55 protein-coding genes (2 of these 55 only partly in view) are annotated in these 55,696 nt (G+C 74.8%); 19 read left to right on the plus strand and 36 right to left on the minus strand.

From position 1 onward, the window contains the following. Positions 1-656, minus strand: the 5' portion of a protein-coding gene (locus tag OKX07_RS09200; RefSeq protein ID WP_265631551.1) for a helix-turn-helix domain-containing protein. The gene continues 97 nt to the left of window position 1, outside the view; the window shows 656 of its 753 coding nt (coding positions 1-656); it begins with the start codon at positions 654-656; its stop codon lies off the left edge, out of view. A 110-nt stretch (positions 657-766) separates the two neighbouring features. On the opposite strand from OKX07_RS09200, the gene OKX07_RS09205 reads away from it, so the two are divergent. Next, on the plus strand, positions 767-1,153 hold the full coding sequence (locus tag OKX07_RS09205; protein WP_265631553.1) for a hypothetical protein: 387 nt from the start codon (positions 767-769) through the stop codon (positions 1,151-1,153). 43 nt (positions 1,154-1,196) lie between these two features. On the opposite strand, the gene OKX07_RS09210 is transcribed toward OKX07_RS09205, so the two are convergent. After that, entirely contained in the window at positions 1,197-2,225 is a 1,029-nt protein-coding gene (locus OKX07_RS09210) for a LacI family DNA-binding transcriptional regulator (protein ID WP_265631554.1), read from the minus strand. 211 nt (positions 2,226-2,436) lie between these two features. On the opposite strand from OKX07_RS09210, the gene OKX07_RS09215 reads away from it, so the two are divergent. From OKX07_RS09215 to OKX07_RS09225, 3 genes are all read left to right on the plus strand, one after another. Then, on the plus strand, positions 2,437-3,600 hold the full coding sequence (locus OKX07_RS09215; protein ID WP_265631556.1) for a Gfo/Idh/MocA family protein: 1,164 nt from the start codon (positions 2,437-2,439) through the stop codon (positions 3,598-3,600). A 96-nt stretch (positions 3,601-3,696) separates the two neighbouring features. Further along, positions 3,697-4,779: a Gfo/Idh/MocA family protein gene (locus OKX07_RS09220; RefSeq protein WP_265631557.1), complete on the plus strand. Its 1,083-nt coding sequence runs from the start codon at positions 3,697-3,699 to the stop codon at positions 4,777-4,779. A 64-nt stretch (positions 4,780-4,843) separates the two neighbouring features. Then, positions 4,844-5,284, plus strand: a complete 441-nt coding sequence (locus tag OKX07_RS09225; protein WP_265631559.1) for a DUF1801 domain-containing protein — start codon at positions 4,844-4,846, stop codon at positions 5,282-5,284. 36 nt (positions 5,285-5,320) lie between these two features. On the opposite strand, the gene OKX07_RS09230 is transcribed toward OKX07_RS09225, so the two are convergent. From OKX07_RS09230 to OKX07_RS09245, 4 genes are read right to left on the minus strand one after another with little or no spacing between them, the layout of a single operon-like run. Then, on the minus strand, positions 5,321-6,214 hold the full coding sequence (locus OKX07_RS09230; RefSeq protein ID WP_265631561.1) for an aminoglycoside phosphotransferase family protein: 894 nt from the start codon (positions 6,212-6,214) through the stop codon (positions 5,321-5,323). Continuing rightward, the gene (locus OKX07_RS09235; protein WP_265631563.1) at positions 6,211-6,903 is read right to left on the minus strand and encodes an NUDIX hydrolase; all 693 of its coding nucleotides are present in this window, start codon (positions 6,901-6,903) and stop codon (positions 6,211-6,213) included. The genes OKX07_RS09230 and OKX07_RS09235 overlap by 4 nt, the downstream gene beginning before the upstream one ends. Next, positions 6,900-7,604, minus strand: a complete 705-nt coding sequence (locus OKX07_RS09240; RefSeq protein WP_265631564.1) for a type 1 glutamine amidotransferase — start codon at positions 7,602-7,604, stop codon at positions 6,900-6,902. The genes OKX07_RS09235 and OKX07_RS09240 overlap by 4 nt, the downstream gene beginning before the upstream one ends. Before the next feature lie 5 nt (positions 7,605-7,609). Then, positions 7,610-9,064, minus strand: coding sequence for a GuaB1 family IMP dehydrogenase-related protein (locus OKX07_RS09245; RefSeq protein ID WP_265631566.1), 1,455 nt, complete (start codon positions 9,062-9,064; stop codon positions 7,610-7,612). 90 nt (positions 9,065-9,154) lie between these two features. Here OKX07_RS09245 and OKX07_RS09250 point away from each other — a divergent pair, with 90 nt between their 5' ends. The 4 genes from OKX07_RS09250 to pflA all read left to right on the plus strand — a co-directional run bounded on the left by OKX07_RS09250 (position 9,155) and on the right by pflA (position 15,068). Next, positions 9,155-9,730 (plus strand): DUF4126 domain-containing protein, encoded by a 576-nt coding sequence (locus OKX07_RS09250; protein WP_265631567.1) that lies wholly within the window; start codon positions 9,155-9,157, stop codon positions 9,728-9,730. Between the two features lie 95 nt (positions 9,731-9,825). After that, positions 9,826-11,703: a 1-deoxy-D-xylulose-5-phosphate synthase gene (gene dxs, locus OKX07_RS09255; protein WP_265631568.1), complete on the plus strand. Its 1,878-nt coding sequence runs from the start codon at positions 9,826-9,828 to the stop codon at positions 11,701-11,703. A 130-nt stretch (positions 11,704-11,833) separates the two neighbouring features. Then, a complete protein-coding gene (gene pflB, locus OKX07_RS09260) occupies positions 11,834-14,104 on the plus strand; it encodes a formate C-acetyltransferase (RefSeq protein ID WP_265631570.1) in 2,271 nt (756 codons plus the stop codon). A gap of 76 nt (positions 14,105-14,180) precedes the next feature. Continuing rightward, positions 14,181-15,068, plus strand: coding sequence for a pyruvate formate-lyase-activating protein (pflA, locus tag OKX07_RS09265; RefSeq protein ID WP_265631572.1), 888 nt, complete (start codon positions 14,181-14,183; stop codon positions 15,066-15,068). A 198-nt stretch (positions 15,069-15,266) separates the two neighbouring features. Here the strand turns inward: pflA and OKX07_RS09270 are convergent, their stop codons facing one another. The 6 genes from OKX07_RS09270 to OKX07_RS09295 form a co-directional block, all read right to left on the minus strand. Next, on the minus strand, positions 15,267-16,187 hold the full coding sequence (locus OKX07_RS09270) for a type IV toxin-antitoxin system AbiEi family antitoxin (protein ID WP_265631574.1): 921 nt from the start codon (positions 16,185-16,187) through the stop codon (positions 15,267-15,269). 274 nt (positions 16,188-16,461) lie between these two features. Further along, positions 16,462-18,579, minus strand: coding sequence for a 3-hydroxyacyl-CoA dehydrogenase NAD-binding domain-containing protein (locus tag OKX07_RS09275; RefSeq protein WP_265631575.1), 2,118 nt, complete (start codon positions 18,577-18,579; stop codon positions 16,462-16,464). Further along, positions 18,576-19,817 carry a thiolase family protein gene (locus tag OKX07_RS09280; protein WP_265631577.1) on the minus strand — a complete coding sequence of 414 codons (1,242 nt, stop codon included), beginning with the start codon at positions 19,815-19,817 and terminating at the stop codon, positions 18,576-18,578. The genes OKX07_RS09275 and OKX07_RS09280 overlap by 4 nt, the downstream gene beginning before the upstream one ends. Positions 19,818-19,947: 130 nt before the next feature. Then, positions 19,948-21,204 (minus strand): ribonuclease D, encoded by a 1,257-nt coding sequence (locus tag OKX07_RS09285; RefSeq protein ID WP_265631579.1) that lies wholly within the window; start codon positions 21,202-21,204, stop codon positions 19,948-19,950. A gap of 157 nt (positions 21,205-21,361) precedes the next feature. Then, positions 21,362-21,901: a helix-turn-helix transcriptional regulator gene (locus OKX07_RS09290; protein WP_265631580.1), complete on the minus strand. Its 540-nt coding sequence runs from the start codon at positions 21,899-21,901 to the stop codon at positions 21,362-21,364. A gap of 55 nt (positions 21,902-21,956) precedes the next feature. Then, a complete protein-coding gene (locus OKX07_RS09295; protein ID WP_265631582.1) occupies positions 21,957-22,538 on the minus strand; it encodes a DUF3000 domain-containing protein in 582 nt (193 codons plus the stop codon). A 177-nt stretch (positions 22,539-22,715) separates the two neighbouring features. Between OKX07_RS09295 and gndA the strand changes: the two genes are divergently transcribed. Genes gndA through OKX07_RS09310 form a run of 3 tightly spaced genes read left to right on the plus strand, consistent with a single transcriptional unit; the run spans position 22,716 to position 26,157 of the window. Further along, positions 22,716-24,170 (plus strand): NADP-dependent phosphogluconate dehydrogenase, encoded by a 1,455-nt coding sequence (gndA, locus tag OKX07_RS09300; protein ID WP_265631872.1) that lies wholly within the window; start codon positions 22,716-22,718, stop codon positions 24,168-24,170. Then, a complete protein-coding gene (locus tag OKX07_RS09305; protein WP_265631583.1) occupies positions 24,167-25,423 on the plus strand; it encodes a carboxylate--amine ligase in 1,257 nt (418 codons plus the stop codon). The genes gndA and OKX07_RS09305 overlap by 4 nt, the downstream gene beginning before the upstream one ends. Beyond that, complete coding sequence (locus OKX07_RS09310) at positions 25,420-26,157, plus strand: aspartate/glutamate racemase family protein (protein ID WP_265631584.1); 738 nt, start codon at positions 25,420-25,422, stop codon at positions 26,155-26,157. The genes OKX07_RS09305 and OKX07_RS09310 overlap by 4 nt, the downstream gene beginning before the upstream one ends. 17 nt (positions 26,158-26,174) lie before the next feature. On the opposite strand, the gene OKX07_RS09315 is transcribed toward OKX07_RS09310, so the two are convergent. Genes OKX07_RS09315 through OKX07_RS09350 form a run of 8 tightly spaced genes read right to left on the minus strand, consistent with a single transcriptional unit; the run spans position 26,175 to position 33,647 of the window. Beyond that, the gene (locus OKX07_RS09315; protein WP_265631586.1) at positions 26,175-26,660 is read right to left on the minus strand and encodes a hypothetical protein; all 486 of its coding nucleotides are present in this window, start codon (positions 26,658-26,660) and stop codon (positions 26,175-26,177) included. Beyond that, positions 26,657-27,460 carry a dihydrofolate reductase family protein gene (locus OKX07_RS09320; RefSeq protein ID WP_265631587.1) on the minus strand — a complete coding sequence of 268 codons (804 nt, stop codon included), beginning with the start codon at positions 27,458-27,460 and terminating at the stop codon, positions 26,657-26,659. The genes OKX07_RS09315 and OKX07_RS09320 overlap by 4 nt, the downstream gene beginning before the upstream one ends. 9 nt (positions 27,461-27,469) lie before the next feature. Beyond that, positions 27,470-28,702 carry a uroporphyrinogen-III C-methyltransferase gene (gene cobA, locus OKX07_RS09325; protein ID WP_265631589.1) on the minus strand — a complete coding sequence of 411 codons (1,233 nt, stop codon included), beginning with the start codon at positions 28,700-28,702 and terminating at the stop codon, positions 27,470-27,472. Further along, positions 28,699-30,162, minus strand: coding sequence for a sulfate adenylyltransferase subunit 1 (locus tag OKX07_RS09330; RefSeq protein ID WP_265631591.1), 1,464 nt, complete (start codon positions 30,160-30,162; stop codon positions 28,699-28,701). The genes cobA and OKX07_RS09330 overlap by 4 nt, the downstream gene beginning before the upstream one ends. Beyond that, positions 30,162-31,106, minus strand: a complete 945-nt coding sequence (gene cysD / locus OKX07_RS09335) for a sulfate adenylyltransferase subunit CysD (RefSeq protein WP_265631593.1) — start codon at positions 31,104-31,106, stop codon at positions 30,162-30,164. The genes OKX07_RS09330 and cysD overlap by 1 nt, the downstream gene beginning before the upstream one ends. Then, positions 31,103-31,822: a phosphoadenylyl-sulfate reductase gene (locus OKX07_RS09340; protein ID WP_265631595.1), complete on the minus strand. Its 720-nt coding sequence runs from the start codon at positions 31,820-31,822 to the stop codon at positions 31,103-31,105. The genes cysD and OKX07_RS09340 overlap by 4 nt, the downstream gene beginning before the upstream one ends. Further along, positions 31,819-31,980 (minus strand): hypothetical protein, encoded by a 162-nt coding sequence (locus OKX07_RS09345; protein ID WP_265631597.1) that lies wholly within the window; start codon positions 31,978-31,980, stop codon positions 31,819-31,821. The genes OKX07_RS09340 and OKX07_RS09345 overlap by 4 nt, the downstream gene beginning before the upstream one ends. Continuing rightward, the gene (locus OKX07_RS09350; protein WP_265631598.1) at positions 31,977-33,647 is read right to left on the minus strand and encodes a nitrite/sulfite reductase; all 1,671 of its coding nucleotides are present in this window, start codon (positions 33,645-33,647) and stop codon (positions 31,977-31,979) included. The genes OKX07_RS09345 and OKX07_RS09350 overlap by 4 nt, the downstream gene beginning before the upstream one ends. 353 nt (positions 33,648-34,000) lie before the next feature. Here OKX07_RS09350 and zapE point away from each other — a divergent pair, with 353 nt between their 5' ends. Then, on the plus strand, positions 34,001-35,083 hold the full coding sequence (gene zapE, locus OKX07_RS09355; protein WP_416220853.1) for a cell division protein ZapE: 1,083 nt from the start codon (positions 34,001-34,003) through the stop codon (positions 35,081-35,083). Positions 35,084-35,103: 20 nt separating this feature from the next. Here the strand turns inward: zapE and treZ are convergent, their stop codons facing one another. From treZ to OKX07_RS09375, 4 genes are all read right to left on the minus strand, one after another. Then, on the minus strand, positions 35,104-36,897 hold the full coding sequence (gene treZ, locus OKX07_RS09360; protein ID WP_265631874.1) for a malto-oligosyltrehalose trehalohydrolase: 1,794 nt from the start codon (positions 36,895-36,897) through the stop codon (positions 35,104-35,106). A gap of 7 nt (positions 36,898-36,904) precedes the next feature. Beyond that, positions 36,905-39,424, minus strand: a complete 2,520-nt coding sequence (treY, locus tag OKX07_RS09365; RefSeq protein ID WP_265631600.1) for a malto-oligosyltrehalose synthase — start codon at positions 39,422-39,424, stop codon at positions 36,905-36,907. Beyond that, entirely contained in the window at positions 39,421-41,613 is a 2,193-nt protein-coding gene (gene glgX / locus OKX07_RS09370; RefSeq protein ID WP_265631601.1) for a glycogen debranching protein GlgX, read from the minus strand. Before glgX ends, treY begins: the two co-directional genes overlap by 4 nt. A 78-nt stretch (positions 41,614-41,691) precedes the next feature. After that, on the minus strand, positions 41,692-42,483 hold the full coding sequence (locus OKX07_RS09375) for a transglutaminase-like domain-containing protein (protein ID WP_265631875.1): 792 nt from the start codon (positions 42,481-42,483) through the stop codon (positions 41,692-41,694). Positions 42,484-42,660: 177 nt separating this feature from the next. On the opposite strand from OKX07_RS09375, the gene OKX07_RS09380 reads away from it, so the two are divergent. The 3 genes from OKX07_RS09380 (at position 42,661) to OKX07_RS09390 (ending at position 44,755) form a co-directional block, all read left to right on the plus strand. After that, complete coding sequence (locus OKX07_RS09380) at positions 42,661-43,836, plus strand: glycosyltransferase (protein WP_265631603.1); 1,176 nt, start codon at positions 42,661-42,663, stop codon at positions 43,834-43,836. Between the two features lie 70 nt (positions 43,837-43,906). Continuing rightward, positions 43,907-44,437, plus strand: coding sequence for a hypothetical protein (locus OKX07_RS09385; RefSeq protein WP_265631605.1), 531 nt, complete (start codon positions 43,907-43,909; stop codon positions 44,435-44,437). A 48-nt stretch (positions 44,438-44,485) separates the two neighbouring features. Then, a complete protein-coding gene (locus OKX07_RS09390) occupies positions 44,486-44,755 on the plus strand; it encodes a DUF6457 domain-containing protein (RefSeq protein WP_265631606.1) in 270 nt (89 codons plus the stop codon). Here OKX07_RS09390 and mobA read toward each other — a convergent pair. Genes mobA through OKX07_RS09415 form a run of 5 tightly spaced genes read right to left on the minus strand, consistent with a single transcriptional unit; the run spans position 44,727 to position 48,202 of the window. Further along, positions 44,727-45,380, minus strand: coding sequence for a molybdenum cofactor guanylyltransferase (gene mobA / locus OKX07_RS09395; RefSeq protein WP_265631608.1), 654 nt, complete (start codon positions 45,378-45,380; stop codon positions 44,727-44,729). The genes OKX07_RS09390 and mobA overlap by 29 nt on opposite strands. Further along, positions 45,377-46,096: an ATP-binding cassette domain-containing protein gene (locus OKX07_RS09400; protein WP_265631609.1), complete on the minus strand. Its 720-nt coding sequence runs from the start codon at positions 46,094-46,096 to the stop codon at positions 45,377-45,379. The genes mobA and OKX07_RS09400 overlap by 4 nt, the downstream gene beginning before the upstream one ends. After that, a complete protein-coding gene (locus tag OKX07_RS09405) occupies positions 46,093-46,962 on the minus strand; it encodes an ABC transporter permease (protein ID WP_416220869.1) in 870 nt (289 codons plus the stop codon). Before OKX07_RS09405 ends, OKX07_RS09400 begins: the two co-directional genes overlap by 4 nt. A 23-nt stretch (positions 46,963-46,985) precedes the next feature. Beyond that, positions 46,986-47,807 carry a molybdate ABC transporter substrate-binding protein gene (gene modA, locus OKX07_RS09410; protein WP_265631613.1) on the minus strand — a complete coding sequence of 274 codons (822 nt, stop codon included), beginning with the start codon at positions 47,805-47,807 and terminating at the stop codon, positions 46,986-46,988. Beyond that, positions 47,804-48,202 carry a TOBE domain-containing protein gene (locus tag OKX07_RS09415; protein ID WP_265631614.1) on the minus strand — a complete coding sequence of 133 codons (399 nt, stop codon included), beginning with the start codon at positions 48,200-48,202 and terminating at the stop codon, positions 47,804-47,806. The genes modA and OKX07_RS09415 overlap by 4 nt, the downstream gene beginning before the upstream one ends. Before the next feature lie 111 nt (positions 48,203-48,313). Between OKX07_RS09415 and OKX07_RS09420 the strand changes: the two genes are divergently transcribed. Further along, positions 48,314-48,769 carry a molybdenum cofactor biosynthesis protein MoaE gene (locus tag OKX07_RS09420; RefSeq protein ID WP_265631616.1) on the plus strand — a complete coding sequence of 152 codons (456 nt, stop codon included), beginning with the start codon at positions 48,314-48,316 and terminating at the stop codon, positions 48,767-48,769. Positions 48,770-48,775: 6 nt separating this feature from the next. Here OKX07_RS09420 and OKX07_RS09425 read toward each other — a convergent pair whose 3' ends face one another. Then, a complete protein-coding gene (locus tag OKX07_RS09425; RefSeq protein ID WP_265631617.1) occupies positions 48,776-49,069 on the minus strand; it encodes a MoaD/ThiS family protein in 294 nt (97 codons plus the stop codon). A gap of 1 nt (position 49,070) precedes the next feature. Further along, positions 49,071-50,120 (minus strand): GTP 3',8-cyclase MoaA, encoded by a 1,050-nt coding sequence (gene moaA, locus OKX07_RS09430; protein WP_265631619.1) that lies wholly within the window; start codon positions 50,118-50,120, stop codon positions 49,071-49,073. A gap of 117 nt (positions 50,121-50,237) precedes the next feature. On the opposite strand from moaA, the gene glp reads away from it, so the two are divergent. Genes glp through OKX07_RS09445 form a run of 3 tightly spaced genes read left to right on the plus strand, consistent with a single transcriptional unit; the run spans position 50,238 to position 52,463 of the window. Then, positions 50,238-51,488, plus strand: coding sequence for a gephyrin-like molybdotransferase Glp (glp, locus tag OKX07_RS09435; protein ID WP_265631621.1), 1,251 nt, complete (start codon positions 50,238-50,240; stop codon positions 51,486-51,488). Continuing rightward, positions 51,485-51,964 (plus strand): cyclic pyranopterin monophosphate synthase MoaC, encoded by a 480-nt coding sequence (gene moaC, locus OKX07_RS09440; protein WP_265631622.1) that lies wholly within the window; start codon positions 51,485-51,487, stop codon positions 51,962-51,964. The genes glp and moaC overlap by 4 nt, the downstream gene beginning before the upstream one ends. Then, the gene (locus OKX07_RS09445) at positions 51,957-52,463 is read left to right on the plus strand and encodes a MogA/MoaB family molybdenum cofactor biosynthesis protein (RefSeq protein ID WP_265631624.1); all 507 of its coding nucleotides are present in this window, start codon (positions 51,957-51,959) and stop codon (positions 52,461-52,463) included. Before moaC ends, OKX07_RS09445 begins: the two co-directional genes overlap by 8 nt. A gap of 52 nt (positions 52,464-52,515) precedes the next feature. Here OKX07_RS09445 and OKX07_RS09450 read toward each other — a convergent pair whose 3' ends face one another. The 5 genes in view from OKX07_RS09450 to OKX07_RS09470 are tightly spaced (at most 42 nt apart) and all read right to left on the minus strand, a layout consistent with a single transcriptional unit that may run on beyond the window. Continuing rightward, positions 52,516-53,709 (minus strand): ThiF family adenylyltransferase, encoded by a 1,194-nt coding sequence (locus OKX07_RS09450; protein ID WP_265631626.1) that lies wholly within the window; start codon positions 53,707-53,709, stop codon positions 52,516-52,518. Next, the gene (locus OKX07_RS09455; RefSeq protein ID WP_265631628.1) at positions 53,706-54,047 is read right to left on the minus strand and encodes a cupin; all 342 of its coding nucleotides are present in this window, start codon (positions 54,045-54,047) and stop codon (positions 53,706-53,708) included. Before OKX07_RS09455 ends, OKX07_RS09450 begins: the two co-directional genes overlap by 4 nt. Before the next feature lie 42 nt (positions 54,048-54,089). Beyond that, positions 54,090-54,845, minus strand: coding sequence for a respiratory nitrate reductase subunit gamma (gene narI / locus OKX07_RS09460; protein WP_265631631.1), 756 nt, complete (start codon positions 54,843-54,845; stop codon positions 54,090-54,092). Next, complete coding sequence (gene narJ / locus OKX07_RS09465; RefSeq protein WP_265631633.1) at positions 54,842-55,474, minus strand: nitrate reductase molybdenum cofactor assembly chaperone; 633 nt, start codon at positions 55,472-55,474, stop codon at positions 54,842-54,844. Before narJ ends, narI begins: the two co-directional genes overlap by 4 nt. A 32-nt stretch (positions 55,475-55,506) precedes the next feature. After that, positions 55,507-55,696, minus strand: the final stretch of a protein-coding gene (locus tag OKX07_RS09470; RefSeq protein ID WP_265631635.1) for an MFS transporter. Its footprint extends 1,115 nt past the window's final position; only the last 190 of its 1,305 coding nucleotides appear in the window; the start codon falls outside the window, past its right edge; its stop codon occupies positions 55,507-55,509.

Consider the following 55,696-nt stretch of genomic DNA (forward strand, 5'->3'; position numbering starts at 1 on the left):
GGCTCGTCCGGCACCGCCAGGCGCGTGCTCATCGCGAGCAGCGTGACGTCACCGGACGGCAGACGCAGCCGCACGGGCACCGCCACGTCGGCGCGTGCGTGGGTGGGGCCACCCCACGCGGCGAGCTCCCGCGCCAGGCGGTCCGACGCCACCGCGGCCGCCTGGTCAGCCGCGCGGGCCAGCAGGGCGGCCCGCCACGGCGCGTCGTCGGACGCGAGGCCGACGAGCCCGCCCGGGTGCAGGGCCATGCGCAGCGCGTGCCGCCCGACGAGCGCGTCGGGGTCCAGGCAGGCGAGCAGCCGCCCGGCGGCGGCGTTGTGCGCGACGACGTGCCACCCGGGGTCGAGCGCGAACGCGGGATACGGCTCGTGCGCGTCGAGCACGCGACCGACGGCGGCGAGCAGCGCGGGCCCGGGGGAGGGCGGCGTGGCGGCCGGGCGCGGTGCGTGACCCGCGGCGGCCAGCAGGTCCTCGACACCGCCCGGCGGGACGTCCAGCGCACCCGCCAACGCCCGGACCATCGCGGCGCTCGGGTGCGCGCGCCCGGTCTCGAGGCGGGACACGTGGCGCGCGACGGTGCCCGCGGCGGCGGCGAGGCGCTCCTGGCTCAGCGCGCGGCGCGTGCGCCACGCGCGCAGCGTGGTCCCGAACGTCACGGGGGCACGGTACGCACCCGCCGGGGCGGTGACCAGGACACGACGGGTCATGGCCGCGCACGTCCCGCACGCGCGAGCGTGGGGCACCCACCCTCGACGAAAGGCCCACCGTGTCCCGTCTGCGCCGCGCCCTGCTCCTCGACGCCGCCCTCACCGTGCTCAGCGCCCCGCTCTTCCTGCTGGCCGCGACCCCGCTCGCCGCCCTGACCGGGCTCCCCGTCGGTCTCGTGCGCGGCCTCGGCGCGTTCCTCGTGGGGTGGGCGCTGTGGTTCGGCGTCGTGCTGCGCCACGACCCGGCACACCGGGTGCACGTGGTCGTGGTCCTCGCCGTCAACACGCTGTGGGTGCTGGGCTGCGCCGTCGTCGCGCTGGGCGCGGCCGGTGCCCTGAACGCTGCCGGTGTCGTGTTCGTCGCCGGGCAGGCGACGGTCGTCGCCCTGCTCACGGTCGCGCAGGCCCGCGCGCTGCGTCCGACCCAGGTGCAGGCCACGGCGTGACGATCGCGAGCGCGACGTCCGGGCGTCGTGGAGCGGGACGTCGTCACAGGGCGACGGCAGGTCTCGCTCGAGCGGTCCGGCCCGAGGGTGGGGCGGTGGACTCCCGCCAGATGATGGTGGTGAGCGGGCGGAGGCCCTGGGACACCGCCTCCTCGTTCAGGGCCCCGACGAGCTGCCGCATCGCGCGCCGTCCGGCCTCGGCGCGGTCGGTGTCGACGGTGGTGAGCGACGGTGTCAGGTAGGGCCCGACGTCGGCGTTGTCCCACCCGGTGACGCTGACGTCCCCGGGGACGGACCAGCCGCGCTCCGCGGCACCCCGCATCACGCCGACGGCGACGAGGTCGTTGCTCGCGACGACGGCGAGCGGCGGTGCGTCGTCGGGCAGCGACCTGATCGCGACGAGGCCCGTCTGGCCGGACCAGTCGCCCTCGACCACGCCGAGCGACTCCAGGCCGAGGCGCTCCACGGTCGCCAGGTACGCGCTGCGGCGTGCCACGGCGGAGGCGTACTGCGAGGGTCCCGCGACGTGGAGGAAGCGCGCGTGGCCGAGCGCGGCCAGGTGCTCGACGAACGCCACGACCGGCGAGGCGTCGACGAGCTCCCCGGCAGCATGCATCTCGTCGTCGAACGTCTCGGACACCGCAACGGGGGCACCGGTCGGCGCGTGCTCCGCGACCCCGGGCAGGAGCGGGGTGAACGAGAGGACTCCCTCGAACTGACCGGATCGCGCGAGCTCGAGCACGCGCTCGCTGCGGGTCTCGATGCTGCCGTCGACGTGGAGGACGTCCATGAGGTAGCCCGCGGCCTGTGCCGCGGCGGAGGCGCCCGCGAGCATGGCGGCGGGGTCGTAGAGCGGCAGGCCCATGACCGCCGCCACGCGTCCGGTGCGGCGGGTGCGCATCGCGCGGGCGGCGAGGTTCGGCTGGTACTGCAGCTGGTCGGCGGCCCGTTGGACGCGCTCGCGCGTCTCGGCGGAGATCGACCCCTTGCCGGCGAGCGCGTAGGAGACGGTCGACTGCGCCACACCTGCCAGGCGCGCGACGTCGCGGCTGGTGGCGCGCGGTGCGTGCATGTCGGTCCTCCGCTGCGGGTGGGCTCCTGTGTCGGGCCGGGACGGCCACGTGGACACGCGACGGCGCCACGGTTTGACGAACGTGCCCGCGACCCGGATCCTAGCGTGATACGTATCACTGATACGTATCACCCAGGAGGCGCGCCCCGGCGACGGAACGCCACGCCGTGTGCCTCGACTGCACGCACGTCGTCAGCAAGGAGCTCGGACCATGCTCAACATCGGCGTCGTCGGGACCGGCGGCATCGCCGCCGCGCACCTCGCGGCCTACGCGGCCTTCCCCGAGGAGTGCCGAGTCGTCGCGCTGCACGACGTCGTGGAGTCCCGGGCGCACGGGACGAAGGCCGCGTCCGGGCTCGCTGAGGCCGACGTGGTCGCCTACGTCGAGCTCCTGGCACGTCAGGACGTCGACCTGGTGAGCGTCTGCACGCCGCCGTCGACGCACCGCCACCTCACCGTCGACCTGCTGCGCTCGGGCAAGAACGTCCTCGTCGAGAAGCCGATGGCACCCTCGGTCGCCGACTGCGACGCGATGATCGCGGCCGCGCACCAGACCGGGAAGATGCTCAGCGTGGTCGCGCAGAACCGGTTCCGCAACGACCTCGCCGCGGTGAAGGAGACGATCGACTCGGGACTGCTGGGGCCGGTGTCGCACGCCCGTGTCGACTCGGCGTGGTGGCGCGGTACGCCCTACTACGACCTGGACTGGCGGGGCACCTGGCAGTCCGAGGGTGGCGGCCCCACCCTCAACCACGCGATCCACCACGTCGACCTCCTGCTGTGGATGCTCGGCCGGCCCGAGCGGGTCACGGCGGTGATGACGAACGCGTGGCACGACAACTCCGAGGTCGAGGACCTCTCCGTCGCGGTGCTCGAGTGGGAGCGGACGATCGCGACGCTGACGGCGTCCGTCGTCCACCACGGCGAGCAGCAGGCCTTCGCGGTCCAGGGCCGCGATGCCGCGGTCGCCCAGCCGTGGTCGGTGCAGGCAGAGTCCGCCCAGCCCAACGGCTTCCCGGCACGCGGCGGCAACGCCGAGCTGGTCGACCGCATCGAGAGGCTTGCCGCCGACCGCGTGCCGCTCGTCCACGAGGGGCACACCGGCCAGCTCGGTGACGTGCTGGCCGCCCTCGTCGCTGGCCGCGCGCCGGCGATCACGGGTGAGGACGGGCGTCGGACGGTCGAGGTGGTCACCGCCATCTACCAGGCCGCGATCGAGCGCCGGCCCGTGGACCTGCCGCTCGACCCCACGTCGCCGTGGTACGCCGGCGCGGCGCTGCTGGCACGGGCGCCGCGCTATCACGAGAAGACCGGCGCGGTGGCGTCGCAGGAGGGTGTGATCTCCCTCGGCGGCTCACCCGGCCCGTCCGCCTGACCTGACATCGTCACCGGTGGTGCAGCTCGAGCGCCGCGCTGACCCCATCCCGGCCTGCGCCGCCCCGCAGACCCTGACGTGCGAGGAGCGCGCCCGATGAGCAAGAACGACGGTTCCACCTATGCCCCCGACCCCGTTCCGGCGCCTGTCGTGGGACCGGGGGAGTTCACCATCGCCGCGATCGGCCTCGACCACGGGCACATCCACGGCCAGGTCGGCGGCCTGATCGGTGCGGGCGCCGAGCTCGCCTGGGTCTATGACGCGGACCAGCGCAAGAGCGAGGCCTTCGCGGCCCGTCACCCCGGTGTCAGGATCGCGCGCAGCGAGGCCGAGGTGCTCGACGATCCCGCCGTGCACCTCGTCGCCGGCGCCGCCGTGACCTCCGAGCGCTGCGCCCTGGGCATCCGCGTCATGGAGGCGGGCAAGGACTACTTCACCGACAAGGCGCCACTGACCACGCTCGAGCAGCTCGCCGCCGCGAAGGACGCCGTCGCCCGGACGGGGCGCAAGTACGCGGTGTACTACTCGGAGCGGTTGCACGTGGAGACGGCCGTGTTCGCGTCGCAGCTGATCGCCCAGGGCGCGATCGGGCGCGTCCTGCAGGTCATGGGCACGGGCCCGCACCGGCTCGGCACCGGACGCCCGGACTGGTTCTTCGACAAGGAGCGGTACGGGGGCATCCTGTGCGACATCGGCTCGCACCAGATCGAGCAGATCCTGCACTACACGGGTGCGTCGGACGGCGAGGTCGTCCGGTCACAGGTCGCGAACTACCACCACCCCGAGCACCCGGGCCTCGACGACTTCGGCGATGCGATGCTGGTCATGGACAACGGCGCCACCGGCTACTTCCGCTGCGACTGGTTCACCCCCGCCGGCCTGCAGACCTGGGGCGACGGGCGCTCGATCATCCTGGGTACCGAGGGGTTCATCGAGCAGCGCAAGTACATGCAGCTCGGCACCCCGCACTCCACCGGCGGCCACCTCTACCTCGCCGACGGCCAGCAGGAGACCTACTTCAACGTCACGGGCGAGGTGGGGTACCCGTACTTCGGCGAGCTGGTCCTCGACTGCCTGAACCGCACCGAGAACGCCATGACCCAGCAGCACGCCTTCAAGGCCGCCGAGCTGTCGGTCACGGCGCAGCTCAACGCCGTCGACCTCACCGAGCGCGGCTGAGGGCCTCACGTCGCCCTCACCGGCGTCGTGGATCCGTGTCGGTGGTCCGTGCCATCCTCGGGTCATGGAGAGCCGTGGTCCGGAGCAGACCGTGCACGCGCAGGGCGAGGGCGCGCTCGACGTCGCGTCGTTCGTCGAGCAGGTCGCCGACCCGCGGCGACGCGCCGAGGCGCAGACGCTCGTCCCGCTGCTCGAGCGCGCGACGGGCCAGCCGGCCCGGGTCTGGGGCGGGGGCATCGTCGGCTTCGGGCGCTACCACTACCGCTACGCCAGCGGCCGGGAGGGTGACGCCGCCGCGGCCGGGTTCTCACCGCGCAAGGCCCAGCTCACGGTGTACTTCCCCCTCGGCTTCGACGGGCTCGACGACCAGCTCGCACGGCTCGGCCCGCACACCACGAGCGCGTCGTGCCTGTACCTCAAGCGCCTCGACGCCGTCGACCTCGACGTCCTGGAGGAGATGGTGCGGACGTCGTACACGCAGGTGGTCGACCGCGTCTGGCCGTGACCGGGTCGCCGGGCCGTCGTCAGCCGAGGGCGAGCGTCAGCCGAGGGCGAGCTGGGCGGCCGTGTGCTGCCCGACGGCGGCCATCAGGGGGTACTCCTCGGGGTGGGCGAGCAGGACCGGCACGTAGGCGGCGGCCCATGCGCGGGCCCGCGCCCACGTCGCGTCGTCCCAGGCGCGCCGCTCCTGCGTGCGTGCGACGAACGCTGCGCGGCCGGCGGGGTCGAACGTCATCCACGCGGTCGCGAGGTCGCTCGCGGGGTCGCCCGAGCACAGGTCGCCGAAGTCGAGCAGGCCCGCCAGGAGGCCGTCGGCGCTCACGAGGTTGCCGGGGTGCGGGTCGCCGTGCACCCACACGGGCGGAAGGTCCCAGCGCGGCGCGGCCAGGCCTGCGTCGACCGTGTCGCGCAGCGTGGCGACGTGCGGGACGTCGTCGGTCAACCGCGCCGCGATGATCGCGTGGCGGTCCGCGAGCGGGACGCCCCGGTAGGGGTTCGTCGGCGCGTCGACCGGCGCCGGGACGTGCAGGGCCGCCAGCGCGTCCGCGAGCTGCGTCGCCCAGGCGGTCCGGTCCGCCACCGGGGTCGCGGCGACGACGTCACCGGCGAGCCACGGCACGACGCTCCACGTCCACGGGTAGCCGAGCCCCGGACGCCCGTCCCGCACCGGGCGCGGCACCGCCACCGGCAGCAGCGGTGCCAGGACGGGCAGCCAGCGCTGCTCCCGCTCGATGAGCGTCGACGACAGCTCCCGCACCGGGAACCGCAGCGCGAGGTCGTCGCCGAGGCGCCACGTGAGGTTGTCCCAGCCGAACGTGCGGCCGTGCACGGGCAGGTCGGCCAGGTCGGGGTGCTGGTCGGCCAGGAGCGCACGGGCCAGGTCCGCGGTGACGTCGATCTCGATCTTCGGGTGGGAGGGGGTGGGCGCGGTCACGGCAGGACGATACGGGTCCGGTCCCACGGCACCGACCAGCCCGCCGCGTCGAGCACCCCGGCGAGCACCAGCGCCGTGAAGCCCCAGACGACGACGCCACCGTCGAGCTCGAACGCCGGCGTCCGGACGCGGCCACGACCCACGGGGTGCACGACGACCCCGCGGCGCGCCGGGTCCACGAGGTCCGCGACGGGAGCACGGAACACGTCGACCGCCTCGCGGTGGTCGACCGCCGCGACGCGCGAGGGGCGCGTCCACCAGGCCAGGACCGGGGTGACGAGGTTGTCGCTCACCGGCAGGGGCACGTCGGCCAGGGTGCCGAGCACGTCGACGCCGCTCGGGTCGAGCCCGGTCTCCTCGACGGCCTCGCGCAGCGCCGCGCCCACGGGCCCGTCGTCGCCCGGGTCGATGCCGCCACCGGGGAACGCGACCTGCCCGGGATGGTGGGAGAGGCCGGCCGAGCGGCGCTGCAGCAGCACGTCGAGGTCGGCCGGCACGTGCGCGGTCCCGCCGTGCGCCGTCCCGCCGTGCGCCGGGACCGCGTCGAGCACCCCGAACAGCACGAGGACCGCCGACCGCCGCGCCGGTGCCGTGCCGGGCGACGGGAGCAGGGGCACGCCGGCCCAGGGGACCCCGACGCGGGCGACGCGGACGAGGTCGGCGCGGGCGTCCCGCGGCCCGGCGGTCACCCGCGGACCCGGACCTGCTCCGCGAACGCCGCGAACGAGGCCTGCGCGGCGGGCAGCAGCCCCGGCAGGTGGCGCGCGCCGGCGGCCCGGATCTCGTCGATCTCCTCGTCGTCCATCCCGCCGACCATGTCCGGCGTCGCGAGCCACAGGTCGAGCATCGCGACGTCGAGCTCGGGGTGGAACTGGAGCCCGACGGCGCTGCCCGCGCGGAACGCCTGCACGGCCGTGGTGTCGGTGGACGCGAGCAGCGTGGCGCCGTCCGGCAGGTCGACCTCGTCGCTGTGCCAGTGCAGCACCGTCGGCGACGCGCCGGTCGCCCCCAGGGGCCGCAGCACCGGGTCGTCGGCGACGACGCGCACGGGCCCGAACCCGACCTCACGCGCCGACCGGCGGTGCAGACGCGCCCCCAGGGCCAGCGCGAGGAGCTGGTGGCCCAGGCACACGGCCAGCACGGGCACGTCGGCGTCGACCGCCGCCGCGAGCAGTCCGCGCTCGGCCCTGAGCCCGGGGTGCCCGGCGACGTCGTCCGCGTCCATCGGGCCGCCCATGACGACGACCCCGGAGACGTCCCCGAGCGCCGGGAGACGGGGCTCGGGGATGTCGAGGACGGTCCGCACGCCGTAGGGCACGTCCGCCAGGGCGCGCGCGATCGCGCCCGGACCCTCGTGGGGGGCGTGCGTGAGGACCAGGACCGGCCGCATGCGGCTCACCAGCCGTCGGGCAGGGGGCGACCCTCGTCGTACCCGGCGGCGGACTGGACGCCCACGACGGCACGCTCGTGGAGCTCCTCGAGCGTCGTCGCACCCACGTACGTCGCGGCGGAGCGGACGCCCGACGTGATCTGGTCGAGCAGGTCCTCGACGCCGGGACGCCGCGGGTCCAGGTACATCCGCGAGTGCGAGATGCCCTCCTCGTACAGGCCCTTGCGGGCGCGCTCGAACGCGGACCCACCCTGGGTGCGCGCCGCGACCGCCCGCGCCGAGGCCATGCCGAAGCTCTCCTTGTACAGCCGGCCCTCGCCGTCGGTGCGCATGTCGCCGGGCGACTCGTGCGTCCCCGCGAACCAGGAGCCGACCATCACCTGCGACGCACCGGCGGCCAGCGCGAGCGCGACGTCGCGCGGGTGCCGCACGCCACCGTCGGCCCACACGTGCTTGCCCAGGCGGCGGGCCTCGGCGGCGCACTCCAGCACGGCGGAGAACTGCGGGCGCCCCACGGCGGTCATCATGCGGGTCGTGCACATGGCCCCCGGGCCGACGCCGACCTTGACGATGTCGGCGCCCGCCTCGACCAGGTCGCGCACGCCCTGCGCGGTCACGACGTTGCCCGCGACGACCGGCACCTGCGGGTCGAGCGCGCGGACCGCGGCCAGCGCGTCGAGCATCTTGCGCTGGTGGCCGTGCGCGGTGTCGACGACGAGCACGTCGACGCCCGACTCCAGCAGCTCGGCCGCCTTGGACTTCACGTCGCCGTTGATGCCGACCGCCGCCGCGATGCGCAGCCGGCCGTGCACGTCGAGCGCCGGGGTGTAGATCGACGAGCGCAGCGCACCGACGCGCGTGAGCACGCCGACGAGCCGACCCTGCGACACGACGGGGGAGAAGCGGCGCCGCGAGCGGTGCAGCTGCTCGAACGCGTCCTCCAGGCCGTGCGCGCCGCCCTGCTCGATCACCGCGAGGTCGACGGTCGTCGGGTCGGGCGTCATCACCTGGTCCACCTGCGTGAACATGTCGACGCCGCGGCAGTCGGCCTCGGTGACCACGCCCACCGGGTGACCGTCGTCGACGACGACCGCCGCGCCGTGGGAGCGCTTGGCGATGAGCGACAGGGCGGTGTGCACGGTGTCGTGGCGCGCGACGACCGTCGCCGTCTCGACCACGGGGTGCCGCTCCTTGACCGACGAGACGACCTTGTGGACGACCTCCGTGGGGGTGTCCTGCGGGAGCACGGCGATGCCGCCGCGCCGCGCCACTGTCTCGGCCATGCGTCGGCCCGCGACGGCCGTCATGTTCGCGACCACCACCGGGATCGTCGTGCCGGTGCCGTCGGCCGACGCGAGGTCGACGTCGAAGCGGGAGACGACCTCGGAGCGGGACGGGACGAGGAACACGTCGCCGTACGTCAGGTCGGACGCGGCCGTGTGGCCGTCGAGGAAGCGCATGGGTGACCCCTTTCCGCGTCATCCTAACGATCCGGCGCTCATCGCGACGGGTCGGACGCGGGCAGCGCGTCGGCCGGTAGTGTCCCGCACATGCTGGTCGCGCTCACCGGGATCGGCCTGTCGGCCGCGGCGGGCCTCAACGCCTACATCCCGTTCCTGCTCGTCGCGCTGCTCGCGCGGTTCACGGACCTCGTCGTGCTGCCCTCCGGCCTGGAGTGGATGACGAGCTGGTGGGCCATCGGCATCGGCACGCTCCTGCTGCTCACCGACGTCGTCCTGGACAAGGTGCCCGCCGTCGACACCGTCAACGACGCCGTGCAGACGTTCATCCGGCCGGCGACGGGCGGCATCGTGTTCGCGGCCACCTCTGCGGCCGAGGACCTCGAGGGCAGCTCCTGGGTGCAGGACAACCCGTGGCTGCCGATCCTCGCCGGCATCGTCGTCGCAGGCGTCGTCCACGCCGGCAAGGCGACCGCGCGTCCCGTCGTGAACGTCGGCACCGGTGGTCTGGGCGGGCCCGTGGTCTCGACCCTCGAGGACGGCGCCGCGATCGGGCTGAGCCTCGTGGCGGTCTTCCTGCCGATCCTGGTGCTGGTGGTCCTCGCGCTCGTCGTGTGGGGCCTGGTGGTCCTGCGACGACGCCGTCGCGGCAGACGGGGCACGTAGGCGCCGCAGGACGGACCTTCGACCTGGTCCTAGAGTGGGAGGTCCGGCAGCCGTCGGGACACGGCCGGACGGACCCGGCACGACAGGAGGCCCACGTGGGGGTGCTCGGACGCATCTCGTCGCCGCAGGACGTGCGCCGGTTGACGACCCAGCAGGTCGACGAGCTCGCCGGCGAGATCCGCGCGTTCCTCGTCGACCAGGTCTCGCGCACGGGCGGGCACCTCGGGCCCAACCTCGGCGTCGTCGAGCTGTCCATCGCGCTGCACCGCGTGTTCGACTCCCCGCGCGACACGATCGTCTTCGACACCGGCCACCAGGCCTACGTCCACAAGATGCTCACCGGACGCCAGGACTTCTCGGACCTGCGGCGCCGCGGCGGCATGTCGGGGTACCCGAGCCGCGCCGAGTCCGAGCACGACGTGGTCGAGAACTCGCACGCGTCGACCGCGCTCTCGTGGGCCGACGGCATCGCGAAGGCGCGGCAGCTGCGCGGTGAGTCCGACCGGCACACGGTCGCGATCATCGGTGACGGCGCGCTCACCGGCGGCATGGCCTGGGAGGCGTTGAACAACATCGCCGCCGGCGGTGACCGCCGCCTCGTCGTCGTCGTGAACGACAACGGACGCTCGTACGCCCCCACGATCGGCGGGCTCGCGCACCACCTCGACACGCTGCGCACGACGCAGGGCTACGAGTCCGTCCTGACGTGGGGCAAGACGACCCTGCGCCGTTCGGGCCCCCCGGGACGCCTGGCGTACGAGGCGCTGCACGGCCTGAAGAAGGGCATCAAGGACGTCGTCGCGCCCCAGGGCATGTTCGAGGACCTGGGCCTGAAGTACGTCGGCCCGGTCGACGGGCACGACGAGCAGGCGGTCGAGCACGCGCTGCGCCGTGCGCGCGCCTTCGGCGGGCCGGTCATCGTGCACGTCATCACGGAGAAGGGGCGCGGGTACACGCCCGCCGAGCAGGACGTCGCAGACCGGTTCCACGCCGTCGGCAAGATCCACCCCGAGACCGGGCTGCCGCTCGCGCCGTCGCGCTTCGGCTGGACCAGCGTCTTCGCCGACGAGATCGTGCGGATCGGGCGACGACGCCCGGACGTCGTCGCGATCACGGCGGCGATGCTGCAGCCGGTGGGCCTCGCGCCGTTCGCCGCGGAGTTCCCCGAGCGTGTGTTCGACGTCGGGATCGCCGAGCAGCACGCCGCCACGTCGGCCGCCGGGATGGCGTACGCCGGGCTGCACCCCGTCGTCGCGGTGTACGCGACGTTCCTCAACCGCGCGTTCGACCAGGTTCTCATGGACGTCGCGCTGCACCGCGCCGGCGTCACGTTCGTGCTGGACCGCGCCGGGATCACGGGTGACGACGGGGCCAGCCACAACGGCATGTGGGACCTCGCCATGCTCTCCATCGTGCCGGGGCTGCGCCTCGCTGCGCCTCGCGACGAGCCGAGGCTGCGCGCCGCGCTGCGCCAGGCCGTCGACGTCGACGACGCACCGACGGTCGTCCGCTACCCCAAGGGGACCATGCGCGACCCGGTCGAGGCGCTCGAGGACGTGGACGGCGTGGACGTGCTCGCGCGGCACGACGGCGAGGGTGCGCGTGTGCTGGTCGTCGGGATCGGCGCGATGGTCGGCACGGCGCTCGCCGTGGGCGAGCTGCTGGCCGCCCACGGGCAGGCCGTCACGGTCGTCGACCCCTGCTGGGCGCTGCCGGTGCCGGCAGCGCTGGTCAAGCTCGCGGGGGAGCACGACCACGTCGTGACGCTCGAGGACGGGCTCGTGGACGGCGGCGTCGGTGCCCTGGTGGGGCAGCGGGCCCGGGAGGCGAACCTCGCGACCGCCGTGCAGTCCTTCGGTGTCCCGGCGGTGTTCCTGCAGCACGCCACGCGCGACGAGATCGTCGACGAGCTGCGGCTGGGCGCCCACGACATCGCGGGCGACGTGCTGACCGTGCTGCGCGCGCGGGGCTGACGCGAGACCGGGTGGCGCGCGCGGACGTGACGCGCGTCACCGGGGCGGTGCAGAGGGGACCGAGGTCCCAAGACATCCCATCATTGTGTCCCTAACGTCGGAGTATCGACCCCGACCCAGGGAGACCCAGATGTCCATCACCGCCGCACCCAGCGACCGCAGCGACACCGCCGTGACCGCGGCCTGGGAGGGCTTCGTCACCGGACCGTGGACCGACCAGATCGACGTCCGCGACTTCATCCAGCGCAACTACACGCCGTACACCGGCGACGCCGGCTTCCTCGCCGGTCCCACGGCCCGCACCCTCGGCATCTGGGACAGGCTCTCCGCGATGTTCCCGGTCGAGCGCGAGAAGGGCGTCTACGACGTCGACCCGACCACGCCGTCGTCGATCACGTCGCACGCGCCCGGCTACATCGACGAGGTCAACGAGGTCATCGTCGGCCTGCAGACGGACGCCCCGCTCAAGCGCGCGATCATGCCCAACGGCGGGTGGCGCATGGTCCAGACGTCCCTCGAGACCTACGGGTACGAGGCGCCGGCGGTGATCAACGACATCTTCACCAAGTACCGCAAGACGCACAACGACGGCGTCTTCGACGTGTACCCGCCGAACGTGCGCGCGGCACGGTCGTCGCACATCATCACGGGCCTGCCCGACGCCTACGGCCGCGGGCGCATCATCGGCGACTACCGTCGCGTGGCGCTCTACGGCGTCGACGCGCTCATCGCCGCGAAGAAGCTCGAGAAGGCGTCGCTCGACATGGAGCGCTCGGTCGAGGACGTCATCCGCGACCGCGAGGAGCTCGCCGAGCAGATCCGCGCGCTCAACGAGCTCAAGAAGATGGCCGCCTCCTACGGCTTCGACATCTCCGAGCCCGCCGCGACCGGCCGTCAGGCCGTGCAGTGGCTGTACTTCGGCTACCTGGCGGCCGTGAAGGAGCAGAACGGCGCGGCGATGTCGCTGGGTCGCACGGCGACCTTCCTCGACGTCTACCTGCAGCGCGACATGGCCTCGGGCGCACTCACCGAGGAGGCGGCGCAGGAGATCATCGACGACTTCGTCATCAAGCTGCGGATCGTGCGGTTCCTGCGCACGCCGGAGTACGACGAGCTGTTCTCGGGCGACCCGACCTGGGTCACCGAGTCGCTCGGCGGGATCGGCGAGGACGGCCGTCCGCTGGTCACCAAGACCTCGTTCCGCTACCTGCAGACGCTGTACAACCTGGGCCCGGCACCCGAGCCGAACATGACGGTGTTCTGGAGCGACCGCCTGCCCGAGGGCTTCAAGCGGTTCTGCGCGCAGGTCTCGATCGACACCTCGGCCGTGCAGTACGAGTCGGACGAGCTCATCCGCGCCTCCTGGGGCGACGACGCGGCCATCGCGTGCTGCGTGTCACCCATGCGGGTCGGCAAGCAGATGCAGTTCTTCGGCGCTCGCGTCAACCTCGCCAAGGCGATGCTGTACGCGATCAACGGCGGCCGTGACGAGATCTCGGGCAAGCAGGTCGCCCCCGTGAGCGCACCCGTCGACGGCGAGGTGCTCGACTACGACGACGTGCTCGCCAAGTTCGACAAGACCATGGACTGGCTGGCCGAGACGTACGTCGACGCGCTGAACTGCGTGCACTACATGCACGACAAGTACGCCTACGAGCGCATCGAGATGGCGCTGCACGACCGCACGGTCCTGCGCACGCTCGCCTGCGGCATCGCCGGCCTGTCGGTCGTCACGGACGCGCTGTCGGCCATCAAGCACGCCAAGGTCACGGCGCTGCGCACGGCGGACGGCCTGATCACCGAGTACGCGATCGACGGTGACTTCCCGACGTACGGCAACGACGACGACCGTGCGGACGACATCGCGGTGTGGGTGGTGCGGCGCTTCATGGAGAAGATCCGGGCCGTCCCGACGTACCGCAACGCGCTGCACACGCAGTCGGTCCTGACGATCACCTCGAACGTCGTGTACGGCAAGAAGACCGGGTCCACGCCCGACGGTCGCAAGGCCGGCGAGCCGTTCGCCCCCGGCGCCAACCCGATGAACGGGCGCGACACCCACGGCATGCTCGCCTCCGCGCTGTCGGTCGCGAAGCTGCCGTACTCCGAGGCGCAGGACGGCATCTCGCTCACCTCCTCGATCGTGCCCGCCGGGCTCGGTCGGACGAAGGACGAGCAGATGACCAACCTCGTCGGCCTGCTGGACGCGTACATCCTGTCCTCCGGCTTCCACATGAACGTCAACGTCCTCAACCGGGAGACGTTGCTGGACGCCATGGAGCATCCGGAGAACTACCCTCAGCTGACGATCCGGGTCTCCGGCTACGCCGTGAACTTCGTGCGGCTGACGCGGGAGCAGCAGCTCGACGTGCTGTCCCGCACCTTCCACGGCGCGGTCTGACCGTGGTCGCGGCCCGGCGGCTCGACCGCCGGGCCGCGATCGCACCCCCTGCCACACCGACCGGAGCGAGGCCACGATGAGCACCACTGCCGCCGAGCAGACCGGTGCCCCGGTCGTCCCGCTCGGCCTCCCGCTGGTCGGCGGGTCGCACACGCGAGCGCAGGGGCACGGGACCGCAGGGTTGGAGACGACCGACGTCGAGCGGGGCGAGCGTCTCGCCGCGGTCCGCGAGGGGCGGATGGGTTCGGTGCACTCCTGGGAGCTCGTCACCGCCGTCGACGGACCCGGGACGCGCCTGGCGATCTTCCTGTCCGGGTGCCCGCTGCGGTGCCTCTACTGCCACAACCCCGACACGATGGAGATGCGGCGGGGGACCGACGTCACCGCGGACGAGCTGCTCGCCCGCATCGCGCGCTACCGGGGCGTGTTCAAGGCCACCGGCGGTGGCGTCACGATCTCCGGCGGCGAGCCGCTCATGCAGCCGGCGTTCGTGCGGCGGCTGGTGCGCGGCGCGGCCGCGATGGACGTGTCGGTCGTCATCGACACGTCGGGCTTCCTCGGGGCGCAGGCCACGGACGAGATGCTCGACGACGTCGCGCTCGTGCTGCTCGACGTGAAGTCGGGGCTGCCGGAGACGTACAAGCACGCCACGGGCCGCGAGCTGCAGCCGACGCTCGACTTCGGTCGGCGCCTCGCCGCGCGCGGCACCCGCATGTGGATCCGCTTCGTCCTCGTCCCCGGCCTGACGGACGCACCCGAGAACGTGGCGGCCGTCGCCGACTACGTCGCGTCGCTGGGCGAGGCCGTCGAGCGCGTCGAGGTGCTGCCGTTCCACCAGATGGGCCGCGACAAGTGGGCCGACCTGGGCATGCGCTACGAGCTCGAGGACACCGAGCCCCCGTCGCGCGAGGCCACCGAGTCCGTCCGCGACGTCTTCCGCGCCCGAGGCCTCACCACCTTCTGACCCCGCCCCGCCCCACCGCCCACCCCCCGTGTCGCCGAGAGAGCAATCCAGCGCGCGTCACCCACGCCCTCGTCGCCGAGAGAGCAATCCAGTCGTCGCGCCACCGGCCCAGGGCCGCAGAGCGCGCACTCCGGCGGCGCCGCTGCCCGTTGCTGTCGAGTTGGCGAGCCGATCCAGCGCAGGCGGAAGCCCGGCCTCTCACCATTCCTGGCGCGCCATGACGATGCCCTCGAACCCGATGAGGTCGCCGACGGCGCGTTCCAGAGCGTTGCCTCGGCCGAGCACGTCCTCCCGATGCACCCCGATGACGGTCCACCCGAACCGTCGTTCGAGGTCGTCGCGCCGACGCTCGTCCGCCATGCGCTGCTGGATGGTGGCCCGGTGGAACGTCTCGCCGTCGTACTCCACGCCGACCCGCGCGTCGCGGAAGCCCATGTCGAGTCGGTAGACCTCGCGCCCCCGGTCGTCGCGGATGCTGATCTGCGCCTCCGGCCGCGGGAGGCCGGCCTCGAAGAGCCGGAGACGCAACCACGACTCGCCGGCGGACTCGGCTGCGGGGTCGCACAGCTCGAGGACGAGACGTGCCCGCGCGATGTTGCGAGCGCCGTGCATGGCGTGCGCCCGTCGGGCCAACGCGGTGAGGTCGACGTCTCCCTGATGGGTGTAGGCGTCGAGGGCCGCCAGCGCGAGGTACCGCGGTGCGTACCGCGCCAGGTCGAGGGACGTCCGCGCGGGTGTCGTCGTCGGAACGCCACGGACGAACCCGATGTCGGCGTCCGGAAGGTCGGCGATCCAGCATCGCTGACCCGGACGACGGACCCGCGCCGTGCCGTGCGGCACGACGCACTGCAGGCTCGGGGGCCGGAGGTGAAGCCCCGGCGCCCGGACATCGACCCCGTGCAGCCATGCGGCAGTGTCACGGCACACGGCTCCCCCCGGAGGGAGGACGCGAAGGATCGCCGCCGCGCGCGCGTCAGGATCGTCGAGCGCCGTACGGCGGACGAGGACGCTACGGAACAGCTGCACGTACTCGCCGGACACCACGAGCCGCTCCATGGCGGGCCAGGGTGTGCCTTCGGCGCGTAGCTGACGCATGTCGAGCACGGGAGCGGACGTCATGCGCCGAGGATCCCGCGAGCGTGAGGACGACGGGACAGGCGACCGGCCATCTGTGGATCGACCGTGCGCGGACGTGACCTGTGGGCGACTCACCTCACAGAACGGTCACCCGCCGGCGCAACTGGATTGCTCTCTCGCTGGCAGGGGGCGCGCTGGATTGCTCTCTCGCCGGGGAGGGGAGGGATGGCGGAGCCATCCCGGGTGGTGAGAGAGCAATCCAGTCGAGGACATCGTCACTGGATCGCTCTCTCACCAGGGGTGGGGTGGGAGGGGGTCAGGGGGTGGGGACGTTGGCCTGGCCGTCGGGGAGGAGGCGGTGGCCGAGGAGGCGCTCGCTGTACCCCGTGCGGTCGAGGTACGGCGTGAGGCCGCCCAGGTGGAAGCCCCAGCCCGCGCCCAGGATCATGCACAGGTCGATCTGCTGGGGGGTCGTCACCACGCCCTCGTCGAGCATGTGCCCGACCTCCACCGTCAGCGCCGCCAGGACTGCGTCGAGCACGCCCGCCTCGTCGAGGGGCGCGTCGGCCGTCGTGTCGCGGACCGCGTCGAACACGGCCTGCACGGCCGGGTCGACGGGCTTCGGCAGACCCTTCGCCGGCGCCGGCGTGACGACCCGCGTCCCGTCGGCGACCAGCTTCTCGAGGCCGGGGGAGCGGGGGAACCGCTCGCCCAGGTCCTCGCGCAGCGAGGTCAGGACGTGGAGCCCGACGGCCGGCCCGACGAGGTCGAAGAGCTCGAACGGCGGCATCGGCAGACCCAGCGGATCCAGCGCGCGGTCGGCGACCTCGACGGGGGTGCCCTTCTCGACCGCGTCGACGATGATCCCGAGGAGCAGCACGAGGAGCCGGTTGACGACGAACCCGGGACGGTCCGCGACGAGCACGGCGGTCTTGCGCAGCTTCGCCACGACGGCGAACGCCGTGGCCAGCGCCTCGTCCGACGTGTGCTCGGCCTGCACGACCTCGACCAGCGGCATCGCGGCGACGGGGTTGAAGAAGTGCAGCCCGACGACGCGCCCGGGGTGCTGCAGGTCCGCGGCCATGCGCGTGACCGACAGCGCCGACGTGTTCGTGGCCAGGATCGTGTCGGGCGAGACGACGCCCTCGAGCTCGGCGAACACGCGCTTCTTGAGGGCGAGGACCTCGGTGACCGCCTCGATCACCAGGTCGCAGCCGGCGAACACGGCGATGTCGGTGGACCCCGTGACCTGCGCGACGATCCGTGCGCCCGCGTCCGACGACATGCGCCCCGAGGACACGAGCCGCTCGACCGTGGACCGCACGGTGCCCAGGCCCTGCTCGACCCGCGCCTGGTCGAGGTCGCGCAGGACGACGGGCACGCCGAGCCGCTGGGCGAACAGCAGCGCGATCTGCGCGGCCATGAGCCCGGCGCCGACGACGCCGACGCGCGTGACGGGCCGCGCGAGCGACGCGTCCGGCGCACCGGTCGGCCGCTTGCCGGCCTGCACGAGCCCGAACGCGTACACGCTGGCGCGCATCTCGTCGCTCATGACGAGGTCCGCGAGGGCCTCGTCCTCGGCGGCGAACGCGGAGTCCTTGTCGGCGTCCCGCGCGGCCGCCATCAGGTCGAGCGCCCGGCCCGGTGCGGGGCGTGACCCGTGCACCACGGCGTCGAGACGCGTCCGGGCGGCGGCCACGACCGCGTCCCAGGTCGCGGCGTCGTCCAGCGGCCGGCGCGGCACGTCGACGTCACCCGACAGGACACGCGCCGCCCAGCGCACCGACTCCTCGAGGAAGTCGGCCGGCTCCAGCACGACGTCGACCAGCCCGATCGCCGCCGCCTGCTGCGCGGTGAACGGCTTGTTCGCGGCCGGTCGCGTCAGGACGACGTCGAGCGCGGCCTCGATGCCGACGAGCCGCGGCACGAGGTACGCACCGCCCCACCCGGGCACCAGGCCCAGCCCGGTCTCGGGGAGCGCGAGCGCGCGGACGTCGGACGCGGCCGTGCGGTAGTCGCAGTTGAGCGCGACCTCGAGGCCGCCGCCGAGCGCGACGCCGTTGACGAACGCGAACGTCGGCACACCGAGCTCGCCGAGCAGCCGGTAGGCCTCGTGCCCGTCGCGGCCCAGCGCGAGCGCCTCGTCGCGCGACGTGACGGTCGCGACCTGGGTCAGGTCTGCGCCTGCCGCAAGGAAGTACGGCTTGCCGGTCACCGCCAGCGCGGCGATCTCGCCCGCGCGGGCGCGGTCCCGCTGCGCGCGCAGCACGGCGGTGAGCTCGGCGATGCCCTGCGGGCCGAGCGTCGTCGGCTTGGTGTGGTCCAGCCCGTTGTCGAGCGTGACGAGCGCGAGCGTGCCCAGCCCACCGGGCAGGCGCACGTCGCGGACCAGGGAGTGGGTGACACGCTCGGGGCGCGGCGCGGACGTGCTCATCGGTCGGCCTCCTGGACGTCGTAGTGCGGGTTCTCCCAGATGACGGTGCCGCCCTGGCCCAGCCCGACGCACATCGTCGTGATGCCGTAGCGGACCTCGGGGTGCTCGGCGAACTGCCGCGCGAGCTGCACCATGAGCCGCACGCCCGACGACGCGAGCGGGTGCCCCACCGCGATCGCACCGCCGTACGGGTTCACGCGCGGGTCGTCGTCGGCGATGCCGAACGCGTCGAGGAACGACAGGACCTGGACGGCGAACGCCTCGTTGACCTCGAACAGCCCGATGTCGTCGACCGTCAGCCCGGCACGGTCGAGCGCCTTGCGCGTCGCGGGCACGGGCCCCAGGCCCATGACCTCGGGCTCGACGCCCGCGTACGCGAACGACACCAGCCGCATGCGCACGGGCAGGCCGAGCTCCACCGCGACGTCCTCCGCCGCGAGCAGGCACGACGCCGCGCCGTCCGTGAGCGGTGCGGACGTGCCGGCCGTGACGCGGCCGCCCGGCCGGAAGGGCGTGGGCAGCCCGGCGATGGCCTCGACCGTCGTCCCGGGGCGCGGCGGCTCGTCGGCCGTCGCCAGGCCCCAGCCCTGCTCGGGGTCGCGCAGCGCGACCGGCACGAGGTCCGGCTCGATGCGGCCCGACGCGAGCGCCGCGGCGTACTTCTCCTGGCTGGCCACGCCGTACGCGTCGGCGCGCTCGCGGGTCAGGGCCGGGAACCGGTCGTGCAGGTTCTCGGCCGTGACCCCCATGTTCAGGGCGTCGGCGGCCACGATCCGCTCGGCGAGGAACCGCGGGTTCGGGTCGGCGTCGAAGCCCATCGGGTGGTGGCCCATGTGCTCGACGCCGCCGGCGATCGTGACGTCCTGCGCGCCGAACCCGATGGCGGCGGCCGTCGTCGTCACGGCCGTCATCGCACCCGCGCACATGCGGTCGATCGCGAAGCCGGGGACGGTCGGCGGCAGGCCGGCGAGCATCGCGACGGTCCGGCCCAGCGTCAGCCCCTGGTCGCCCTGCTGCGTGGTGGCGGCCAGCGCGACGTCGTCGACGCGCTCGGGCGGGAGCTGAGGGTGGCGGCGCAGGAGCTCGCGCACGGTCTTGACGGCCAGGTCGTCGGCCCGCGTGTGGGCGTACAGACCGTCCTTGCGGGCACGGCCGAACGGGGTGCGTACCCCGTCGACGAAGACGACGCGACGCGCGGCGGGCACCTGCGCGTCGGCGGGACGGGACGGGCTCGACATCAGTCCTCCTGGAGGGACGGCGGTGTCCGGGGGAGCGCGCGGCTGCGAATGAGGACCATCGTCCCTGGACGCGCGAAGTTACTCAAGAGTAACAGCGGGGGAGGTGCCGTTCCCGGTCACCCCGGGCACGTCAGTCGGCCGCGAGCGCCGTCGCCAGACCGTCCGCAAGCAGCTCGACCTGCCACGCGCGGGCACCACCGGCCGTCAGCGTCGCGGCCACCGCTGCCGCGTCGAGCGGGCGCGGCGGCGACCAGCACAGCCGGCGCAGCAGGTCGGGCTGCAGCAGGTTCTCCACCGGCACCGTGTGCGCCACCGACAGTCCCAGGACGAGCTCTCGCGCCGCCGCCAGCCGCCGGGCGGCCTCGGGGTCGCGGTCCGGCCAGACGCGCGGCGGCGGCGGGCCGTCGCTCGCGGGCCCCCGCGTCGCCGGCAGCTCGGACTCCGGCAGGGCCATCGCCCGGTCGATCGCCGACTGCCACAGCGCCGCGCGCCGTCGGGTGCCCTTGCCGGCGAACGACGGGAGGGCGACGAGCTGCCCCACCGTGCGCGGCAGCGCCTGCGCCGCCGCGACGATCGCCGTGTCCGGCAGGACGCGCCCGGGGGAGATGTCGCGCTCGCGGGCGTTGCGGTCGCGCGTCGCGTACAGCTCACGCACCACCGCCAGGCGACGCGCGTCGCGCACGTTGTGCAGGCCCGACACGCGGCGCCACGGCTCGGCGCGGGGGGCCGGCGGCGGCGCGGTCCGCACGGCCTCGAACTCCTGGCGCGCCCACTCCGCCTTGCCCGACACGGCCAGCCGCTCGGCCAGCACCTGGCGCACCTCGACGAGGACCTCGACGTCCAGCGCGGCGTACCGCAACCACTCCGGGGGCAACGGTCGCGTCGACCAGTCCACCGCCGAGTGCTCCTTCGCGAGCCCCAGACCGAGGGTGTCGGCGACGACCGCGGCGAGCCCGACGCGCTCCATGCCCAGCAGCCGCGCCGCGAGCTCGGTGTCGAACACCCGTGAGGGGCGCATGCCCTGCTCGGCGAGCCCCGGCAGGTCCTGCGACGCCGCGTGCAGCACCCACTCGACGCCGACGAGCGCGTCGGACAGCTCCGCGAGGTCCGGCAGCATGATCGGGTCGATGAGCGCCGTGCCGGCGTCCTCGCGGCGCAGCTGCACGAGGTAGGTGCGCTGGCCGTACCGGTACCCCGACGCGCGCTCGGCGTCGACGGCGACGGGCCCGGTCCCTGCGGCGAACGCCGCGATCGTCGCGGCCAGCGCCTCGGGGGTCGCGACCACCGGCGGGACGCCGTCGGCGGGCTCCAGCAGCGGGACGACGGCAGGGGCCTCCTCCGGGCGCTCGTCCGCGCCCGGGGTGCCCTGCGACGCCTCGGCCTCCATGACGACAACCGTAGGCGACGTGGACCACCCGTCCGTGCAGCCGGGGCTCGCGTCGCGCGTCGTCATCCCACGTGAGGGGGTGACGGGCGTCACCCGTGGTCCCCCAGGTGCGTGCGACGTCCGCTGCGGCAGCGGACGGGGTCCTGCGGTGCGCGGGTCAGTCGATGAACCCGTTGCGGATCGAGATCGCGACCAGCTCGGCCCGGTCGCCCGTGCCGAGCTTGCGCGAGATGCGGGCCAGGTGGCTCTTGACGGTCAGCGCGGACAGGCCGAGCTCCTCGCCGATGAGGCGGTTGGTCCGACCCGCGGCCACGCGGGACAGCACGCTGAGCTCCCGCGCGCTGAGCTCGGCGGTCGGGGCCACGGGCGTGGGCGCGGGGCGCGGCGTCGAGGCGGCGGAGTCCGTCGTGCTGGCGACGCCGCCACGCAGACCACCGGCGAGCAGCGTGCGCAGCTCCTCGCGGCCGGCCCGGCGGGCGAGCACGACGACGCGGTGGGCACCGCGGCGGCGCAGCGCCCGCACGAGGGTGTCGCCCTCGCCCTCGGCGATCTGGGTGACAACGACGCACATCGGGTGCCGCGCGGTCGTGGCGGGGGGCACCCGCCGTGACGTGGGCAGGCTCGTGACGCCCGGCACCCGCCGTGACGGGATGTCACGGACGTCACGGACGTCGCGTCGCAGAGGCTCGATGGTCACGTCCGGTGCATCGGCAGCGACGGCGTCGTACTTGAGCCGGGGCACGGGCGACCCGTCAGCGGCGGGGGAGCGGGACGACGCCCTCGGGCAGGGGTGGCAGCCCGGCGGCCGTGCACAGGAGCGTCGACCAGGCCGCGAGGTGCGGGCCGAGCTGCTCGTCCCACGCCGTCCACGACGCGCGGATCTCGAGCTCGGTCTGCTCCTCACGGCGGTCGAGCGCCCCGAAGCTCTGCGACAGCACGCGCGTCACGGTGCCGCCGGCGGCGTGCGGGTCGACCCCGGCCGACGCGAGGGCGTCGTGGAACCACGACCAGGCGACCTCGGCCAGCATCGGGTCCGCGCCGACCTCGGCCTCGAGGGTGGCCCGCACCAGCGTCACGAGGCGGAACGAGCCCTCCCACGCCTCCTGGCCCTCGGGGTCGTACAGGATGACGAACCGTCCCGACGCCAGGTCCTCGGCGGCGACCGAGCGCCGCGCGGTGCGGATCTCGGCCGTCAGGGCGGCCGTGAACGGCGCGATGCGCGCGGGACCGGGCACCTCGTCGAGCACGACCTCGGGGCGCACGGCCACGCCGCGCAGCGAGCGCAGGGCACGGACGAACTCAGCGGGCACGTCCTCGGGTCCGGCAGGGGTCACGCGGCGAGCGTACGGGCGGGCCGTGCGTCTCGGTCTCCGGCACGCCGAGGGCCGCGAGGTGTCACGCGGACTAGGCTCGAAGACGCACCCGCACGCGTCGCGCGCGCCGGTGCCGGCCGCGCCGCGGCCCGGCACCACCGGCGTCGCGTGCCCCCTCGTCCCAAGGAGCGCTCTGTGATGTCTGTCCCGTCGTCGGCCGTCGGCACCGCCCAGATCGGCGTCACCGGGTTGGCCGTGATGGGCCGCAACCTGGCCCGCAACTTCGCCCGGCACGGGTACACCGTCGCGGTCCACAACCGCACCTTCGCGCGGACGCAGTCGCTGGTCACCGAGCACGGCACCGACGGCACGTTCGTGCCCTCGGAGTCGCTCGAGGACTTCGTCGCGTCGCTCGCGCGTCCCCGCAAGGTCGTGGTCATGGTCCAGGCAGGCGGGCCGACGGACGCCGTCATCGACGCGCTGGTGCCGCTGCTCGAGGCCGGCGACATCGTCGTCGACGCGGGCAACGCGCACTTCCCGGACACGATCCGCCGCGAGGCGGCGCTGCGGGCCCAGGGCCTGCACTTCGTCGGCACGGGCGTGTCCGGCGGCGAGGAGGGCGCGCTCAACGGCCCCTCGATCATGCCGGGCGGCACCGCGGAGTCCTACGAGTCGCTCGGCCCGATCCTCGAGGCGATCTCCGCCAAGGTCGACGGCGTGCCGTGCTGCACGCACGTCGGCCCCGACGGCGCCGGCCACTTCGTCAAGATGGTGCACAACGGCATCGAGTACGCCGACATGCAGCTCATCGCCGAGGCGTACGACCTGCTGCGCCAGGGGCTGGGTGCCTCGGCGCCGGAGATCGGCGAGGTCTTCGCCGCGTGGAACACCGGTGACCTCGAGTCGTACCTCATCGAGGTCACCGCCGAGGTCCTCGCGCACACCGACGCCGCGACGGGCAGCCCGTTCGTGGACGTGGTCGCCGACGCCGCCGAGCAGAAGGGCACCGGTCGCTGGACCGTGCAGAACGCGCTGGACCTGGGGGTGCCGATCACGGGCATCGCCGAGGCGACGTTCGCGCGCGCGCTGTCGGGCTCGGCGCCGCAGCGCGCCGCGGCCCGGGGCGTCCTGCCGGCCGACACGCTCGAGTGGAACGTGCCGGACCCCGGTGCGTTCATCGAGGACGTGCGCCTCGCGCTGTACGCCTCCAAGCTCGTCGCGTACTCGCAAGGCTTCGACCAGATCGCCGCGGCGTCCGCGCAGTTCGGCTGGGACATCGACCGGGCGGCCATGGCGCGCATCTGGCGCGGCGGCTGCATCATCCGCGCCAAGTTCCTCGACCGGATCACGCAGGCGTACGAGCGCGACGCGGCGCTGCCGCTGCTCATCGCGGACCCGTACTTCACGTCCGCCGTCTCGACCGGGGTCGCGGCCTGGCGCCGGGTCGTCTCGGCCGCGGCGACGCACGGCGTGCCGACGCCCGCGTTCTCCTCCTCGCTCGCGTACTACGACGGCGTCCGCGCCGAGCGCCTGCCCGCGAACCTCATCCAGGCGCAGCGCGACTTCTTCGGTGCGCACACGTACCGCCGGACGGACCGCGAGGGCACGTTCCACACGGACTGGTCCGCGGACCGCTCCGAGCTCGCGCAGTGACGCGCCGCACAGGCGCGCAGGTCCCCGTCGCGCGGCTGCAGCCCGTCGTCCTCGGCGGGGACGTCGGTGCGTACTCGCTCGCGCGGACGTTCCACGAGGCGTACGGCGTGCGCTCGGTCGTGGTCTCGTCGGTCTCGACCGGCCTGGTGCGGCACTCGCGCATCCTCGAGAACGTCGTCGAGCCGGGCATCGACGACGGTCCGACCGTGGTGCGCCGGCTGCGCGCCATCGCGGAGCAGCACCCGGGCACGCACCGGGTGCTGCTCGGCAGCGCCGACTGGCTCGTGCGCACGATCGTCGAGAACCGCGCGGAGCTCGAGGACCTCTACACGATCCCGTACGTCGACGTCGCGACCCTCGACAAGGTGACCGACAAGGTGCTGTTCGGCGAGCTGTGCGTCGAGCTCGGCATCGACCACCCGGCCACGGTCGTGCACGACGTCCAGGCCGGTGGCACGCCCGACACGTCGGCGCTGCGCTTCCCCGTGATCGCCAAGGCCGCCGACACCGCGGCGTACCACCTGGTCGAGTTCCCGGGGAAGAAGAAGGTCTTCACGGTCGCCACGCCCGACGAGCTCGACGACCTGCTCGCGCGCGTGCAGGCGTCCGGCTACGCGGGGCGGTTCGTCGTGCAGGACCTCATCCCGGGCGACGACTCCGGCATGCGCATCCTCACGTGCTACAGCGACACCGACGGCACGGTCCGCTTCTCCGGGTTCGGGCACGTGCTGCTCGAGGAGCACACGCCGGGCGCCCTGGGCAACCCGGCCGGGATCGTCACGGGGCACGACGAGCAGATCGTGGCGCAGGCGGTCCGGCTGCTGGAGCACCTGGGGTGGACCGGCTACGCCAACTTCGACCTGAAGTTCGACCCCCGCGACGGGCGCACGGTGTTCTTCGAGCTCAACCCGCGCCTCGGCAGGTCGAACTTCTACCTCACCGCGGGTGGCCGCAACACGGCCGAGCTGTACGTCCGCGAGCACGTGCAGGGTCTCGCGCCGCTGCCGCACGGCGCGGCCGACCACCTCACCGAGCCGCACCTGTACACCGTGCTGCCGCGGTGGCTGCTGCGCCGGTACGTCGCCGACCCCGCGCTGCGCGCCCGCACCCGCGCGCTGGGCCGCGCCGGCCGCGCGACGAACCCGCTGTGGTACCGCGCCGAGACGGACCCGCGGCGCCTGGCGTACCTGGCCGTCGCGCAGGCCAACCAGGTGCGCAAGTACCGGCGGCACTACCCCGGAGGCGACGGGTGACGCAGGGTCCGGCCGCCGGGGCAGCGCCCGACCGGGTCGAGGTCGGGGTCATCGGCGGTGTCGGCCCGGCGGCCACGGTCTGCTTCCTCGACCTCGTCCTGCGGCACACCGCGGCGGAGCGCGACCAGGACCACGTCGACCTGGTCGTGCTGCAGCACGCCACGATCCCCGACCGCACGGCCTACATCCTCGGGCGCTCGGACGCGGACCCCGGCCCCGTGATGGCGGCGGACGCCCGCCGCCTCGAGCGGCTCGGCGTCGGCTTCGTCGTCGTGCCGTGCAACACCGCGCACCACTTCACCGACGAGGTCGCGGCAGCCGTCGCCGTGCCGGTGCTGAGCATCGTGGACGAGACGGCGGACGAGGTCGCGGCCCGCCCGGGGGCCTCCCGGGTGGGCGTGCTCGCGACGAGCGGCACCCTCGCGGCGCACGTCTACCAGCGGGCGTTCGCCGCGCGCGGCCTTCAGACCGTGGTGCCGGACGACGCCGACCAGGACGTCGTCATGGGCATCATCTACGACCAGGTGAAGGCGGGACGGCCCGCCGACGTCGCCGCGCTGCACGCCGTGGCCGACCGGCTGCGGGCGCGGGGAGCCGACGTCGTGGTGCTCGGCTGCACGGAGCTGTCCGTCGTCGCGGCGGCGCACGACCTGCTGGCCGACGACCGGTACGTCGACTCGCTCGACGTGCTCGCGCGCCGCACCGTCGAGCGCGCGGGGTACCCGCTGCGCTGAGGTACCGGTCGGCCGGCTCAGCCGAGCTCGCTGGTCCCCGAGTACAGGTGCAGCACCGGGACCTGCAGCTCCTCGCGCGCACGGGACGCCCAGTCGGTGTGGAACGTGTCCGCGACCATGTGCGGGTAGGTCACCACGACGACCTCGCGCACACCGCCGCCGGCGACCGCGCCGTGCAGCGCGGGCAGCGGGTCGTCCTCGGTGACGACGCCCGTCGCGTCGCGGCCCACCGCGGCGAACGCGGCGACGCTGCCGGAGATCTGCTCGGCCGCGGTCCGGCGCGCCTGCGTGCGGCTCGGCTCGTGGCCGGTGGCCCGGTCCCAGGCCTCGCGCAGCTCTCCCATGCTCAGCGCGTCGACGATCCACGGGATCAGCGGGCGGTCGGTGTCGGCGGGCACGAGCACCTGGTAGGCCAGCGACTCGTCGGGGTGCAGCCCCACGATGTGCTGGACGTCGGACTCGGCCAGGGTGTCCTCGGTGAGGACGAGGATGGTGTCGGTCACGTCCCCGAGCCTACGGGTGCGCGGCCGACGGGTGCGCGCAGGTCCCAGCAGGCCAGCAGCGTGTCGTCGGACGCGTGCAGGAGGTGGCGCAGGCGTGCGGCGCGCGGGGGAGCGAGGCCCGCGGCGCTCGTCACGGGACGCGGTGCGTCGCCGGCGAGCAGCACCGGGCCGGTCGTCAGGAACAGCTCGTCGACGACGCCGGCGGCCAGCAGGTCGGCCAGCAGGTGGGGGCCGCCCTCGGCGAGCACGTGGCGCAGGCCACGCGCGGCCAGTGCGGCGACGGCCGCGCCCAGGTCGGGGGAGTCCGGGTCGTCGGTCCCCGGCACGACGACGAGGCGCTCGGGGCCGACCGCGTCCCGGGCCCGGTCCGCGCCCGCGGCCCCGGTGACCACGAGCGGCGGCCGCGCACCGGTGAGCAGGTCGGCCGGGACGTCGCCGCGCCGCGTGACGACCGCCAGCTCGATCCGCGGGTCCAGGCCCGCCGCCGCGCGCGCGTCGCGCAGGTGCGGTGCGACGGGGAGCTCGCGGTAGCCCTCGGCCCGCACGGTGCCGGCGCCGACGAGCACGACGTCGGCCAGCGCGCGCAGCACCGCGAACACGCGACGGTCGGCCGCGGTGCCGAGGGACCCGGACCGGCCGTCCCCGCCCGTCGCGGCGCCGTCGATGCTCGCGACCATGTTCGCCCGCACGTGCGGTCCGGTGCGCTCGCGCTGCAGCAGCGCGACCAGGTCGGCCTCACCCGGGCGCTCGGGGAGCCGACGGCCGGGGCCGGGGACCAGGAGGTCGAGGTCGGCGTCCACGGGCCCAGGCTAGGGCGCGTCGGGCGCGCGGGTCGCGGCGACCCGGTGGTCACCCAGCGTCGCCGCGAGCGACGCGACGTGCCCCACGACGATCACGGCCGGGTTGCGCACGCCGACCTCGCGGGCACGGGCCGCGATGTCCGCGACCGAGCCGACCGTCGTGCGCTGCGTCGTCAGGGTGCCGTCCTCGACGACCGCGACGGGCGTGGCCGGGTCGAGCCCGTGGGACGCCAGCAGGTCCATGTGCTCGCCCAGCCGGCCGACGCCCATGAGCAGGACGAGGGTGCCCCGCAGGCGGGCCAGCGTCTCCCAGTCGGTGTCCGCGTCGTGGGCCGACACGATCGTCACCTGGCGGGCGACGTCCCGGTGGGTGACCGGGATCCCGGCGGCGCCCGGCACGCCGATCGCGCTGGTGACGCCGGGTACGACGTCGACGGCGACGCCCGCCGCGAGGCACGCGGCGAGCTCCTCCCCGCCGCGGCCCAGCACGAACGGGTCCCCGCCCTTGAGGCGGACGACCCGCTGGCCCGCGCGGGCGCGCTCGACCAGCAGACGGTTGATCTCGGTCTGCGTCAGGGTGTGCGCGTGCGGCGCCTTGCCGGCCTCGACGACCTCGACGTCGTCCTCGAGCTCGTCCAGCAGCGCGCGCGGCGCGAGACGGTCCACGACGACGACGTCCGCCTCGGCGAGAGCACGCCGCCCACGGGTCGTGATGAGGCCCGGGTCGCCGGGCCCGCCGCCCACGAGCGTGACGTGCCCCGGGCCGGGCCGGTGCCGGCGCAGCGGCAGCGCGCCGGTGTCGAGCTGCACCTGGATCGCCGCGCGCAGGGCGACGGCCCGGCGGGGGTCGCCGCCCGCGCTGACGGCCACCGTGACATCGCCCGCGCGGGCGACGGCGGGGGTCCAGGCCGTCGAGGCGGACGCGTCGTCGGCCCGCACGCACCACGTGCGCGCGGCGTCGGCGTCGGCCGCGACCGCGTCGTCGGTGCGCCGCTCACCGGTCGCGGTGTGCACCAGCCACGCGCCGTCGAGGTCGCCCGTCGCGTACTCCCGCGCGTCCCACGTGACGGCGCCGGACGCGGCGAGGTCTGCGAGGTCCTCGCACAGCGCCGGCGCGACGACGTGCACGGTCGCGCCGTCGGCGAGGAGCCCGTGCGCGCGGCGCGCGGCGACGGGACCACCACCCACCACGACGACCCGGCGGCCCGTCAGGTCGAGCAGCAGCGGGTGACGGGGACTCATATCCCCGCCCCGGCGAGCCAGTCGTCGTCGCGCTCGTCGGCGCGCACCGGCACCAGGCGGTCCAGCAGCGTCGGACCGATCAGGCCGGCGGCCAGCGTGCTGCCGTCGGCCGGGTCGACCACGAGGAACCCGCCCGTGCGGCGGTGCGTCGCGTAGTCGTCGAGCACGACGGGCTCGGCCAGGCGCAGCCGCACCCGACCGATCGCGTTGAGCCCGAGGGAGCGCGGCGCCGCCTCGGTGGACGTGTCCGTCGCGTCGATCGTGTGCAGCGTGTCGACCGGGTCCCACTGCTCGACGGTCAGGGTGTCGACGTCCAGGCGGGCGTCGACCTCGCGGAGCAGCCCGCGGACCGTCCGCGTCCCGACGCGCACCAGCACGCGGGCGCCCGGCACCGAGCGGCGCTCGGTCAGCCAGCAGACCGTCCCGACGAGGTCCTGCCCCGTCGCGACCTGCTCGGCGGCCGGCACCAGGACGTCGCCCCGCGCCACGTCGAGGTCGTCGGCGAGCCGCACGGTCACCGACCGCGGCGCGTCGGCCGCGTCGAGCGGACCGTCGAACGTGTCCAGGCCCACGACGCGGCTCGTCCGGCCGGACGGCAGCACGCGCAGCTCGTCGCCCACGCGCACCACGCCCGAGGCGACCTTGCCCGCGTACCCGCGGTAGTCGGGGTGCTCGGGCGTGCGCGGACGGATGACGTACTGCACGGGCAGGCGCAGCGGCTCGGTCGACGCGTCGCGCGCCACCGGCACGCTCTCGAGCAGCTCGAGCAGGGTCGGGCCGTCGTACCAGGGGGTGCGCACGGAGCGGTCCACGACGTTGTCGCCGTCGAGCGCCGACAGCGGCACGGCGTGCACGGCCGGCAGGCCCAGCACCCGGGCGTAGTCGGCGAACTGCGCCGAGATCGACCGGAAGGTCGCCTCGTCGAACCCGATCAGGTCCATCTTGTTGACGGCCAGGACGACGTGCGGCACACCCAGCAGCGCGGTGAGCGCGGCGTGCCGCCGGGTCTGCTCGAGGACTCCCTTGCGCGCGTCGACCAGCACGATCGCGAGCTCCGCGGTCGACGCGCCGGTGACCATGTTGCGCGTGTACTGCACGTGCCCGGGGGTGTCGGCCAGCACGAACGCGCGGCGCGCGGTGGAGAAGTACCGGTACGCGACGTCGATCGTGATGCCCTGCTCGCGCTCGGCGCGCAGGCCGTCGGTGAGCAGCGCCAGGTCGACGGCGCCGCCCTCGCCGCCGCGCGCGGCGGTCGCGCGCTCGACGGCGGAGAGCTGGTCGGCGAGGACCGACTTCGTGTCGTAGAGCAGCCGGCCGATGAGCGTGCTCTTGCCGTCGTCGACGGACCCCGCGGTCGCCAGGCGCAGCAGGTCGCGCTGCGCGTGGTCGTCGGCCCCGGCGGCGGCGCCGTCGAGCGACGGTGCGGGCCGGGTGAGGCCGGCGGTGGCGTGCGTGCCCATCAGAAGTACCCCTCGCGCTTGCGATCCTCCATGGCGGCCTCGGAGGCCCGGTCGTCGGCGCGGGTCGCACCACGCTCGGTGAGCCGGCTGGCGGCCACCTCGGCGATGACGTCCGCGACGTCGGCGGCCGTCGAGTCGACGGCCCCCGTGCAGCTCATGTCGCCGACCGTCCGGTAGCGCACGTGCCGACGCTCGACCGTCTCGTCGGCGCGCGGCCCGCCCCAGGTGCCGGCCGTGAGCCACATGCCGTCGCGGGCGAACACGTCCCGATCGTGCGTGAAGTAGATGTCCGGCAGCTCGATGCCCTCGCGCTCGATGTACCGCCACACGTCGAGCTCGGTCCAGTTCGACAGCGGGAAGACGCGGACGTGCTCACCGGGCTTGTGGCGGCCGTTGTACAGGTCCCACAGCTCGGGTCGCTGCCGGCGCGGGTCCCACTGCCCGAACTCGTCGCGCAGCGAGAACATCCGCTCCTTGGCCCGCGCCTTCTCCTCGTCGCGGCGTCCGCCGCCGAACACCGCGTCGAACCGGTGCGCCGTGATGCCGTCGAGCAGCGGCACGGTCTGCAGCGGGTTGCGGGAGCCGCCGGGGCGCTCGACGACGCGCCCGTCGTCGATCGCGTCCTGCACGCTGGCCACGACGAGCCGCAGGCCCAGGTCCGCGACCGTGCGGTCGCGGTACGCGATGACCTCGGGGAAGTTGTGCCCCGTGTCCACGTGCATGACCGGGAACGGCACGGGCGCCGGCCAGAACGCCTTGCGCGCCAGGTGCAGCATCACGATCGAGTCCTTGCCGCCGGAGAACAGCAGCACGGGACGCTCGAACTCGCCGGCGACCTCGCGCATCACGTGGATGCCCTCGGACTCGAGCGCGTCGAGCTGGGTGAGCCGTCCCGCGGCGCCGGGGTCGGCGGTCGTGGTGTCGGTGGGGAACGTCGTCGTCATGTGTGCAGCCCGCATTCCGTCTTGTTCGTGCCTGCCCAGCGCCCTGCTCGGGCGTCCTCGCCCGGTGCCACCGCCCGCGTGCACGGCGCGCAGCCGATCGACGCGTACCCGAGCTCGCGCAGCGGGTTGAGCACCACGTGGTGCGCGGTGACGTACGCGTCGACGTCGTCCTGGGTCCAGGTGGCCAGGGGGTTGAGCTTGACCTTGGACCGCTTGGCGTCCCACTGGACGACCGCGATGTCCGTGCGCGTCGGGGCGTCCTCGCGGCGCATGCCCGTGACCCACGCCGTGTACGGCGCGAGCCCCCGCTCGAGCGGCTCGACCTTGCGCAGCGCGCAGCACAGGTTCGGGTCGCGGTCGTGCAGCCGGGGGCCGTGCTCGGCGTCCTGCTCGGCGACGGTGCGCAGCGGCAGGACCGTCCGCAGCCGCACGTCGCTGAAGTCGGCGTAGTAGTCGCGCGTCCCGATGGTCTCGGCGAAGTGGTACCCGGTGTCGAGGAAGATCACGTCGATGCCGGGTGCCGCGCGTGCGGCGACGTCGACCAGCACCTCGTCGCCCATCGACGACGCGAGCACCAGGTCGTCACCGAAGACGTCGCGCGCCCAGCGCAGCACGTCGGACGGGTGCGCGCCCTCGAGGTCGCGGCCGGCCTGCTCGGCCAGCGCGCGCAGCTCGTCGGGGGACAGGTCGGTCACGGGGCGGGTCGCGGTGCTCATCGCGCACCCACCAGGCCGATGAAGCGCAGCGCGAACGCGCGGGTGCACGAGCGGCACTCCCACTGGCCGTGCGTCTCGCCCGCGGGCCACAGGTCCTCGCTCGCGCAGAAGGGGCAGTAGTACGGCACGGCACGCTGGGCGGGGTCCGTGGCGGTCATCGCAGGTCCTCCTCGGCGGCGCGCAGCGCCCACTGGGCGAACAGCTCGCCCTCGGCGCGCTGCTCGTCGAACCGGGTGACGACCCGCTCGACGTAGTCCGGCAGGTCGGACGACGGCACGCGCAGCCCGCGCAGCGTCTTGCCGAGCCCGCTGGTCATGCCCAGACCACCGCCGAGGTGCACCTGGTAGCCCTCCTCCTCGCCGGCCAGCACGCCCTTGAGGCCGATGTCGGCGGTCTGGATGCGGGCGCACGAGTTGGGGCAGCCGTTGACGTTGATGGTGATCGGCTGGTCGAAGGTCGGCAGCCGCCGCTCCAGCTCGCCGATGAGCACGGTCGCGCGGCCCTTGGTCTCGACGATCGCGAGCTTGCAGAACTCGATGCCGGTGCACGCCATCGTCCCGCGGCGGAACTGGCTCGCGTGCCGCACCTGCAGCCCCAGGGAGTCCAGGCCGTCGACGAGGGCGTCGACCCGGTCGGCGGCGACGTCGAGGACGACGAGCTTCTGCTCGGTGGTCAGCTGCAGCCGGTCGGAGCCGGCCTCCTCGACGAGGTCGGCCAGGGCCGTGAGCAGCGGGCCGGACACGCGCCCGACTGTCGGCGCGGCGCCTACGTAGAACTGCCCGTCCTTCTGGGGGTGCACGCCGACGTGGTCGCGGTTGCCGGTGGGCGGCGGCGGGGGCTCGGGGCCGTCGGGCAGCGCGTACCCCAGGTACTCGGTCTCGAGGACCTGGCGGAACACGACCGTTCCCCAGTCGGCCAGCAGGAACTTCAGGCGGGCGCGCGTGCGCAGCCGGCGGTAGCCGTAGTCGCGGAAGATCCCGACGACGCCCGCCCACACCTCGGGCACGCGCTCGAGCGTCACGAACGCGCCGAGCCGCTTGCCGAGCATCGGGTTGGTGGACAGCGCGCCACCGACCCACAGGTCGAAGCCGGGGCCGAGCTCGGGGTGCACGACGCCGACGAACGCGACGTCGTTGATCTCGTGGGCGACGTCGTGATGGGGCGACCCGCTGATCGCGGTCTTGAACTTGCGGGGAAGGTTGGAGTACGCGGGGTCGCCGATGTACCGGTCGCGGATGATCTGGATCGCGGGGGTGCCGTCGATGATCTCGTCGGCCGCGACTCCCGCCACCGGGGAGCCGATGATGACGCGCGGCACGTCGCCGCAGGCCTCCTGCGTCGTCAGGCCGACCGACTCCAGCCGGCGCCAGATCTCCGGGACGTCCTCGATGCGGATCCAGTGCAGCTGGATGTTCTGCCGGTCGGTGATGTCGGCGGTGCCGCGCCCGAACTCCTGGGAGATGCCGGCGACGGTGCGCAGCTGCTGCAGCGTCAGCGTGCCGCCGTCGCACCGCACCCGCAGCATGAAGAACTCGTCGTCGAGCTCGTGCGGCTCGAGGGTCGCGGTCTTGCCGCCGTCGATGCCGGGCCGACGCTGCGTGTAGAGCCCCCACCAGCGCATCCGTCCGCGCAGGTCCTCGCCGGGGATGGACGCGAAGCCCTCGTGGGCGTAGATCGTCTCGATGCGCGCGCGGACGTTCAGCCCGTCGTCCTCCTGCTTGAGCTTCTCGTTGGCGTTGAGCGGCTCGCGCTGGTCGAAGGCCCACTGGCCTTCGGGACGTCTGGACGGTTCGACGATCGGGGTGCGGGACGTGGTCTGCGCCATGGGCGCCACCTCCGGGTGCTGGGGGGCGTGCTCACGCGTCCGCGCACGACCTGCGGGTCGTGGGTACCGGGCGCGGACCACGCGCCCGTGGGGGGACGGGGCGGGTCAGCGGTTCCGCGGACAGCAGGCACACGGGACCGCGGCGGCGCGACAGCACCGACACATCCAGCGGTTCCCGGGGAGGCTCACGAGACGAGGGTGGCACGCGCTCGGTCGCACCGGCAGGTGTCGTCCGGATCGCGAGACGGGTGTTCGAGGTGTGGACAGGCGTCCAGGACCCGGGCGGACGTCCGGGTCGGGGCCGCGCGTCCGCCCCGCGCACCGCCCGGTCGTGGGACGTATCGTCGTCCTCCGTGACCCCCGCCGACCCGGCCCGACCGGCCACCGCGACCGCACCCCTGTCGCTGACCGCCCGTCACCCCCGCGTGCCCGCGGCACGCCTGCTGGCCGAGCTCGTGCCGCCCCGCCACTTCGCCCGTGAGTCGTTCGCGACCTACCGGCCCGACCCCGCCCACCCCTCGCAGCAGCGCGCGCTGGACCGCCTGCGCGAGGTCGCGGGCACTCTGGCTGCACCCGCACGCGGCGGCGGCGCCTGGTGGCGGCGCCGTGCCGCGGCGAACGCGCCCGCCGTCTACCTCGACGGCGGCTTCGGCGTCGGCAAGACGCACCTGCTCGCCTCGCTGGCGCACGCGGTCGGCCCGGCGGCGACCGCGTACGGCACCTTCGTCGAGCTCACCCACCTGGTCGGCGCCCTCGGGTTCGCCGCCACCGTCGACGCCCTCGCCGAGCGGCGCCTGCTCTGCATCGACGAGTTCGAGCTGGACGACCCCGGCGACACCGTCATGATGTCGCGCCTGCTGCGCGAGCTGACCGACCGCGGGGTCGCGATCGCGGCCACGTCGAACACCCTGCCCGGCTCGCTCGGCGAGGGCCGGTTCGCCGCCGAGGACTTCCTGCGCGAGATCCAGGCGCTCGCCGCCCGCTTCGAGGTGCTGCGCATCGACGGCGAGGACCACCGGCACCGCACCGTCACGACGCACGCGCCGACCCTCACGGCGGACGCGGTGCGTGCCGTCGTCGTCACCCGCGACGACGCCACGCTGGACGACCTCGACACCCTGCTCGACCACCTCGCGACCGTCCACCCCAGCCGCTACGGCGCGCTGCTCGACGGCATCGACCTCGTCGGTCTGACCGGCGTGCACCAGGTGACGCGGCAGGACGTCGCGCTGCGGCTCGTGGTCCTGATCGACCGGCTCTACGACCGCGACGTCCCCGTCGTGCTGGCCGGTGACCCGGGCGCGTACGGGACGCCTGGCTCCGACGTCTTCACCGCGGAGATGCTCGCGGGCGGCTACCGCAAGAAGTACTACCGGGCGCTGTCGCGGCTCGGCGCGCTCGCGGCGGAGGGGGCCGCGCTCGCGGCCTCCCGCTGATCCCTCCTGGGGCGGCGCGCTCAGGCGAGCACGACGACGCTGCGGGCCGGCAGGTCCACGACCAGCGGGTCGCCGGGGGCGTCCGGGGTGTGCACGGCCCCGCCGTCCCAGGCGGCCACGACCCGCACCGGACCCGCGACCGGCACCGGGACGGCGGCGGGGGAGTGCGCCAGGTTCAGCACGACCCGCGCGTCCCCGCGGTGCAGGACGAGGGACCCCTGCCAGCCGCGGGCGCCGGGCGTGGCCGGTGCCTCGTGCACGTCGAGCGACGTGCGGTGCCGGTCGCCCGACGCGAGGTCCGGCACGGCGCGGCGCAGGGCGATGAGGACGCGGTACCACTCGAAGAGCCGCGCGTGCCCGGCCTCCTCCGCCTGCGCCCAGTCCAGGACGCTCGCCGTGAACGTCGCCGGGTCGCCCGGGTCCGGCACGACCACCGGTCCGCCGTACAGGTCCGTCCAGCCGTGCCCGCCGAACTCCCGGGTCCGGCCCTCACGGATCGAGGTCGCCAGCTCGGGCTCCGGGTGGTCCGTGAAGAACTGCCAGGGCGTCGTCGCGCCCCACTCCTCGCCCATGAACACCAGCGGGCTGAACGGCGAGAGCAGCACGAGCGCCGCCTGGACGGCCAGGCCGCCGGGATCGAGCCGCGCCGCCGGCCGGTCGCCGAGCGCCCGGTTGCCGATCTGGTCGTGGTTCGCACCGAAGACGACGAACCCGTGCCCGTCGACGTCGTCCGGCACGGGCGAGCCCCAGTGCTCGCCGCGGAAGGTGGACATCCCGCCGTCGTGCACGAAGACGCGCTCCAGGGCGGTGCGCAGCACCGCGGGCGACCCGAAGTCGACGTAGTAGCCGTGCCGTTCGCCCGTGACCAGGGAGTGCACGGCGTGGTGCACGTCGTCGGCCCACTGGCCGGTCATGCCCCACCCGCCGTCCTGGGTCGTGGCGAGCGTGACGACGTCGTTGAGGTCGGACTCCGCGACCAGCCCGATCGGCCGGCCCAGCTCGGCCGCCAGCTCGGCGACCTCGTCGGACAGCTGCGCGAGCAGGTGGCGGGGTGAGTCGTCGGCCAGCGCGTGCACGGCGTCGAGCCGGAACGCGTCGACGTGGAAGTCGCGCGCCCAGCGCAGCACGGAGTCGCAGATCCACCGGCGGACGTGCGGCGACCCGGGTCCGTCGAGGTTGATCGCGTCACCCCACGGCGTGTGGTGCGTCCCGGTGAAGTACGGCCCGAGCTCGTGGAGGTAGTTGCCCGACGGCCCCAGGTGGTTGTGCACGACGTCGAGGCACACGGCCAGTCCGAGGCCGTGGGCGGCGTCGACGAACTCCTGCAGCGCCTGCGGGCCGCCGTAGGGCTCGTGCACGGCGTACAGCGCGACGCCGTCGTAGCCCCAGCCGTGCCGGCCGTTGAACGGCGCGACGGGCATCAGCTCGACGACGTCCACGCCGAGCCGGACCAGGTGCTCGAGGCGCTCGGCGGCGGCCCGCAACGTGCCGGCCGGGGTGAACGTGCCGACGTGCAGCTCGTAGGTCACCGCGCCGCGCACGTCCACGCCGCTCCAGCCCGGGTCGGTCCACCCGAACCGGTCGGCGTCGAAGACGCGCGCCGGACCGTGCACGCCGTCGGGCAGCCACGCCGCCCGGGGGTCGGGGCGCGGCGGGCCGCCGTCGAGCGCGAAGGCGTAGTCGGTGCCGTGCGGGAGCGCCACGTCCGCGACCCAGGTGCCGTCCCCCTGCGCACGCAGCGGGGTGCGGGAGCCGTCGGCGGGCAGCAGCAGGTCGACGCGGCTCGCCGCCGGCGCCCACAGGTGCGGGGTCAGCGCCACGTCACACCGCCTCGCGCACCAGCAGCGCCACGGGCAGCCTCTCGAGCACGTCCGCGACGCGCTGCACGCCGCCGCGCACGGACCGGTCGGCCAGCACGTCGTGCCACGCGCCGTCGGGCAGCGCGAGCGTGTGGTCGGACCACCCGCCCAGGCGCTGGACCGCGGCGGCGATGCGCGTCGCGACGACGACGACACGCGGCTCGCCCGCGATCGTGCGGGCGTACGCCATCGAGTGCCCCGACGAGTGCGGCAGGGGCACGAACCCCGCGTCCGGCCCGACGAACGCGTCGGAGACGTCCCGTCGCACGCGCAGCGCGCGCGACGTCACCAGCATCTTCTCGTCGGCCAGGGTGCGCGCACCCGCCCCCTCGTCGAGCCGCGCCAGCCGCGCGGCGAGCGCGGCGACGTCGACGGGCCGGCGGTTGTCGGGGTCGACGAGCGTGGGCGTCGGCACCTCGCTGCCCTGGTAGACGTCGGCGACGCCCGGCAGCGTGAGCTGGACGAGCTTGGTGCCCAGGGTCGCGGCGCGGACCGCCTCGCGCGTCTGGGCGTCCCAGTCGGTGAGCAGGGCGAGCACCGCGGGATCGGTGCGGGCGCGCCGGGCGGCGGACAGCACCGCCTGCTCGTACGGCTCGTCCGGCGCGGTCCACGACGTGTGGGACTTCGCCTCGCGCACCGCCTTGGTCAGGTACTCCTCGAGGCGGTCCTCCTCGATCGGGCCGTCGTCGGTCCACGTCCCGGCGAGCGTCTGCCACAGCAGGTACTCGGTGCGGCCGTCGAGCAGTGCGCCGCGGTACGGCGCCGACGCCCGGCGCAGGTCGTCCACGAGCACCGCCCACTCGTGCGGCAGCTCGGAGAGCACGCCCAGGCGCGCACGCGTGTCCTCGCCGCGCTTGGTGTCGTGCGTCGACAGCGTCGTCATGCCCAGCGGGGCGGACGCCTGCGCGTGCGTCGCCCACGCCGCGAGGTCGGTCGGTGTGGTCGCGAAGCGGGCGGGCTCCCCGCCGACCTCGCACAGCCCCACCAGGTGCGTCCAGCGGTAGAACGCGGTGTCCTCGACGCCCTTGGCCATCACGGCGCCGCAGGTCTGCTGGAACCGGACCACCAGCTCGTCGCGACGCGGGTCGCGGGTGCGTCCCGCGGACCCGGCCTCGCGGCTCAGCAGCAGGTCGAGCAGCACCGACATGGTCGCGTCGCGCTCGCTGCCCAGGCGACGTCCCGCGCGCAGCGCGGCCGCGGTCAGCACGGACGTCGACATCGGCGGCGCCGGCTCACCCGGCACGACGTACGCGCGGTAGCGGTCGAACGCCACCAGCAGCTCGACGAGGCACTCCTCGAGGGCGCGCCACGTGTGGTCGCGCAGGCGCAGGTCGTCGTGGCAGATCTCGGCCGCCAGGTTCGTCAGCCGGTGCACCTCGGCGTAGAGGGGGCCGTCGACGACCTCGCGCTTGGCGGTGTGCTCGACGGCCTCGAACGCGTCCGACACGTCACCCGTCAGGCGGTGCATGACCGACCCGAGCAGCGCCGCGCCGCCGGGGTCGACGAACGTCTGCTGCACGCGCCACAGCGCCTCGTACCCCGTGGACCCGGCGGTGGCCCAGTCGTCGGGGAGCTCCTCGGTCCCCGCGAGGATCTTCTCGACGACGACCCACGCACCGCCCGTCGCCTGCCGCAGCCGCTCGAGGTACCCGGCCGGGTCGGCCAGCCCGTCGGGGTGGTCGACGCGCAGGCCGTCGACGACGCCGTCGTGCAGGAGCCGCAGGATCAGGCGGTGCGTCGCGTCGAAGACGTCGGGGTCCTCGACGCGGACCGCGACGAGGGTGCCGACGTCGAAGAACCGGCGGTAGTTGAGCTCCTCGTCCGCGACCTTCCAGTACGCGAGCCGGTAGTGCTGGCGCTCGACCAGCTCGGCCAGCGGCAGCGACTCGGTGCCCGCGCGGACGGGGAACACGTGGTCGTGGTAGCGCAGCACGGTGCACGTGCCCGCACCGGGGACCTCCTCGCTCACCACCTGCAGCTCGCCGCGCGCGAGCACGGCGCCGATGCGGTCCCCGAGGACAGGCATGAGCAGCGCACCGTCGCCGGCGGACCAGTCGACGTCGAACCAGGCGGCGTAGGGCGACGCCGGCCCGTCGGCCAGCACCGACCACAGCGCGCGGTTGTGCCACGCCGGGGTCGGCACCGCCATGTGGTTCGGCACGATGTCGAGCACGAGGCCAAGACCGGCGGCGTGTGCCACCTCCGCCAGGCGCCGCAACCCCGTCTCGCCGCCGAGCACCGCCGCGACGGTGTCGTGGTCCACCACGTCGTACCCGTGGGTCGAGCCCGGCGCGGCCTCCAGGACGGGGGACAGGTAGACGTGCGTGACGCCGAGGGACGCGTAGTACGGCACGCGTGCCGCGACGTCGTCGAACGTCAGGTCGGCGCCGAGCTGCACGCGGTACGTCGAGACGGGCACGGGGTGCCCGTCGAGCACGGACCGCCGCCCGGGGACGGCGCGCTCGGTCGTGACGTCGCTCACCCGTGCTCCCTGGCGGCCCGGCTCGCCTCGCGCGCCGCGACCGCGGCCGCGCCGCTGCCCGACGACGAGGGCATGTCACGCTCGGGGGGTCGCGTGAGCAGCACCATCGAGCGCGGGGCGAGCGTCACCTTGCCGCGTGCCCGGATCTCGCGTCCCGGCCGCACCTGGGAGTCGGTGTCGAGCACCGCCGTCCACGCCGCGCCGTACTCGGTGCCGGGGAGCTGGAACTGCTTCTTCTCCCAGTGGCTGTTGAACAGCAGCAGGAACGAGTCGTCGACGACGTCCTGCCCGCGCATGTCGGGCTCGTCGATCGCGTCGCCGTTGAGGAAGACCATGACCGCGAAGGCGTGGTCCGAGCTCCAGGCGTCGTCGGACATGTGCCCGCCCGTCGGCGTCATCCAGGCGATGTCGCGCAGGTCGGACTCGCCGCCGTGCTCCGCGGCCCCGGCGAAGAACCGGCGCTGCCGGAACACCGGGTGGTCGCGCCGCAGGTGGATGACACGCCGCGTGAACTCCAGGAGGGACTGCCGCTCCTCGTCGAGGTCCCAGTCGACCCAGGTGATCTCGTCGTCCTGGCAGTAGCCGTTGTTGTTGCCGCCCTGCGTGCGCCCGATCTCGTCACCGTGCGCGATCATCGGGACGCCCTGGGAGAGCAGGAGCGTGGCGAGGAAGTTGCGCTGCTGACGGGCGCGCAGCTGCGTCACCTCGGGGTCGTCGGTCGGGCCCTCGACGCCACCGTTCCAGGACCGGTTGTGGCTCTCGCCGTCCCGGTTGTCCTCGCCGTTGGCCTCGTTGTGCTTGTCGTTGTACGACACCAGGTCGCGCAGCGTGAAGCCGTCGTGCGCGGTGACGAAGTTGATGCTCGCGATCGGTGCGCGGCCCGTGTGCTCGTACAGGTCGGAGGAGCCCGTGAGCCGGCTCGCGAACTCCCCGAGGGTCGAGGGCTCGCCGCGCCAGAAGTCGCGCACGGTGTCGCGGTACTTGCCGTTCCACTCGGTCCACAGCGGGGGGAACCCGCCGACCTGGTAGCCGCCCTCGCCCAGGTCCCACGGCTCGGCGATGAGCTTGACCTGCGAGATGACCGGGTCCTGGTGGACGAGGTCGAAGAACGCCGACAGGCGGTCGACCTCGTGGAACTGGCGCGCGAGCGTCGCGGCCAGGTCGAACCGGAACCCGTCGACGTGCATCTCGGTGACCCAGTACCGCAGCGAGTCCATGATCAGCTGCAGGACCGCGGGCGAGCGCATGAGCAGGGAGTTGCCCGTGCCCGTCGTGTCGAAGTAGTGCGACGGGTCGTCGTCGACCAGGCGGTAGTAGCTCGCGTTGTCGATCCCGCGGAAGCTCAGCGTCGGGCCCATGTGGTTGCCCTCGGCGGTGTGGTTGTAGACCACGTCGAGGATGACCTCGATGTTCGCGGCGTGCAGCGCCTTGACCATCGACTTGAACTCCTGCACCTGCTGGCCGGTGCCCGCCATCGAGGCGTAGCCGTTGTGCGGGGCGAAGAAGCCGATCGTGTTGTAGCCCCAGTAGTTCGACAGGCCCCGCTCCTGCAGCGACGGGTCGTTGACGAACTGGTGGACGGGCATGAGCTCGATCGCCGTGATGCCCAGGCTCGACAGGTGGTCGATGACCGCGGGGTGACCCAGTGCCGCGTAGCTCCCACGCATCTCCTCCGGGACCGCCGGGTGCAGGCGCGTCAGGCCCTTGACGTGCGCCTCGTAGAGCACCGTCTCGTGGTACTCGTGCTCCGGCGGCCGGTCGTGGCCCCAGTCGAAGAACGGGTTGACGACGACCGACGTCATCGTGTGGCCCGCGGAGTCCGACTCGTTGCGTGTGTCGGTGTCGCCGAACGTGTACGAGTACAGGGACGGGTCGCCGTCGACCTGCCCGTCGATCGCCTTCGCGTACGGGTCCAGCAGCAGCTTCGACGGGTCGCAGCGATGCCCTGCCGCGGGGTCGTACGGGCCGTGCACGCGGTAGCCGTACCGCTGGCCCGGTGCGATCGCCGGCAGGTAGCCGTGCCACACGAAGGCATCGACCTCGCGGAGGTCGACGCGGGTCTCGGTGCCGTCGTCGTCGACGAGGCAGAGCTCGACGCGCTCGGCGACGCCGGAGAACAGCGCGAAGTTGGTCCCCGTGCCGTCGTACGTGGCGCCGAGGGGATAGGGGCGTCCGGGCCAGATGTGCATGGTCCCAGCGTGCCAGTGCGGTGTGACGTCGGCCCATCGAGGCGATGTGCTCGGCGTCACGTCGCGCCTCGCGGTGCGTCAGCCGATGGACACGAGCTCGCGCACGTCGTCGTCGGGCAGGACGTCGACGACGGCCGTGACGACCACCTCGCGGAGCGACGCGAAGCCGCGGTGCACCGACAGGAACGCGGTGTCGGAGGCGTCGCGGCCCGTCGCGATGCGGACCAGCGTGGAGCGCGGGGCGAGGGTCGTCGCGTCGACCACCCGCCAGTGCCCGTCCACGTACGCCTCGGCGACGGCGTGGAAGTCCATGGGGTCCAGCCCCGGCGCGTACACGGCGGCCACGCGGGCCGGGACGTCGAGGGCGCGCAGCAGGGCCACGACGAGGTGCGCGTAGTCGCGGCACACGCCCTGACGGGCCAGCAGCGTGCGCACGGCACCGTCCGTCGGCAGGCTCGAGCCCGGGACGTAGGCGAGGCGCGTCCCCACCCACGAGCTGACGGCGCCCAGCAGGTCGACGCCGGCCACGCCCGCGAACTCGTAGCGTGCCGTCGGGGCCAGGACGTCGGACTCGCAGTAGCGGCTGGGCCGCAGGTACAGGAACTCGTCCGCGGGGGAGCCGGGCTCCTGCTCGGCCCGGCCGGTGACGGTCGCGCTGTAGTCGACGGTCAGGGGGCCGGGGCCGACGTCGAGCACGTGGAGCCGGGTCCCGTGGGGGTCGGCCACCTCCCGTGGCACGACGGGGCGGCCCGCCGAGGTGACGGTCAGCTGCTCGGTGAGGTCGTGGCTCAGCTCCACCGCGACCTCGAGGACGAGCCGGGCGGGTGAGGTGACGTCGAGGGTCAGGTGGGCGGTCGTCTGGCGCTGCACGACGCTCATGGTGGCAGCAGGATGCCCGGTTTGTCGCGCCGAGCGCGTGCCCGTGCCGACCGGTTCTCGAAGCGTTTAGGAGCGTCTGGGCCTACGACGGCCCGGGTCCGTCGGATACCGTGTCCTGACCTTCGCCAACGTCGGCGCAGGCTCGTCGGAGAGCAGAGCGAGGCCCCCATGACCGCATCGCCCGAGCGGCCGGACACCCGTGTGACCGTCATCGTGCCGACGTTCAACGAGGCCCCCAACATCGCCGAGCTGGTCCGGCGCGTGGGGGTCGCGACGCGTGGGCTGCGCGCCGAGCTGCTGTTCGTCGACGACTCCACCGACGACACCGCCGACGTCGTGCGCGAGGTGGCCCGCACGGCCGAGCTGCCCGTGCGCGTCCTGCACCGCGACGAGCCCGTCGGTGGCCTCGGCGGGGCCGTGCTCGAGGGCGTGCGCGCCTCGACCGCCCCGCACTTCCTGGTCATGGACGGCGACCTGCAGCACCCGCCGGAGCTCATCCCGACCCTGCTGGCCCGCGCCCAGGAGCCCGACGTCGACGTCGTGGTGGCCTCGCGCTACGTCGGCGACGGGTCGAGCGCCGGGCTGTCGGGTGTCGTGCGCCAGGCCGTGTCGTCGACGTCGACCGCGGTCACGCGCGCCATGTTCCCCGTGCGGCTGCGCGACTGCTCCGACCCCATGACCGGCTTCTTCGCGGTCCGGCGCGGTGCCGTGGACCTCGAGGCGCTGCGCCCGCGCGGGTTCAAGATCCTGCTCGAGATCCTGGCCCGCCACCCCATGCGGGTCGTCGAGGTGCCCTTCGTGTTCGGCGCGCGGTACGCGGGCGAGTCCAAGGCGAACCTGGCGCAGGGCATCCACTTCATGTGGCAGCTCGCGGGCCTGCGGTTCGGACGCATGTCGCGGTTCGCGATCATCGGCGGGATGGGCGCGGTCGCGAACATCGCGATCGTCGCGCTCCTGACCGGGCTCGGTGCTCCGTGGCTGCTCGCGGCCGTCGTGGCCGCCGAGGCGACGATCGTCGGGAACTTCCTGATGATGGAGCGCTTCGTGTTCCGCGACCTGCGGCACGAGGGCAAGGGCGTCTGGGCGCGGTTCGGGCAGTCGTTCACATTCAACAACGTCGAGACGCTCCTGCGGCTGCCGATCATGGCGCTGCTCGTGGAGTCGATGCACGTCGCCGCCGTCCTGGCGACCGCGATCACGCTGCTCGTCGCGTTCGTCGTGCGGTTCACGTTCCACTCGCGCATCGTGTACCGCCCGCGGGAGTCCAGCCGCCGTGAGCGCCTGGTCGAGCAGGAGGCCGCGCAGGCCGGGCCGCCGCCGGAGCCGTCCACCGAGAGCGTCTGAGGCGTCCCGGGGTGCGCCGGGCGGGCCGGCACCGCAGGATCGAGGTGCCGGCAGCGATCAGGAGGACGCCATGACGCACGAGACCGACCCCCGGATCGACCTCGCCCTGGTGCACTCGTACCTGAACGACCACATCACGGGGGCCAGCGCCGTCTCGGCCCGCGTGATGCGCATGAGCCGCAACCCCGACGCGGGCGACGACGCGGCGGCGCTCGCCCAGCTGGCCCGGGAGCTGCGCGAGGAGCGGGACGTGCACGAGTCCACCGCCCGCGACCTGGGGCTCGCCCTGTCGCGGTGGAAGCACGTCGCCGCGAAGGTCGCGGAGCGCGTCGCGCGGCTCAAGCCGAACGGCCGGGTGCTCGGGCACTCGCCCCTGTCGCTGGTGCTCGAGCTCGAGATCGTGCGCTCGGGCCTCGAGGGCAAGCGCCTGGGCTGGACGACGCTGCGGGAGCATGCCGACGCGCTCGACCTCGACCCGGGACGTCTCGACGCACTGATCGCCCGCTCGCGCGCGCAGGCGGATCTCGTCGAGGAGATGTCCGCACGTGCGCGCCCGCGGGCGTTCGGGTCGCCTGACGCGCACCGTCCCACCGCGGCCTGAGGCTGCCCCCGGGGCAGCGGCCTAGGCTGCGCTGCGGAGGTGGTGACGATGGACGCGCTGCAGGACTGGACGGGACAGGTCGCACCGGCGCTGGGTGTCGACCCGGGGCTGCTCGCCGCGACGGCGGACGACGTGCTCGACATGGTGCGGGAGGTGGCGCACGGCGTGGCACGGCCGGCGGCCCCGCTGACCGCCTACCTCGTGGGCCTGGCCGCGGGTCGCGCGGCGGCGGGCGGCGGCGACCCGGAGGTCGCCGTGCGTGACGCCCTCGCGCAGGTCGAGGCGCTGCTCAGGGAGCGCGGTCCGGGGGCGGGCTGACCGCCGCGGCGTGCCGGCGCGCCGTCGCCAGGTCGTCGGCGTCGTCCACGTCGAGCGCGGTGCGCGCCGCCACCTCGACGAGCCGCGTCGTGAGCCCCGTCGTCAGGTCCCGCGCCCGGCGCCCGTGCGGGGAGTCGGACAGGCGGGCGCGGACCGCGTCGACCCGGTAGGCCGCGAGCAGCGGCTGGGGGCGGCCGTCGGGACCGGCGGCGAGCGTGGCGTCGATGTCGGGGTCCGCGTGCAGGGCGTCCCGCAGCGGTCCGACGGCGCGTCCCGCGAACGGCTGGTCGCCGGCCAGCACGACGACGACCTGCGCGGACGGGTGGTCGGCGAGGCCGGCCGCGAGCCCGGCCGCGACCCCGGCGAACGGCCCGCCGCCCGGCGGGTCCTCACGCGTCCACCGCACGTCGCGCCCCGCGTCCTGCGGTGCGCCGACGACGACCACCGGAAGCGGCCCGACCTCGTCCAGCAGGCGTCGCAGCACGCTGCGCCCGCCGACGTCGAGGGCGGTCTTGTCCACCCCGCCGAGCCGGCGCGCCGTGCCGCCGGTCAGCACGACCACGAGCGCGGGTGCCGGTGCCGCCCCGTCGTGCGCGGCGCCGGACGCGGACCCGGTCGTCGTCATGCCGCCCCCGCCGCGGCGCGGGCGACGTAGGGCGACCCGGGAGCGGCGGCGACGTCCGCCGGGGCGCCGCGCTGGACCTCGTGACCCTCCTCGAGCACGAGCAGCTGGTCGGCCAGGTCCACCGCGTCGCGCAGGTCGTGCGTCACGACGATCGCCGGCACCCCCGTCGCCACGACACGGCGCACGACGTCCCGCACGCGCCCCCGCGTGGCGGCGTCGAGCGCGGCGAACGGCTCGTCGAGCAGCAGCGCGCGCGGCACCGCCGCGACGGCCCGGGCCACCGCGACGCGTTGCGCCTGCCCGCCGGACAAGCGGTCGCCCCGGGTGCGGCCGTGCGCCTCCAGACCGACCTCGACGAGCAGGGCGTCGGCCGTGGCACGGGCGTGCGCGGCGCGGACGCCCTGGGCGCGCGGGCCGAAGGCCACGTTCTCGCGCGCGGAGAGGTGGCCGAACAGCAGTCCGTCCTGCAGGGCGACGCCCAGGCGACGGTCCCGCGGCGGCAGGTGCCACCCGGTGGCGGCGTCCGCGAGGACGTCGTCGCCGAGCCGCACGTGCCCGCCGGTCAGAGGGACGAGCCCGGCGACGGCCTCGAGGAGCGTGGACTTGCCGCTGCCGTTGGGCCCCATCACGGCCAGCACGGTCCCCGGGGGCACCCGCACCGCGACGTCGAGGCGGAACGCCCCGCGGTCGACCCGGACCCGGACGTCGAGCGTCATGACGCCCTCCGTGCGGCCCGTGCGGTCCGGGCGGTGGGCGCACCGGGCAGGCCGCCGACCCAGCGACCGCGCAGCGCGACGAGCACCGCGACCGACAGCACGAGCAGCAGCACCGACATCGCCACGGCCTGCTCCGGGGCGGAGTCCATCGCCAGGTACACCGCCAGGGGCATCGTGCGGGTCGTGCCGGGGAAGTTGCCGGCGAACGTCACGGTCGCGCCGAACTCGCCGAGCGCCCGCGTGAAGCACAGTGCTGCCCCCGCCGCGACGCCGGGGGCGACGGCCGGCAGCGTGACGCGGCGCAGGACGTACCCGGGCGACGCCCCGAGGGTCTGGGCGGCCAGCGCCCGGCGGCGGTCGGCCCCGCGCAGCGCGCCCTCGACGGACAGCACCAGGAAGGGCAGCGACACGAAGACCTGCGCGAGGACGACGGCGACCGACGTGAACGGCACGGTCACCCCGAACCAGGCGTCGAGGGTGCCGCCGAGCAGGCCGCGGCGCCCGAGCAGGAGCAGCAGCGCGACACCGCCGACGACGGGCGGCAGGACCAGCGGGACCGTGACCAGCGAGCGGAGCAGCCACGTGCCGGGCAGGTCGTCGCGCGCGAGCAGCCACGCCAGCGGGACGCCCACGACGAGGCCGACGAGGGTCGCGCAGGTGGCGGTCAGGAGCGAGAGGCGCAGCGCCTGCAGCACCGCGGGGTCGGCGAGGAGCGCGGGGAGCGCCTGCCAGGGTGTCGCGAGCAGCAGCGCGATCAGCGGGAGCACCAGCACCGCGACGCCGAGGGTCGCCAGGGCGACCAGGACGACGGTGCCCGGTGCCGCGCGGGGCCGGTGCCGGTGGCGCGGGCCCTGTGGCCCCGCCATCGCGGCGCCGTCGACGGGGGCGCTCACGGTGCGCCGAACCCGGCGTCGGCGAACGCCTGCCGGCCGACGGGGCCGCGCAGCAGCGCGACGAACGCTGCGGCCGCGTCGGGGTGCGCGGCGCCGGGCAGCGCGAGGGCCGGGTGGTCGGTCGTGGCGCGGGCGTCGTCGGGCAGGTCGAGCCCCTCGACGGCGTCGCCCGCACCGATCACGTCGGTGCGGTAGACGAGGCCGACGTCGACCTCGTCGAGCGTCAGGCGCGTCAGGACGGCCCGCACGTCCTGCTCGAGCGTGTCCGGGGTCGCGACGACGCCCGCCTGCTCGAGCACCTGCGCCGCGAGGACGCCGCACGGCACGTCGGGCGCGCACAGGGCGACCGTCAGGTCCGGGTCGGCGAGCGCGTCGAGCGACGTCACGCCGCCGGGGTTGCCCGCCGGCACGGCGAGCTGCAGCCGGTTGGTCGCGACGACGACCGGCGCACCGCCGACCGCGTCGGTCACGGTCGTCATGGTCGCGTCGCTCGCGGTGATCAGGACGTCCGCGGGGGCCCCGGCGACGACCTGACCGGCGAGGGTCGAGCTCGCCGCGAACCCGGTCTGCACCGTCAGGCCGGGGTGCTCCGCCTCGAACGTCCCGACGAGGTCGGTGACGACGTCCGTGAGGGAGGCGGCGGCCAGGACGACGAGGGTGCCGGTGAGGGCGCCGGGGGAGTCGGTGCTGCGTCGACCCTCCGACGCCGGCGGGACGGCCGGGGCGGCCGGCACGCAGCCGACCAGCGCGAGCAGGGCCGACGCGAGTGCGGCCGTCACGGGCACGACGAGGGGCAGCCGGCGGGCGCGCCGCGTCACGGACGCTCCACGTGCTCGACGGCCACGTCGGTCGCCTTCACGGAGGCCACGGCCACGACGCCCGGCTCCAGGCCGAGCTCGTCCGCGGCCTCCCGGCTGATGAGCGAGACGACGCGGTACGGGCCGGCCTGGATCTCGACCTGCGCCATGACGGTGTCGCGCACGACGCGCGTGACGATGCCGCGCAGCCGGTTGCGCGTCGAGCGGTGGCCGCTGCCGGGCTCCGGGCCCGTGCCGAGCCCCTGCGCGAGCTGGGCGAGCGCGACGCCGTCGACCTCGTGGGCGCCCGACGCGGCACGCGTCGAGGCGAGCCTCCCGGAGTCGATCCAGCGGCGCACGGTGTCGTCGCTGACGCCCAGGAGCGTCGCGGCCTCGGCCACGCGGTAGGTCGGCACGACGCCAGGATAGGCCCCGGCGCCGCACCTGCGGTGGCGAACCGGGATCGCGACCGCAGATGCGGGGGAGGCGTCGGTGTCCGCTCGGCAGCGGCGACCTAGGCTGGGGTCGTGACCACCGACGACTCGCGCCTGCGCGCACCGGCACGACGGGTCGTGCTCGCCCGGGTGACCACCGACCCCGTCGACGTCGACGCGCTCGCCCGGGCGGTCGGCGACGACGCCGCGGGCGCCGTCGTGACCTTCGCGGGCGTCGTGCGCGACCACGACCACGGCCGGGGCGTCACGGGGCTGGAGTACGTCGCCCACCCCGACGCGCAGGACGTCGTGGCCCGCGTCGTCGCCGACGTCGTCGCGCGCAGCCCCGTCGACGCGGTCGCGTGCGTGCACCGCGTCGGCGTGCTCGCCGTGGGGGAGTGCGCCCTGGGCGTCGCGGTGTCCGCCGCGCACCGCCACGAGGCGTTCGCGGCCGCCGCGCTGCTCGTCGACGAGGTCAAGGCTCACCTGCCGGTGTGGAAGCGCCAGGACCTGACCGCCGGCGGCCACGAGTGGGTGGGCAGCGCCTGAGGCGCGTCAGCCGCCCGCGAACGGCGGCAGCACGTCGACGCGACGCGGCGACCCGACGGGCTCGTCGCGGTCGCGGTGCAGCACGCCGTCGACGAGCAGCGCGCACCGCGCCGCGACGTCGCGCAGCGCGGGCCCGTGGCGCTCGCCCAGCGCGTCGAGCAGCGCACCCACGGTCGTGCCGGGGGCCAGGGTCACGTGCTCGCCGTCGCGTCCGGCGGCCTCGGCAGCCGCCGCGAAGTAGCGCACCTCGACGCTCGCCGTGCCGGTCTCCCCGGCCGCGCCTGGGTCCGTCGTCGTCACGTCAGCCTCCGATCGCGCTCATGGTCCGTGCGGGCTGCAGGAACGTCGGGTCGTCGATGCCGTGCCCGGCAGCCTTGCCGCGCATCGCCGCGCGCCACGCGTCGGCGACCGCCGCGTCGTCGGCGCCGCCCCGCAGCAGCCCGCGCAGGTCGTCCTCGTCGCGCGCGAACAGGCAGCTGCGGACCTGGCCGTCGGCCGTCAGCCGCGTCCGGTCGCACGCGCCGCAGAACGGGCGCGTCACCGAGCCGATGACCCCGACGGTCGCCGCCGGGTTCCCCCGCACGTGCCACGTCTCGGCCGGGGCGGCACCGCGGGCGCCGTCGGCCTCGGCCACCAGGTCGAACGCACCGAGCAGCGCGTCGAGGATCTCGCGGGCCGTCACCAGGTCGTCGCGCCGCCACGAGCCGTGCGGGCCGAGCGGCATCTGCTCGATGAAGCGCAGGTGGTACCCGTGGGCGAGCGCCCACGTCAGCAGGGGCACCGCCTCGTCCTCGTTGACGCCGCGCACCAGCACCACGTTGACCTTGACGGGCCCGAGCCCGGCGTCGGCCGCGGCCGCCAGGCCCGCGAGGACGTCGGCGTGCCGGTCGCGGCGCGTGATCGTCGCGAACCGCTGCGGGTCCAGCGAGTCGAGCGAGACGTTCACGCGGTCGAGCCCCGCGGCGGCCAACGACCGGGCGCGCTTGTCCAGGCCCAGCCCGTTCGTCGTCAGCGCCGTGCGCACGGGTGCGCCGTCGGCGGTGCGCAGCGCGGACGTCGCGGCGACGATGCCCTCGAGCCCGCGCCGCAGCAGCGGCTCACCGCCGGTGAACCGCACCTCGCGGATGCCCAGCAGCTCGACGCCGATGCGCACGAGACGCACGACCTCCGCGTCCGTGAGCACCGTGTCGCCGGGCGCCCACGGCAGCCCCTCCGCGGGCATGCAGTACGTGCAGCGCAGGTTGCAGCGGTCGGTCAGGGACACCCGCAGGTCGGTCGCCACCCGGCCGTACCGGTCGGTCAGTCCCCCCTCGCGCGGCGCCGCGGCGCCGGCGGCGCTCACGGCTCGCATCCCGCGATGATACGGAGCCCGACGGCGGGACCGTCCACGGGACCGCGACCCGGACCCCCGCGCCGGCCACGACGAGCGTCGGGCAGGCCCGCGACGGCGCGGCAGTAGGTTGGGCGCATGGCCGATGTCCTCGCCGCCGCCGCCGGGCTCCCGGTACGCCTCGTCCGCTCGCTCGACGAGCACGCCGCCGCCGTCCTCGCGCTCGCGGGCCCGCTCCCGCCGGTCACCGTGCCGCTCGCGGACGCGCGGGGACGCGCGCTCGCGAGCGACGTGCGCAGCGCCGTCGACCTGCCGCCGTGGGACGGCTCCGCGATGGACGGGTACGCCGTGCGCGCCTCCGACCTGCGGCCCGGTGCGGTGCTCGACGTCGCCGACGACGTGCCCGCGGGGGACACGCGCACGCTGCGGGTCCCGGCCGGGGTCGTCGTCCGCATCATGACCGGCGCCCCCGTCCCGGAGGGCGCGGACGCCGTCCTGCCGGTCGAGCTGACCGACGGCGGCACCGGACGCGTCCGCATCGACCGCGTCGTCGCGGCCGGCGCGCACATCCGGCGCCGCGGCGAGGACGTCCGCGCCGGGGACGTCGTGCTGCAGGCCGGGGACGTGGTCGGTCCCGGTGCGGTCGGCCTGCTCGCCGCCACCGGCCACGCAGAGGTCGAGGTGCACGGCCGGCCGCGCGTCGCCGTGCTGTCGACGGGCTCCGAGCTCGTCGCCCCCGGGCAGCCGCTGCGGCACGGGCAGATCCACGAGTCCAACGGCCCGCAGCTTGCGGCGGCCGCGGCCGCCGCCGGCGCGGACGTCGTCGACGTGGTCGTCGTGCCCGACGACGTCGCGGCCGTGCGCGCCGCGCTGGCCGACCTGGGGACGCGCGCCGACGTGGTCGTCACCACGGGAGGCGTGTCCGTCGGCGCGTACGACGTGGTCCGCGACGCCCTGCTCGCCGACGGCGGTGCGCAGCTCGTCCACGTGCGCATGCAGCCCGGCAAGCCGCAGGCCGTCGGGGTGCTCGCCGACGGCACCCCCGTGCTGGCGCTGCCCGGCAACCCCGTGAGCTGCTTCGTGTCCTTCGAGATGTTCGTCCGGCCGCTGCTGCGGCGCATGCTCGGCGCGCGCCACGTGCACCGACGCGCGCTCACCGCCACGCTGGCCTCCGAGATCCGCTCACCCGCCGGGCGCCGCCAGCTGCTGCGCGCCCGCCTCGACTGGTCGACGGGCTCACCCGTGGCCGTCACCGTCGGCGGACCCGGGTCGCACCTGCTCGGCGCGCTCGCCCGCGCCGACGCGCTCGTCGACGTCCGCGAGGACGTCACGCACCTGGCCGCGGGAGCGCCCGTCGCCGTCATCGACCTCAGGGAGCACGACGCGTGACCCAGCACGACCGCCTCACCCACGTCGACGCCCGCGGCGCCGCCCACATGGTCGACGTCGCCGACAAGGACGTCACCGTCCGCTCCGCCCGCGCGACGGGCCGGCTCGTCACGACGCCCCAGGTCGTCGCGCTGCTGCGCGGCGAGGGCGTGCCCAAGGGCGACGCGCTCGCGGTCGCCCGCATCGCGGGCATCCAGGCCGCCAAGCGCACGCCGGACCTGGTGCCGCTGTGCCACCCGATCGCGATCCACGGCGTGAGCGTCGACCTCGAGGTCGTCGACGACGGCGTCACGATCGACGCCCGCGTCCGCACCGCCGACCGCACCGGCGTCGAGATGGAGGCGCTGACGTGCGTCGCCGCCGCCGGCCTGACCCTCGTCGACATGGTCAAGGCCGTCGACCGGGGCGCGCACCTCACCGACCTGCGGGTCGAGGAGAAGACGGGCGGGCGCAGCGGGACGTGGACGCGTGGCTGACGCCGTCGACGCGCCGGTCGCACCGGTCGCGGTGGTCGTGACCGCGTCGGACCGCGCCGCTGCGGGGCAGTACGACGACCGGTCGGGCCCCCTGCTCGTCGACGGCCTGCGCGGGCTGGGCCTGCGGGTCGACGACGCCGTCGTGGTGCCCGACGGCATGCCGGTGGAGCGCGCGCTGCGCCGCGCGGTCGCCTCCGGCGCGGCGCTGGTGGTCACGACGGGCGGCACGGGTCTGGGCCCCCGGGACCTGACACCCGAGGCGACCCTGGCGGTCGTGGACCGGGTCATCCCCGGGATCGCCGAGGCGCTGCGGGCCGACGCGGTGCGCCGTGGGGTCCCCGCCGGGGTGCTCTCGCGCGGCGTGGCGGGCGTCGCGCAGCGCACGCTCGTCGTCAACGTCGCGGGGTCGACCGGCGCCGCACGGGACGCGCTCGAGGTGCTGGCGGGCATCCTGCCGCACGCGCTGTCCCAGCTCGCGGGCGGCGACCACACCACCTGAGCGTGGGCGCTCACGCGCTGAGCGTGGGCGCTCACGCGCCGAGCGTGGGCGCTCACGCGCCGCGGGCCGGTGCGGGGTGCGTGCGCAGCGCCGCGAGCGGCAGGTGGCGCACGTCCCGCACACCGGCCGCCCGGGCCAGGGTCGCCGCGTGCGCCGACCGTGCGCCCACGCGGCACACCAGCACGAGCGGGCGGTCCGGGTCGAGGTCCGCGAGCGTCGCCTCGGTGACGAACTGCGCGAACGGCACGTGCCGTGCCCCGGCCAGCGGGCTCGCGGACGCCTCGGCCGGGTCGCGCAGGTCGACCACGTCGGCGTCGACGGGCGTGCCCGGATCGGACGTGCCCGGGTCGGACGTGCCGGACGTCGGGGCGGCGGCGCCCGCGCGAACGCCCAGGTCGGCGACCTCCCGGGTGGGCGGACCCGCCGCGGCCACCTGACCGCTGCCGCCGGCCCGCAGGTCCGGACGCGCGCCGGTGCGGCGCCGCACCGGCACCTCGTGCCACGTGCCGGCGAACGCGTCGTGCACCGCGACCCGACCCAGCAGCGTGCGTCCCGCGCCGCAGACCAGCTTGACGACCTCGAGCGCCATCGCCGCACCCGCCGCGGCGCACACCGCGCCGAGGACGCCGTCCACCGCGCAGGACGGGACGGTGCCCTCGGGTGGCGGCCCGCCGAAGACGTCGCGCAGGTCGACGCCCGCGCCCACGGGCGGCTGCGACCAGAACGTGCTCACCTGCGCGTGCCCGCGCTGCAGCGAGCCCCACACCCAGGGCAGGCCCAGCTCCGCGCACACGTCGTCGACGAGGTACCGGGTCGCGAAGTTGTCGGTCCCGTCCACCACCACGTCGTACGCGCCCAGCAGGTCGTGGGCGTTGTCCGGGCCCAGGCGCACCGCGTGCGCGACGACGTCGAGGGACGGGTCGAGCGCGCGGACCGCGTCGGCGGCAGAGTCGACCTTGCGGCGCCCGACGTCGGCCGCGCCGTGCACGACCTGCCGCTGCAGGTTCGAGGTCTCGACCACGTCGTCGTCGACGATCCCGAGCGTGCCGACGCCCGCCGCGGCCAGGTACAGCAGGACCGGTGAGCCCAGCCCGCCGGCACCAAGGACGAGCACCCGGGACGCGAGCAGGCGGCGCTGGCCGGCCTCGCCGATCTCGGCGAGCACCAGGTGACGCGCGTACCGGGCGACCTGGTCCGGCGTGAGCGCCGGCCCGGGTGCGACCAGCGGCGGCAGCGCGTCGCTCACCCGTGCGGCCTCGTCGCGACGCCCGTCACTGTGGTCAGCAGCACCACGCTGTCCTCGAGGGCGACCACCGAGTGCCGCTCGTGCGTCAGCTCCCACAGCTCGCCGGCGACGACCTCCTGCTGGACGTCGTCGCCGACCTCCACGCGCACGTGGCCGCGCAGGGCCTGCAGGCTCGCGGCGGGTGGTGACGAGTGCTCACCCAGACGGGCGCCCGCGACGAGCGCGAGCACGGTCTGGCGCAGCTCGCCGTCGTGCACGACGAGCTGCGCGCTGCGGCCGTGCGGGTCGGTGAGGGCCGCGGCGAGGAGCTCGTCGGCCAGGGCGTGGAGATCAGGCATGGGTCGATCCTGCCAGGGGTCGGTGCCGGAGGGGGCGGCAGCTCACAGCCGCGGGCGGGCGCCCGGGCGTTCGATGCCTTCCCAGCCGGGCCGCGCGGCGCGGGAACCCGCGTCCCCGGCGTCCCGGGAGCGGTACACGATGTACGGGCGGAACAGGTACCCCACCGGCGCGGAGAACACGTGCACCAGGCGCGTGAACGGCCAGATCCCGAACAGCACGAGGGCGCTGACGACGTGGACCTGGAACATGGCCGGCACACCGGCCATCAGCTCGGGCTGCGGCTGCAGGGTCAGCAGGCTGCGGACCCAGGGCGAGATGCTGCCGCGGTAGTCGTACGCGTCGCCGAACACCTGGAACTGGATCGTCGCGAGGGTCCCGAAGCCCAGCGTCGCCGCGAGCACGACGTACATGAGCTTGTCGGACCGCGTCGTGGCCAGGAAGACCGGGCCGACCATCCGCCGCCGGTAGATGAGGATCGCGAGCCCGGCGATCGTCAGCACGGCCGCCGCGGTCCCCATCCACGTCGCGCCCAGGTGGTAGGCGTGCTCGTCGACGCCGATCGCCTCGAGCCACGCGCGCGGGATCAGCAGGCCCACGACGTGCCCGGCCAGGACCATGAGGATGCCGAGGTGGAACATCGGCGACCCCCAGCGCAGCAGGCGGTTCTCGTAGACCTGCGACGAGCGCGTCGTCCACCCGAACTGGTCGTACCGGTAGCGCCAGATGTGCCCGACGACGAAGACCGCGGCCACCGCGTAGGGCAGCGCGACCCACAGCAGCGTGTCGGTGGGGCTCATGCGGGGACCTCCGTCGGACGCGTCGTGGGGAACGGCAGCAGAGGACGGTCCAGCCCGACGGTCTCCTGCGGGGGTCCCTGGGCGAGCAGCGCCGCGAAGCGCTCGGCCGTGCCCGGGTCGACCTCGGGGAGGGTCAGGCACACCGCGTCGAGCAGGTGCGCGTACGGCGTGCCGTACCCGTGCAGCGCCGAGCGCAGGACCTCGATGCCGTCGCGATGGCTCGCGAGCAGCAGGTCCGGGACCGGGCCGCGGTCCCGCGCCGACAGCTCGAGGACCCCGGGCAGGTGGTCGGGGAGCTCGTCGTCGCGCGGGGTCCACCCGCACGCGCGGAACGCCTCGACGAACCGCACGAGCGCCATGCCGCGCCGGCGGGTGTCGCCGGCGGCGTAGTAGGTGAGGTAGAGCGCGCACCGACGGCGCATGTCGAACGTCCGCACGTAGTGGGCCTGCCGGTCCACGACGTCCCATTCACCGACCGCGTCCAGGAACCGCACGAGGGCGTCGAGCACCGCTGCGGGCAGCGTGCGCAGGTCCGCGGACGCCTTGCCGCGGCGCAGCCGGGAGCCGAGCCGGACGAGTGCCTCGGCGGGGCCGCCGCCGGACGTGGGGCGGTTGTCGGTCGTGGTCATCGCATCTCCCGGGTGGGTCGGGGTGGACGGCGTCAGCTGGGGCGTGCGGCCCCGGGGCGGGCGTAGTTGACCCACGTGAGGACGGTGCAGACCGCGAAGTACGCGGCGGCGCCGACGAAGAACGCGACGGGCGTCCACACCGACAGCGCCATGCCGACGACGAACGGCCCGAAGGCGGCGATCGCGGAGGTGAACCCGATGACGCCGCCGGCCTGGCGGCGC

It is taken from the genome of Cellulomonas sp. S1-8, assembly GCF_026184235.1.
In the GTDB taxonomy this organism is placed as follows: domain Bacteria; phylum Actinomycetota; class Actinomycetes; order Actinomycetales; family Cellulomonadaceae; genus Cellulomonas.

Excerpts from the sequence above, each read along its gene's own strand:
- gndA (WP_265631872.1), top strand. The coding sequence starts at position 22,716 with ATGTCTGTCCCGTCGTCGGCCGTCGGCACCGCCCAGATCGGCGTCACC.
- OKX07_RS09405 (WP_416220869.1), bottom strand. The coding sequence starts at position 46,962 with ATGGCGGGGCCACAGGGCCCGCGCCACCGGCACCGGCCCCGCGCGGCA.
- pflA (WP_265631572.1), top strand. The coding sequence starts at position 14,181 with ATGAGCACCACTGCCGCCGAGCAGACCGGTGCCCCGGTCGTCCCGCTC.
- OKX07_RS09380 (WP_265631603.1), top strand. The coding sequence starts at position 42,661 with ATGACCGCATCGCCCGAGCGGCCGGACACCCGTGTGACCGTCATCGTG.
- OKX07_RS09390 (WP_265631606.1), top strand. The coding sequence starts at position 44,486 with ATGGACGCGCTGCAGGACTGGACGGGACAGGTCGCACCGGCGCTGGGT.
- OKX07_RS09250 (WP_265631567.1), top strand. The coding sequence starts at position 9,155 with ATGCTGGTCGCGCTCACCGGGATCGGCCTGTCGGCCGCGGCGGGCCTC.
- glgX (WP_265631601.1), bottom strand. The coding sequence starts at position 41,613 with ATGCACATCTGGCCCGGACGCCCCTATCCCCTCGGCGCCACGTACGAC.
- mobA (WP_265631608.1), bottom strand. The coding sequence starts at position 45,380 with ATGACGACGACCGGGTCCGCGTCCGGCGCCGCGCACGACGGGGCGGCA.
- OKX07_RS09270 (WP_265631574.1), bottom strand. The coding sequence starts at position 16,187 with ATGACGTCCGCTCCCGTGCTCGACATGCGTCAGCTACGCGCCGAAGGC.
- OKX07_RS09275 (WP_265631575.1), bottom strand. The coding sequence starts at position 18,579 with ATGAGCACGTCCGCGCCGCGCCCCGAGCGTGTCACCCACTCCCTGGTC.
- pflB (WP_265631570.1), top strand. The coding sequence starts at position 11,834 with ATGTCCATCACCGCCGCACCCAGCGACCGCAGCGACACCGCCGTGACC.
- narJ (WP_265631633.1), bottom strand. The coding sequence starts at position 55,474 with ATGACCACGACCGACAACCGCCCCACGTCCGGCGGCGGCCCCGCCGAG.
- OKX07_RS09330 (WP_265631591.1), bottom strand. The coding sequence starts at position 30,162 with ATGGGCACGCACGCCACCGCCGGCCTCACCCGGCCCGCACCGTCGCTC.
- cobA (WP_265631589.1), bottom strand. The coding sequence starts at position 28,702 with ATGAGTCCCCGTCACCCGCTGCTGCTCGACCTGACGGGCCGCCGGGTC.
- moaA (WP_265631619.1), bottom strand. The coding sequence starts at position 50,120 with ATGCGAGCCGTGAGCGCCGCCGGCGCCGCGGCGCCGCGCGAGGGGGGA.
- OKX07_RS09400 (WP_265631609.1), bottom strand. The coding sequence starts at position 46,096 with ATGACGCTCGACGTCCGGGTCCGGGTCGACCGCGGGGCGTTCCGCCTC.
- OKX07_RS09285 (WP_265631579.1), bottom strand. The coding sequence starts at position 21,204 with ATGGAGGCCGAGGCGTCGCAGGGCACCCCGGGCGCGGACGAGCGCCCG.
- OKX07_RS09340 (WP_265631595.1), bottom strand. The coding sequence starts at position 31,822 with ATGAGCACCGCGACCCGCCCCGTGACCGACCTGTCCCCCGACGAGCTG.
- OKX07_RS09240 (WP_265631564.1), bottom strand. The coding sequence starts at position 7,604 with ATGCGGCCGGTCCTGGTCCTCACGCACGCCCCCCACGAGGGTCCGGGC.
- OKX07_RS09345 (WP_265631597.1), bottom strand. The coding sequence starts at position 31,980 with ATGACCGCCACGGACCCCGCCCAGCGTGCCGTGCCGTACTACTGCCCC.
- OKX07_RS09350 (WP_265631598.1), bottom strand. The coding sequence starts at position 33,647 with ATGGCGCAGACCACGTCCCGCACCCCGATCGTCGAACCGTCCAGACGT.
- OKX07_RS09385 (WP_265631605.1), top strand. The coding sequence starts at position 43,907 with ATGACGCACGAGACCGACCCCCGGATCGACCTCGCCCTGGTGCACTCG.
- OKX07_RS09245 (WP_265631566.1), bottom strand. The coding sequence starts at position 9,064 with ATGCGCTTCCTCGACGGCCACACGGCCGCGTCCGACCTGACGTACGGC.
- OKX07_RS09225 (WP_265631559.1), top strand. The coding sequence starts at position 4,844 with ATGGAGAGCCGTGGTCCGGAGCAGACCGTGCACGCGCAGGGCGAGGGC.
- OKX07_RS09455 (WP_265631628.1), bottom strand. The coding sequence starts at position 54,047 with ATGCCTGATCTCCACGCCCTGGCCGACGAGCTCCTCGCCGCGGCCCTC.
- cysD (WP_265631593.1), bottom strand. The coding sequence starts at position 31,106 with ATGACGACGACGTTCCCCACCGACACCACGACCGCCGACCCCGGCGCC.
- OKX07_RS09215 (WP_265631556.1), top strand. The coding sequence starts at position 2,437 with ATGCTCAACATCGGCGTCGTCGGGACCGGCGGCATCGCCGCCGCGCAC.
- OKX07_RS09210 (WP_265631554.1), bottom strand. The coding sequence starts at position 2,225 with ATGCACGCACCGCGCGCCACCAGCCGCGACGTCGCGCGCCTGGCAGGT.
- OKX07_RS09220 (WP_265631557.1), top strand. The coding sequence starts at position 3,697 with ATGAGCAAGAACGACGGTTCCACCTATGCCCCCGACCCCGTTCCGGCG.
- glp (WP_265631621.1), top strand. The coding sequence starts at position 50,238 with ATGGCCGATGTCCTCGCCGCCGCCGCCGGGCTCCCGGTACGCCTCGTC.
- narI (WP_265631631.1), bottom strand. The coding sequence starts at position 54,845 with ATGAGCCCCACCGACACGCTGCTGTGGGTCGCGCTGCCCTACGCGGTG.
- OKX07_RS09280 (WP_265631577.1), bottom strand. The coding sequence starts at position 19,817 with ATGTCGAGCCCGTCCCGTCCCGCCGACGCGCAGGTGCCCGCCGCGCGT.